This is a genomic window from Rhodobacter ferrooxidans (assembly GCF_000176015.1).
Lineage (GTDB): Bacteria > Pseudomonadota > Alphaproteobacteria > Rhodobacterales > Rhodobacteraceae > Pseudorhodobacter_B > Pseudorhodobacter_B ferrooxidans.
Genome location: NZ_ACYY01000002.1, coordinates 56098 through 109784, shown reverse-complemented (window position 1 = coordinate 109784; position 53687 = coordinate 56098). Strand labels below are relative to the sequence as shown.

The window sequence follows — 53687 nt, the reverse complement described above, 5'->3', positions numbered from 1 at the left end:
TCGGACAGCACTTGCCGGATGATCGGCACCAGCGAGGCGGTCTGTTCCGGGGTCAGCGACCCGGCCTTGGCGGCGGGGTTCAGCCGGGCACGAAACAGCACCTCGCAGACATAGATGTTGCCCAGACCCGCCACCACATGCTGATCCAGCAGCGCCGATTTGATCGGGGTATTGCGGTTTTTCAGCGCCGCAGCCAGCACCGATTCGTCGAAAGCATTGCCCAAAGGCTCCGGCCCCAGGCTTGCCAGCAGCGGGTGGCTTTCGGCGCCATCCGTCGCCATCAGGTCCATCGCGCCAAAGCGGCGGGCGTCGTTGAAGGTGACGCGGGCGCCGCTTTCCATATCCAGCACCACATGGTCATGTTTAGCGGGCGCCGGATGGGCATGGTGAAACTGCCCCAGCATCGCCCCCGACACCAGCATCCGCCCCGACATGCCCAGATGGATCAGCAGCGTCTCGCCGCTGGAAAGATCGGCCAGCAGGTATTTCGACCGCCGCCGCAGCCCCAGCACCCGCGCGCCGGTCAGCCGTGCGGCCATGTTCGGCGGGAACGGCCAACGCAGATCGGGGCGGTTGACCTGTGCTGCAACGATGGTCTGGCCAGCCATTACCGGCTCCAGCCCGCGGCGGACGGTCTCAACCTCGGGAAGTTCGGGCATGGGCGGGGGGTGGCCTTTCGTCGTGCTGCAACCAGTGCTGCGCAACCTCCAGCAAACCGGCGCGGCCTACAACGAATTTCGGCACCCGCGCCGTGCTGCCATCATCAAACCGAAAGCTGAGGAACCAGGCATCTTCAGTGGTGATCGCCGACAGATCGCGCCAGGCCCGGGTGCGATTGCCAAAAAACCAGCGCGGCGCGGTCAGGTGCGTGGCGTCATAGCGCAGCTCGTAAGTGGCGAAATAGAGGGTTTGCAGCAGGGCAAAGCCCAGAATCAGACCCTCCAGCACCGGCTTTGGCTGCTGCGGGTCGGTCAGCACCTGCCAGCCATACATCCGCACGATGGTGACGGCGATCAGCCCCGTCACCACGGCCACCGCCAGCCGCGCACCAAGCGACACCCGCAACCGGTATTCATTGAAGGTCCGGCGCGGATCGGCCGCCATTCCGGCCGAAGCCAGAAGCTGCAGCGTGATCATCCCGGCGCTTTCATCGCGCAACGGCTGCGCCAGCTTGCCGTCGCGCTGCTGCACATATCGCAACGCGATCCAGCGCCAGAACACGCCAAAGCCAACGGCCAGCAGCGCAATGGTCAGAAAATCCTCCATGCCCATCCGGCACCCCTTTATCCCTGCGGCAGATTTCCGGTTTCCCCTCTCGACGTCCAAGGCTATATCCCGAGCACGGCAGTTTTGGGGCGAGGGCACGGCATGACCGGCACGGACGACAATAAGACCACCCACTTTGGCTTTCGCGATGTTCCCGAAGGTGAAAAGGCCGGCATGGTGCATGGGGTGTTTACCCGCGTCGCCAGCAAATACGACATCATGAACGACGTGATGAGCGTCGGCATCCATCGGCTGTGGAAAGACGCCATGATGGATTGGCTGGCGCCGCGACCGGGGCAGAAGCTGCTGGATGTGGCGGGCGGCACCGGCGACGTGGCGTTCCGCTTCCTGAACCGCGCGCCGGGGGCCACGGCCACGGTGCTGGACATGACCGAAAGCATGCTGATCTCTGGCCGCCAGCGCGCCGAGGCCGACAAGATGGCCGAGCGGCTGGATTGGGTGGTGGGCGATGCGATGGCCCTGCCCTTCCCCGACAACACCTTCGATGTCTACACCATCAGCTTCGGCATCCGGAACGTCACGCGGGTGCAGGATGCGCTGAACGAGGCGTATCGCGTGTTGCGCCCCGGCGGGCGGCTGATGGTGCTGGAGTTCAGCCAGTTGCCGAACCCGGCGATGCAATGGGCCTATGACCGCTATTCCTTCAACGTGATTCCGCTGATGGGGCAGATCATCGTCGGCGACCGCGACAGCTATCAGTATCTGGTGGAATCGATCCGCAAGTTCCCCGATCAGGAAACCTTTGCCACGATGATCCGCAAGGCCGGTTTCGGGCAGGTGAAATACCGCAACCTTTCGCTTGGCATCGCGGCCCTGCATTCGGGCTGGAAGCTGTAGATGAAGGGACCGCACAATATCTGGCGGCTGATCCGCACCGGCGCGACGCTGGAGCGGACCGGTGCCATGGGCGTGGTGCTGGAGGCGTTTTCGGCACCGCCCAGCCTGCGCTTTGCCGCGCATTTTCTGGGCTGGCCGTTCAAATGGCTGGGGCTGAAGGGCGATCCGTCGCTGCCGCCCGCCACAAGGGCGCTGACCGCGCTTGGCCCGGCCTACATCAAGTTCGGCCAGATCCTGTCCACCCGCCCCGATGTGGTGGGCGACGAATTGGCGCAGCAGTTGCGCTATCTGCAAGACAAGCTGCCGCCGTTCCCGACCGCCGTCGCCAAGCAGATGATCGAGCTGGAACTGGAACTGCCGGTCGATCAGATATTTTCCGAGTTTTCCGAACCGGTCGCCGCGGCCTCGATCGCGCAGGTCCACCGCGCCCGGCTGGCCGACACGGGCCGTGAAGTGGCGGTCAAGGTGCTGCGGCCCAATATCGTCAAGGCCTTCCAGAAGGATATCGACGCCTTCTACCTGGCCGCCCGCATCATCGAGGCCATTGCCCCCTTCTCCCGCCGCCTGCGCCCCACCGACGTGATCACCCATTTCGAGGGCGTGGTGACCGGCGAATTGGACCTGCGGCTGGAATCGGCGGCGGCGGCGGAATTTGCCGCCAATACCAAAGATGACGATGGCTTTCAGGTGCCCGAGCCGATCTGGCAGCTTTCCAGCCGTCAGGTGATGACGATGGGCTGGGCCGAGGGCGCCAACATGGGCGACAACGAAGCCATCGACGCCGCAGGCCACGACCGCACGGCGCTGGGGTCGCGGGTGTTGCAACTGTTCCTCAGCCACGCGCTGCGCGACGGCTTCTTTCACGCCGACATGCATCAGGGCAACCTGAAGGTGGCGGCGAATGGCGACATCATCGCCTTCGATTTCGGCATCATGGGGCGGCTGGATGAATACACCCGCCGGGTCTATGCCGAGATTCTGTTCGGCTTCATCCGCAAGGATTACCGCCGCGTCGCCGAGGTGCATTTCGAGGCAGGCTATGTGCCCGCCGACCGCGATATCGACGAATTTGCCCGCGCCCTGCGGGTGGTGGGCGAGCCGATCTTCGGCATGGATGCCACCCGCATTTCCATGGCGCGGGTGCTGGCCTATCTGTTCGACGTGACCGAACGCTTCGGCATGCAGACCCGCACCGAGCTGATCCTGTTGCAGCGCACCATGGTGGTGGTTGAAGGCGTGGCGCGATCTCTCGACCCGCATATCAACATCTGGCAGGTCGCAAAGCCTGTGGTGGAAAGCTATATAAAACAGAATGTTGGCCCCAAGGCGCTGGTGCGCGATCTGGGGCGGACGTTGCAGGTGCTGGCGCGGTTCGGCCCGAAACTGCCAGGCATGGTCGAGGCGCGGCTGGTGGGGCAAGACGTGCCGCAGGAACCGGTGGTGGTGAAGAAGGTGCTGCATCCGGCGATCTGGATGGCGACCGGTGCCGGGTTGCTGGCGCTGGGGGTCTGGATCGGCACGCTGATCTGAAGCTCAGATCGCGGCGAGTTCCAGATCGAGAGCGGTCGCATAGTCGGTAGCGCCGCGCTCGGCCTTCCACAGGCAATGCGCCGCCATCCGCCAGTGAAACGCCGGGGCCAGAGCGTGATAGCGGGCCACGGTTTCGGCATCGGGATAGGCCTGCAGGAAAGCAGCAGCCTCGGCCGCGGTCAGCACCTTGCCTCGGTAAAGCCACTGCATCGCGGGCGACAGAAACGCTGCCAGATCCTCGGCCGGATCACCGATGGCCGGGCATTGCCAGTCGATCAGCGTCACGCCCTGCGGCCCGATGATCACGTTGCCCGGCACCGCATCGCCATGGATCAGGCAGGGGTTATTGACCGGCGGCACACCCGCATCAGGCGGCGGTGGCGGCAAGGCCGTCCGGCAATGCAGGGCGATTGCAGCACCTTGAGCGGCAAGTGCGGCACTTCCCGAAGGCTGGGCGCGCAAGCTGGCCACCAGCGGCAGTTGGTGCAACCGCCCCAGCGCTTCGGCAACCGCGGCGGGGTCCGCCTGCCAGACGACGCCCGGAACATGCGAATAGGCCAGCCAATCCGGGCCGATAGCACGAAGTTGCGGTGCCAGACCGCTGGGGGCCACATGCCGCAGCGCCAGCGCCTCGGCCGCAGGATCATTGGGAAACAACGGGCTGGCGGCCTCGCGGTCGAAAAGCTTCACCACCCAGCTTCCCACCTGCCACAACCGGTTCGACCGCCCCCCCGACAACGGCTGCCAAGGCTTGCCAGTCAGGCTGGGATTGTCCGCCAGCACTTCGGCCACCAGCGTGGCGGGCGGCGTCTGACGCAACAGAAAAACGGGCTCGGAGTCGGGGTTCATGGCCCGCAACCCCTAATCCGTCTGCCCCAGCGCTGACAAGCCCGCGCCGAACCTTAGCCGCGGATGGCGGTGACGGCGGCCACCGGAACCTCGATCCCGCCTTCCAGCACCACAGTGGCACCCGCGGCCCCGCCCCGCACCTCGACGATGCGGGCATAGCTTTCGACGTCGGTGGTGGCCAGCAGGTCTTCACCGGCATAGCTTTCCAGTTGGAAGGTGTATGTGCCCTCGGCCAGCGGCGCATCCAGTTGATCGACAGGCTCCCATTCCAGCGGGTCGGCTGACGCCGGGATGTTGACGCGATTAACCAAATTCCCCTCGAAATCCCGCACGACCAGAACTGCGGAATCGGCCCCGAAAGCCGGATTGGGTGCCAGAGAAACCGGATCGCCGCTGATCCAGACAGGTGCTGCGGCGCGGGCCTCGTGCCCAACCCATCCGGCCATCTGCGCCATGCCCATCAGCCCGAATTGTGCGCCCATCGCCTCCAGCAGGCTGTTGGTCTTGGCCTGCTGTTCGACGCTGGAAAACGTGGCCAACTGCACCGCATAATCGGCGGAATCAATCGGGTTCATCGGATCCTGATTCTTCAACTGCGTGGTCATCATCCGCAGGAAGGTTTCAAAATCAGAGGCAATGGCCGTCTTGCCGGAGTTTGACGACGTGGCGGCAGCGGTGGCGGCAGACGTGCTGGAGGCGATATCCATCAGACGATCCTTTTTTACAAACGCAGATCAAGGCCGGCCGCCCCATGCACCGAACGCGGCGAAGGGTTGGGCGACAAGGGTGGGTAGGCGGGTTCCGGCAAGACGACCGGCGGCGCCTCGGCAAGCGGTGGCGGCGGCGTGTTGCCCGAACCGGCGCCACCCCATTGGCCAAAGCTGAGACTGGCACCGGCAAAGCCCGACTGGCGGAACTCCAGCGACAACTGATCCGCGTTTCGGCGCAACAACTCGACCGTTTCGGGGCGTTCGGCGGTCAATGTGACATGCACGAGGTCGCCATGGTGCGACATCGACATCTGCACCTTGCCCAGTTCTTCGGGCGCCAGTGCCAGATTGACCGAGCCTTGTGCAGCGTCCGGGGCCATGGCAACCAGCATCGGTGCCAACGGCTTTGGCACCTGATCGGGCGCGCCGACAGGAACGGCCGTAATCCGCGACAACGGCGGAGAAGACGTGCTTTCCATGATTCCCGGACGCGGCGCATCGGGGGCTTCATGCAGAATCGCGGCGTTTGATTGCGCATCCGTGGGTGCGGCCGTCATCGGGTCGGAAACGCCATTGTCGGCAGCCGGTTCAGCCGTGCGGCGAGGGCCATCGGGTGTTGCGGGCTCGGTGACGGGCTGTTGGTTCGGCGGTGCAATGGCGGGACCGTCGGGCGTGGCGGGATTGGTCACCGCTGGCTGGTGCGACGCCGGATCGTTGGCTGCCGGATCGCGCGGGACAAGCGTCGAAGCCATGGCGAACCCTGTGGTTTCCGGCTGGGTCTTGCCAGGGTCAGACGGGAAACCACGATCAGCTTCGCCGGATGCCGCCGGTGGTCGGTCGGACAATGCTGCTGCGGCATCTGTTGCTTCCAAACGCGATGTCGTGACCGGGACGGAACCCGCCGCCACGGCAGCGTTCGGGCTTCCGATGGGCTGAGGTGCGGCGGATTGTGGTGCAGGTGTCGCCGGAACAGAGGATTCGGGAACGACGCCCTTGTGGCCAGACGGGGCGATTTCGTCTGCTTGGGCGGCAAGAGCGGTTGGGCGAACCGGAACGGCCTCGTTTGCTCCATCGGTATCCGGCTGCGCCGAAGGGGCCACTGCAACGTCGGCTGCGGGTTCATTCGACCTCAGATGCCACAAGCGCTGAAACGGCGAATCGCTGTGCGCGACCGCAATCGCCTCCGGTTTCGGTGCTGCCGGCACGGTTGTTGCGGGATTTTTTAGCCCGGGCATGACCGCCGACACTGGCGCAACCACCGCTGTCGCAACGTCTGCCGGGGCTGCAAGCCGGGGCTGCACACCAGAACTTGCAAGCGCCGAAGCCGGCGATTGGGCGGCCTCGGGCGGAACCGCAGTGATCTGTTGCGATGCATCGGGCGCTTTCAGGGTTGGCGCGACCGGTGCAGCACCCATTGGCAGACCTTCGGCAAAGCCCGCTCCTTGCCACGATGGCGTGGTGACATTCGTAACGGCGTTTGCCTGAGCTCCTGAATCGACTGGCCGTTCCGAAGCCACTTTCCCTGCTAGATCAGATTGTTGCGCCTGGATTTCCGTCATGTCCGGCAGTGCGGGGTCGGCAAGCACCCTATCCGAGCCGGGTACTTCGCCAATGGGATCAGGGTCCGCAGCGGTCGCTGTCTGCGGGATCATGGCAAGCATTTGCAGGACCGCCATTTGCCACATCGCCGGCGCGGATGAAGAGGCATCGGTATTTGCCGCTGGCGCCTGATTGGCCGATGGCGCTGCGGCATCTGCCATATCTGCGCCCGCAAACAACGCCAAAAAGCCGTTGTCCGACGTGCCGTCAGCCGGCTTTTCCGATGCAGGCGCGGAATCGGACTGCACAAGAGATAGAGCCGCGAGGAGGAAAGATTGAGGGACCATGGATTCGACTTCTGCCGTTGCGCCTCTGACTATTTGCGCAACTGGTTACTGTCTGTTTACCGCGTCCTGCCAATAGTGCGGAAAATGTGATGGAACAGGAGACGTCCGATGACCCCGCTTCTTGCCCCCCTCAGCGCGCCCCCAACCCTGCCCGGCCAACGGCCCGCCGCTGACCCGCTGCGTGAACAGGCGCAGGCACTGGAATCGGCGTTTCTATCGGAAATGCTCGGGTTTGCCGGTCTGGGCAAGGCGCGGGATTCCTTTGGCGGCGGTATTGGCGAGGAGCAGTTTTCGTCCTTCCTGCGGCAGGAACAGGCCTCGGCGCTGGTGGCTCAGGGCGGCATCGGGCTGGCCGAATCGCTGTTCCAGGCCTTGTCGAGGGCGGACCATGCAGAACGCTGACACCTTGGCCGTCCGGGCGCTGGAGGGGGTGCTGGACCGCATGCATCGTCAGATTCTGGCAGGCGCGTTGGACGATCTGTCCGGCCTCACTGGCGAGATCGAGGAACATCACGCACGGCTGACCGGCCTGACCGACAGCGCGGCGCTGGAGCGGCTGCGCGCCAAGGCCGCCCGCAACGCGACCTGCCTGCAGGCGGCGGCGCGGGGCCTTCGAGCGGCGCGACGGCGGATCAGCGACATCCATGCCGCGCGCGCGGGGCTTGTCACCTATGACGGGCGCGGCAAACGCAACGATGTGAACTTGGGCGATGGCAGCCTGACACAACGCTTTTGATCTAGCTGCCTTTCAATCAAATGCCGGTCACTTGGCGGGCACGGACGGGCGGGAATTAGCAAACTCTTAGAACTTCGCCCGCATCAATCAATCTGCATCCCAGAGCGGGGTGGCGCGGTCCGACCCAAGTCCTCCGCATCGGTAGAAAGCCTTTCCCGCCACCAATCCGGTGGCTTCCAGTGCCGTGCGCAAAGCGTCGGCTTTCAAAGAGGAAAATGACGATGTCGTCCATTCTGACCAATACCAGTGCCATGGTCGCGCTTCAGACCATGAAGGGCATCAATGCCAACATGAACAAGACGCAAGCCGAGATTTCGACCGGCAAATCCGTCGCTTCGGCCAAGGACAACGCCGCCGTCTGGGCCATTTCGAAAGTCATGGAATCGGACGTTCAAGGCTTCAAGGGCATTTCCGACAGCCTGGCGCTGGGGTCATCGACCGTGGCCGTGGCGCGCAAGGCTTCCGAAACCGTGACCGACCTGCTGACCCAGATCAAGGGCAAGATCGTTGCGGCGCAAGAAGCCAACGTCGACCGCGGCAAGATCGATGCTGATGTCAAGGCTCTGACCAAACAGATCGAATCCGTGGTCGGCGCCGCGCAATTCAACGGGCTGAACCTTGTCAACGGCTCCAAATCCACTGTCGATATTCTGGCGTCGCTGGATCGCAGTGGTGCCGGGGTGACCGCGAGCAATATTACCGTCACCGCGCAAAACCTTTCGACCAATGCTGGGGCCGCGCTGACCAACGGCACACTCTCCGCTGCATCGGTAGTTACCGGCACCGACGTGACGCTGGATGGTTTCACCTTCCAAGAGACCGGCGGCGCCTTGGCCAGCAATGATCCGCTCGCTGTCCCAACCGATTTGACGGCACTTCTTGCCGGGGATTCGATCAGCTTGAAGATCGGTTCGGTCGAAGGAAAGTATGTGGTTCAACAAGGTGACAACGCCGATTCCCTGATTTCGGGCCTGAAGAACTCGTTGTCGCAAAACGGATTGTCGGATACGGATTTCACGCTTTCGATCACCGGTGCTGGGGAATTGACGGTCGCCAACAACACCAACGTCGCAGCGGATATCTCGGTGGCGGCTTCGCGCGGAACTGGTGCATTGGCTGGCTTGAATTCTATCGATGTGCAGACAAACGCGGCTGGCGCGCTGACCGCCATCGAAGACATGGTGAAAGGTGCGATTGATGCTGCGTCTTCCTTCGGCTCAGTCCAGAAAAGGATCGAAATCCAGTCGAGCTTCGTCAGCGAACTCTCGGACTCGTTGAAAGCCGGTATCGGCTCGATGGTCGATGCCAACATGGAAGAAACCTCGGCCCGCCTGCAGGCGCTGCAAGTGCAGCAGCAGCTGGGCATCCAGGCGCTGTCGATCGCCAACCAGCAGCCGCAAAGCTTGCTGGCGCTGTTCAAGTAAGGGCACGGGCCGGGGGTTCGCCTCCGGCCCCTTCTTTCTGACCCCATTCAATCCCGGAAGGACCCTTCATGACAGCCGCCCTGAAAATGGCACGCAGTGCCTATGCCCGCCCCGAGGCCCCGGCCCGGACGTTGCGCGGCATCGAATACGATCTGCTGGCCCGCACCACGCATCAGCTGAAAGAAAGCTGGACCCGCCGCAAGGAGGATTTCTCGGGCTTCGCCACCGCGTTGAACGACAATCTGCGCCTGTGGTCGGCGCTGGCCGCCGATGTGGCCGAGCCGGAAAACGGCCTGCCCGCGCCGCTGCGCGCGCAACTGTTCTACCTTTACGAGTTCACCGCCGAACACAGCCGCAAGGCCCGGCAGGATCAGGCCTCGGTCGAGGTTCTGGTCGATATCAACACCGCCGTCATGCGCGGCCTGCGCGGCGAAGGGGGTGGGTCATGACCGGCCTTGTCCTGAAGCTGGGTCCGCACGAGCGGGTGCTGATCAATGGTGCTGTGATCGAAAACGGCGAGCGGCGCTCGCGGTTGGCGATCATGACGCCCAACGCCCATATCCTGCGGCTGCGCGACGCCATCCACCCCGAACAGGTCAACACGCCGGTTCGGCGGGTGTGCTACATCATGCAACTGGTGCTGTCGGGCGATGCGGATCCGGTCGAGGCGCGGCAACAGTTGCTGCGCGGCATCGAGCAGTTGAGCCAGGTGCTGACCGATCACGACAGCCGCACCTTGCTGTCGCAAGCCACCGCCGCCGTGCTGGAAGACCAACACTATCAGGCACTGAAGGCCCTGCGCGGCCTGCTGCCAAGGGAGGAGCGGCTGTTCGCCGCGATGCCGGCATGAGCTTCACTCCGGTCCTGCCGCTTGGGGGTTACGCCGGATGGAGCCTGCTCAAGCGGACCATGACAACACAGAAGGCGGCCTTCGCGGCCGTCTCCACCTCCAAGCGCGAGGAGGAGTATTTCCGCGCCAATATCGGCAAGATCAAGACCGCCGAGGCGTTGGTCAGTGACCGGAAACTGCTGAAAGTGGCGCTGGGGGCCTTTGGCCTGGATGCCGATATCAACAGCAAGGCCTTCATCCAGAAGGTTCTGGAAGGCGGCACGCTGAAGACAGGCGCGTTGGCCAACAAGCTGGCCGACAAACAGTATCAGGCATTCTCTGCCGGGTTTGGCTTTGGCGATTTCGCCACGCCGCGCACCCAGCTTTCCACCTTTGCCGACGAGATTTTGACTGCCTACAAGAACCGGCAGTTCGAAACCGCCGTCGGCGAGCAGAACGACGACATGCGTCTGGCGATGAATGTGGAACGCGAACTGGTTACCCTTGCCGGAAAAAGCACCACCGAAGATGCCAAATGGTTCACCGTCATGGGCTCCAAACCCCTGCGCGCGGTGTTCGAAAAGGCCTTCGGTCTGCCCAGCAGCCTGGCAGCCCTTGATCTCGATCAGCAGTTATCCGTGTTCAAATCGGCCGCCAACAAGGCCTTTGGCGCCACCAGCGTGTCGCAATTCGCCGACACGACGAAACTCGACAAGCTGGTGAAGCAGTTCCTGATCCGGTCCGAAGTGGCGGCGGGCATGACCAGCACGTCGGGCGCGTCAAATGCCTTGCAACTGTTGCAGGCCATGCAGGGCAATTGAAACCAGCTCACTTGCTAGCGAGGCACGCCGCCAGCTTGCGGAAGCTGCCTTCCACACCATCCGCAGCATCTTCCGCCAGAAACGCATCCAACGCCGGCCAGACCCGGATCGCCGCATCCACCATCGGGTCGGAACCTTTGGCATAGAGCCCGGCCTGGATCATCATCTCGGCCCGGTCATAGGCACCCAGCAAGCGGCGGGCCTCGGCGATCATGGCGTTTTCGGCCAGATTTGCCGCCTCGGGCAGGCTGCGCGACACCGAGCGCAACAGATCAATTGCCGGATAGCGGCCACGCTCGGCAATCTTGCGGTCCATCACCACATGGCCGTCCAGCACGCCGCGCAGGATGTCGGCCACCGGCTCGTCCATGTCCGACCCCGCCACCAGCACCGAGAACACCGCGGTGATGTCGCCCATCCCCTCCGGCCCCGGCCCGGCGCGTTCGGCCAGCGACATGATGGTATGCGAGGTCGAGGGCGGAAAGCCGCGCAGATTGCCCTCCTCGCCCGCAGCCAGCACCACTTCGCGATGCGCCTCGGCAAAGCGGGTGATCGAATCGGCCAGAAACAACACGTGCAGACCCTGATCGCGGAAATGCTCGGCCACCGCCATTGCCGTCCAGGCGCAGCGACGCCGGATCAGCGGCGACTGGTCCGACGTGGCGGTGACCACGACCGACCGCGCCATGCCCTGCGGCCCCAGCACCCGGTCGGTAAATTCGCGCAACTCGCGCCCCCGTTCCCCAACCAGCGCGATCACCACCACATCGGCGGTCACCCCGCGGGCAAACTTCGCCAGCAGCGAGGATTTGCCGACGCCCGAACCGGCGAAAAGCCCGATCCGCTGGCCGCGCACCAGCGGCAGAAGCGTGTCAAACACCGCCACGCTGGTAGAAAGCCGCTCACCCAGCCGCCGCCGTGTGGCTGCCGCCGGGGCCGCATCGCGCAAGGGCCGCGGTTTGGGCCCGCGAAACAGCGCCCGCCCGTCCAGCGGTTTGCCGAAGGGGTCGATGATGCGGCCGATCCAACTGTCGTCCGGGGCAATTTCGGCGCGGCCCACCAGCTCGACCGCGTCACCGATCGCCAAGCCCTCGGCCGAGCCGTCGGGCAGCACCGTCACGCCCTCGCGCGCCAGCCGCAAGACTTCGCCGCCCAGAACGGCACCCGAGCCGCGAATCAGCACACGGTCGCCCAGCGCGCTGGCCTCGGTCAGACCGGCCACCCGCAGCGTGCCACGACCGATCTCGGCGATGCGGCCAACCAGGCTTGTGGTCTGAACCCCGGCAATTTCTGCCAACAATGCATCAAATACGCCGCTCATGAGATTCTCTCTTTGTTCGCTGATTACTGTTTCTAAAGGAATCACCGTTAAGCCTTGGTGAAGTTGGTCGAGGGAGAAGCCCCGATGTTTGAAAAACTGGATGTGGTCAGAATGGCGCAGGCAATGGCGGCCCATGCGGGGGCGCGGCAAGAGGTGATTGCCCGCAACGTGGCGAACGCCGACACGCCCGGTTTCAAGGCGCAAGACCTGCCGGATTTTGCCGAAACCTATCAGGCCGGCGAAGGGGCGATGCGCGCCACCCGTCCAGGCCACATCACGGCGCCCGATCTCGCCAGCCTGCCGGTTCCCCGCACCGCCAACGGCTCTGCCTCGCCAAATGGCAATACCGTGTCGCTGGAAAGCGAGATGGTGAAGGCGGTCGAAGTGCGCCAGCAGCATGACATGGCCTTGGCGATCTATCGCAACAGTTCCGACATCCTGCGCACCTCGCTGGGCCGGAAGTAAGGGGGCATCATGGCAGACCTGCTTCAATCCCTGACCATGGCCGCCTCCGGGATGGAGGCACAGGCGATGCGGCTGCGGCATGTTTCGGAAAACATCGCCAACGCCGATACCCCCGGCTACCACCGCAAGACCATGAGCTTTCAGGAAGCGATGGATGGCGGCACGGTCGAGGCCGGGCCGGTGCGGCTGGACCGCAGCGAGTTGGTGAAGATCTACGACCCCGGCCACCCCCTGGCCGATGAAACCGGTCACTACGACGGCTCGAATGTCGATCTGGTGATCGAAATCGCTGACGCGCGCGAAGCGCAGCGCAGCTACGAGGCGAACCTCAAGATGTTCGACCAGGCGCGGCAGATGACGCAAAGCCTGTTCGAGTTGTTGCGCCGGTAAAGGAGAACCAGAATGGACGTGAGAACCTCTTTTGCCGCACAGACCTACGCGCAGGCCCGCTCGGCCGCGGCTCCACAGCCGCAGTCGGGCGGTGCCGGTGCGGGATTTGCCAAACTTGCGGGAGATTTTGCGCAAACCCTGGCGCAGGGCGAACAGACCGCCCGTGCTGCCATGACCGGCGGCGCCGATCCGCATGCGCTGGTGCAGGCGCTGGCAGCATCGGAACTGGCGGTCGAAACCGCAGTGACGGTGCGCGACAAGGTGGTCGAAGCCTATCAGGAAATCCTGCGGATGCCGGTCTGAAAGCCTTAGACCGGCACACCCTTCACAGAATGTGAGACAAACATGACCGAAAGCGAGATTTACGACACCTTGCGGCAGGGGCTGTGGATTGCCGTGCTGATCTCGGCACCGCTGTTGACGGTGGCGTTGGTCGCCGGGGTGGTGGTCGGCTTGTTCCAGGCACTGACCTCGGTGCAGGAAATGACGCTTACCTTCGTGCCGAAAGTGGGCGCCATGCTGGTGGTGTTCTGGGTGTCGATGAGCTTCATGACCTCGACTCTGGTCGGGTTTTTCAGCGAAACCATCATCCCTCTGATCGCGGGAAGCTGACGATGGACGCTGCGGGATACACCACGCTGACGCGCCAATCCGGCCTGATGCGGGAAATGCAGGTGGTGGCCAACAACATCGCCAACATCTCTACCACCGGCTTTCGCCGTGAAGGTGTTGTTTTTGCAGAATATGTCAAGCGGATGGACGGCGAGCCGTCGCTGTCGATGGCCCATGCCACGGCGCGCAACATCGACCTTGGTCAGGCCAGCATCAGCCAGACCGGCGGCGCATTTGACTTTGCCATCCAAGGTGACGGTTTCTTTCTGATTGAAACGCCACAGGGTCAAAGGCTGACCCGCGCCGGCAGTTTCACACCCTCGGCCGAGGGTGAACTGGTCAATCCCGACGGTTTTCGTCTGCTGGATCAGGGGGGTGCGCCGATCTTTGTGCCACCGGATGCAGGCGTGGTCGGCATGTCGGAAGACGGCACACTTTCGGCAGGTGGCCAGCCGCTGGCCCGCGTCGGGCTGTGGCAGCCGACCGACCCCAACACCCTGCGGCATCAAGGTGGCACCCTGTTCGAGGCCGGTGCGATGGAGCCGGTGGAGGATGGCCAGATCCTGCAAGGCTACATCGAAGACAGCAACGTCAACCCGATTTCCGAAATTGCCCGCATGATCGAGGTGCAGCGCGCCTACGAGCTTGGGCAGAAGTTTCTCGATAACGAGGATGCCCGCGTCCGCGGCGTCATCCAGACCCTTGGCCGATAGGAGTTTGCCATGAATGCTTTGCAAATCGCCGCAAGTGGCATGGCCGCCCAGCAGATGCGGGTCGATGTGGTGTCCAACAACCTGGCGAACATGTCCACCACCGGCTACAACGCCCGGCGTGCTGACTTTGCCGACTTGCATTATCAACAGCTTGCCCGTCCGGGCACGGTTTCGGCGCAAGATGGCACCATTTTGCCGACCGGTGTGCAGCTTGGTCTTGGTGTGCGCCCGGCTGCGGTTTCAATGGTGATGGCGCAGGGAACGCTGGCGCAAACCGGCGGCGATCTGGACCTTGCGATCGAAGGCCAGGGCTATCTGGAGGTCACGCTGCCGTCGGGCGCCTCGGCCTATACCCGCGATGGGGCGCTTAAACGCACCGGTGACGGGCTGATTGTCACCTCGGAAGGGCATCAGGTCGCCCCCGGCATCACCATTCCGGCCGACGCCCGCAGCCTGTCGATCAATGCCGATGGCGAAGTTTACGCCTATTTCGTCGATCAGGTTCAGCCCTCGCTGCTGGGGCAGTTGAACCTGGTCGGCTTCACCAATGAAAAGGGCCTGGAGGCGATCGGCTCGAACCTGTTTCTGGAAAGCCCGGCCTCGGGGGCGGCCATTGTCGGCACACCAGGGCAAGACGGGTTGGGCACGCTTCGGCAGGGCTATCTGGAGGAAAGCTCGGTCGATGCAGTGCGCGAAGTGACCGAACTGATCAAGGCGCAGCGCGGCTATGAATTGAACGCCAAGGTCATCACCGCCGCCGACCAGATGTTGTCGGCAACCACGCAGTTGCGCTGATGCGGTTCCTGGCCCTGATCCTGCTGTTTCCCACCCTGGCCCAGGCCGACAGCCTCGTCGCCACCCGCACCATCCGGGCGCAAACCGTGCTGGCGGAAACCGACATGACGCTGGTGGCCGCCGATATCCCCGGTGCGCTGACCGATACGGGTGCCGCTTTGGGCCTTGAGGCCCGCACCACGCTCTATGCCGGACGGCCGATCCGGCCGGGTGATCTTGGTGCCCCGGCGATTGTCGAGCGAAATCAAGTAGTTTCCCTTGCCTACCATGCCGGGCCGCTGACCATTCTGACCGAAGGCCGCGCCATGGCCCGTGGCGGGGTCGGCGACGTGATCGCCGTAATGAACCTGGATTCCCGCACCACCGTATCTGGCCGCATTGATGCCGAAGGCATGGTGCAGGTCAACACCAACCCCTGAAGGATGCCTGAGATGCGTATTTTGCTGTTGTGCCTGTTGCTTGTCGCTGCCTGCGGGCGGCTGGATCAGGTCGGGCGCGCCCCGGCGTTTTCGCCGCTGGAGGGCAGCTATCAGCACAATGCGATGTATTCCAACCCGATACCGGAATCGACCGAGCCGGATGCCGCTTCGGATGCCTCGTCGCTGTGGACCGGCGGACGCGCTTCGCTGTTCGGCGACCGGCGGGCCGGGCGGCGCGGCGATATCCTGACCGTGGTAATCGAGATCGACGACAAGGCCGAGATTTCCAATTCATCCGACCGCAGCCGCTCCAGTTCGGAAAATATGGGAATCCCGTCGCTTCTCGGCATACCGCAGCGGCTGAATTCGGCACTCCCCGCTGGCGCCAGCATGGCCGATGCGGTGTCGGCCACGGGCTCCTCCAGCTTTCAGGGCGATGGATCGGTGGCGCGCAAGGAAAAACTGACGCTGCGCGTGGCCGCCACGGTGGTGGAAGAACTGCCCAATGGCGTTCTGCGGATCGAAGGCCAACAGGAGGTCCGGGTGAACTTCGAGTTGCGCGAGCTGATCGTGACCGGCTATGTCCGCCCGGTCGATATCTCGCGCCAGAACGAGATCACCTATGACAAGATCGCCGGTGCCCGGATTTCCTATGGTGGCCGTGGGCAGATTACTGATGTGCAACAGCCGCGGCTTGGTCAGCAGGTCGCCGACATCCTGCTGCCGTTCTGAGGAGGGTGACATGGGCAAGCTTGTACCCATTCTTCTGGCGGTGATCGGCTTGGCGGTGGGCGGCGGCGCAGGGATATTCCTGCGCCCAGCCCCCGAAGCCCCCAGCCCAGAAGCTGCCGCCGATCCACATGCAGTGGCGACGCCTTCCGGCGAAGAGGTTCCTCCCGAGGCCCAGCCGGAATATGTCAAGCTCAGCAACCAGTTCATCGTGCCGATCGTGGCCGACGGGCGCGTGAACGCCATGGTGATCATGGCGCTGAGTGTCGAGGTCACGCCTGGTTCGACCGAGGCGGTCTATGCCAAAGAACCCAAACTGCGCGACGCCTTCCTGCAAGTGCTGTTCGACCATGCCAATGCCGGCGGCTTCCGCGGCTCTTTTACCGATGGTGCCAACCTGACCCTGCTGCGAAAAGCATTGCTGGAAGTGGCCCAAAGCACGATGGGCGACATGGTGACCGACGTTCTGATTGCCGATATCGCCCGGCAGGATGCCTGACTCCGACCGCTTGAGACCGGATTTAGCCCGAATCAGGCCGTGCTGCCGTCGCGCAGCCGTTGCAACACATCTGACCGACCGAAAGCCTGCCGGGCCTCGGCTTGCAGATCCAGCCATGCGGCGGTCTGCCGGGCCAGCGTCAGGTTGATCTCGGCCCGCCGCGCCTCGGCCCAGCGTTCATAAAGCAGGCCCGCCTGAGCTGCGGCAATTTCCGGCAGATCGGTGGCGGGGGTTGCCTCAAGTCCGGCAAGCCGATCCAGGCTTTCCTGGCGGGACCGGGCCGCGGCGTGAAGATCGGTCAATTTCACATCGAGGATCAACCCGGCAAGCTGGGAAAGCCGGGCCATCTGTTCACGCTTGCTCATGTACGTCTCCTGGCTTTGCGCCGCATGGCTTCGGCGAAGCGGATGGCGGCGGCCACGGCGCGGTATTGTTCGGGCCGAATTTCCTGACCGACCTCGACCGAGGCGTGCAGCGCCCGGGCGGTTGGCGGGTCACGGTGCATCGGCACTCCGGCCTCGGCGGCGCGTTCGCGGATACGGGCAGCAATCTCATCCACACCTTTGGCGACGCAAACCGGCGCCCGTTTCGCGGCGCGATCCCATTTCAACGCCACCGCATAGTGCGTCGGGTTGACCACAATCACATCGGCAGTGGCGACATCAGCCAGCATCCGATTGGTGGCAATGTCATAGCCACGCTGCCGCCGCTGCGCCTTGGAATGTGGATCGCCTTCGGATTCCTTGTGCTCATCCATCATGTCCTTGCGCGACATCCGGTTGCGGCGCAGGTGTTCGGAGCGCTGCCAAAGATAATCCAGCGCGCCGATGGCCGTGGCGATGATCAAAACCAGGAACAGGAACTGAACCACCAGCCGCAGCAGCACCAGGGTGGCACTGGCCGGTTCAAGATAAAGCGCGCCCAGCACATCATCCATGTTCTGCATCAGGAACATGCCAAGGATCACCGAGATCACAAGCAGTTTGACAAAGCTTTTCGCGAACTCGAACAGGCCGTTGCGGCCGAATTTGTTCTTGGCCGATTCTATGGGCGAGATGCGCGACAGCTTTGGCATCAGCTTGTCAGGCGAAAAGATGAAGGCACGCTGGGCAAAGACCGCAAGGAAGACCGCCAGCGCCGGCAGCAGGAAGAACGGCGCGACCGCCCAACCGATCGCAATCAGCAGCCCGCCCAGCGGCGCGGTGCCGCCGGTCAGCATCAGCGCCGACAGCCGGTCAGACTGGTCCAGCAGCACAGCAGCCGAATCGCCAATGCGGCGCAGCGAACCCTCGCCCAGCGCCACGGCGGCAAGCAGCAACCCGCCATATGCCGCGGCGGTTGACAGATCGGTCGAACGCGGAATCTGACCCTTTTCACGCGCTTGATCGAGTCGGCGCTGCGATGGCTCGTGTTCCTTTTCGGCGCTGTCGTCTTCGCCGTCGCTCATGGCGCAACCTCAAAGGGTGCCGCAAGGAAAGCATCAAACGCCTGGGACCACAGCATCAATCCCAGCGGCGTGACGATGGCCAGCAGCGCCAGACCGCCCAAAGTCAGCGCCGGGGCACCGACGAAAGCCACCATCAGTTGTGGCATGGCGCGATTGATGATGCCCAAAGCCACGTTGTAGATCAGCGAGGCGATCACGAAGGGCGAGGCCAGAACGAAGCCCAGAGAGAACACCCGACCGATCTGAAACAACCCCCAATCGGCCAGATCTGCCGAATTTGGAAGGCGACCGGCGGGAAACACTTGATAAGACTGGATGAAAAGCTCGGCCATCCGCACATGCAGCCCTGCCATTACTGCCAACGCCAAACCCGCCATGGTCAGAAGATTGCCGATGGCGGGCTGCGGTTCAGCCCCCGCCCCGGCAAAAAGCTGCGACAGCGACGCGGCCTGCGCGGCAATGGCACCGGCGATTTGCAAGGCATGGATGAACAGTCGCAGCCCGATGCCGATGATCAGGCCCGCCATCACTTCGGTGGCCAACGGCAGGGCGATGCTTCCAGCCAGCGGCACCACCTCGGTGGCCACGGCAGGCGCCACGATGGCGGTGAAGGCCAGCGCCAGCACCAGGCGCACCCGAACCGGCACCGATTGCTCGCCAAAGGCCGGCAACAGCGCCATCGCCGCGCCGACCCGCAGCAGCACCAGAAAGCCGGTCCAGAGCAGGTCTTGCCCGAGGCCGGAAAGCTGGGTCAGTGTGGCGATCAGATCGTTCATACCGGCACAAGCCCCACCATGGCGGGACGTGCCTCGACGCCAATTTCCTCGTAGGACAGCACCGGCGCGGGCAGGCCCTTGGCCCCCATCACCGTACGCAAAAACCGCCGCCGCAGGGTCGAGGTGACCAGTGCCGGATAGACCCCATTCTCGGCCGCGCGGTTCAGCTTGTCAGCCAAGCCATTGGCAAGGCGGCTGAATTGCTCGGGCGGCAAGGCCACATCACGCAGGCCGCGGTCACTGTCGATCTGGTAGGTGGCAAAGGTCTTTTCCCATTCGGGCGCCAGCTGGATCAGCGGAATGGTGCCATCCTCGCGTTTCAGCTCCGCCACCAGTTGGAAGCCCAGCCGCTGGCGCACATGTTCGCAAACCGCCTCGGGTGAGCCCATGCTGCGGGCTTCTGCCACCGCTTCAAGGATCAAGGGCAGGTTGCGGATCGACACCCGTTCCTCCAACAGCAGCCGCAGCACGGTCAGCAGCAAATCGACCGGCACCTTGTCGGGCACCAGTTCCTCCAGCAGACGACGGTTGGCTGCAGCCCGCGCTGCGTCGGAAATATTCACGAATTCATCCAGCAGCCGACGCAGGCCCTTCAGCGTCAGCAGCCGCGCGAGATTGGCCTTCATCACCTCCAGCAAATGGGTGGCCAGCACTTCGGCAGGCGACACCACGGTCAAGCCGGCCAAAGCGGCGTCTTCCTGGTGGTCGGGCAGAATCCAACGGGCGGGGGCGGAATAGACCGGCTCGCGCACGTCCAGCCCGTCAGGGGCAGTCACACCTTCGGACAGCAGTACCAGAACCCGGTCTGGCATCAGCTTGTCGCGCACCCGTTCCACCCCCTGCAGACGGATGCGGTAAGATCCGGGCGCGAGCGCGGCCTCGTCGGTCAGGCGAATCTCGGGCAGAATCAGGCCGAAGGCGCTGGCGACATGGGTGCGCATGTTCTGGATCCGGCTGTCCAGCCCGGTGGCTGGATCCAGCACCATCGCCACAAGATTTGGGGCGAATTCGATGTGGATATCGTCGAAGTCCAGCACATCGCCCAAAGATTTGCGACGTGGCGCCTCGGGTGCCGCATCGGTTTCGGGTTTCGGCTTGCCACCATTGCGATGCACCATGAAAGCCGCACCTGCCAGCACGATGGCCCCCATCACGAAGGGCAAAAACGGCAACCCTGGCACGATGGAAAACAGCAGCATCAGCACCGCCACGGTGCCCAACGCCCCGGGATATCGCCCGAGTTGCTTGAAGAACGATACGTCGGTCGCCCCGGTCGCCCCGCCCCGCGCCAGGAGCAAAGCGGCGGCAATCGAGATGATCACCGCCGGAATCTGCCCGACCAGACCATCTCCCACGGTCAGTATCGCGTAGGTCTCGAATGCCACGCCCAGCGGCAGATCGTGCACGACGACGCCCATGATCAGGCCCATGACGATGTTCAGCCCTGTGATCATCAGCCCGGCCACCGCATCGCCCTTGACGAATTTCGACGCGCCATCCAGCGAGCCGAAAAAGTTGGTCTCGGCCAGTTCGCGTTCGCGCCGGGCTTTGGCCTCGGTGTGGTCGATGGCGCCCGCCGACATGTCGGCGTCGATCGCAAGCTGTTTGCCGGGCATGCCGTCAAGTGCGAACCGGGCGCCGACCTCGGCCATCCGGCCCGCCCCTTTGGTGATCACCACAAAGTTCACGATCAAGAGCACGCAAAAGATCACAACGCCGAGCAACACATTGCCGCCCATAATGAAATTGGCAAACCCCTCGATCACGTGGCCTGCTGCGTCGGTGCCGGTGTGGCCTTGGCCGATGATCAGCTTGGTCGAGGAGATGTTCAGCGACAGGCGCAACATCAAAGAGGCCAGCAGGATGGTCGGGAACGCCGAGAAATCCAATGGCCGTTCGATGAAAAGCGTGACGGTAAACATCAGGATGGCGAGAGCAAAAGACAGCGCCAGTCCGACATCCAGTATCCAGGCCGGAACTGGCAGCACCATCATCACGATGACCGCCATCAGCGCGACGGCCAGCAAGATGGTCGGGCGGAAGAAGGCTGCTACCTTGATCGGCGGGAAATCCATTTTACGGCTGCTCCGCGAACAGGCTTTGCCCGCCGGCGACCTGCGGCACAATCGACGCGCCGATGCCCCGGGCACCGACCTTCAGCAGCGGAAAATTGTTCTGCCGCGGCACCAGTTCCGCAAAGGTCTGCGGCGCGGCAAGGTCTTGTGGCAGTTGAATATCCTGACTGCCAAAACCGGCCAGGATCGCATCAAACCGCGCGCGATAGCGGTCGGCGTATTCGGGCGTATTGGAATGATAGGCACCAGCCGCGACCGACCAGTCACCGGATTTGTCGAAAAGATCGCGCAGGAACCGGGCGGCATAAAGCGCGTTCTCTTGCGGGTCGAACATCGCCTCCAGTGAGGGAAAGGCTTGCGAATGCCAGCGGTGATTGAGCTGGAAGCAGCCGATGTCCATGTTGCTGACACCCAGATCGCGCGCCTCGGTTGCGTGGGCCAGCGCCTGTTCGAAAGAATCAAACCAGTGCCCGGCACCGCCTTCATTGATCGTCCAGGGCCATGGGCGAAGCTGGCCTCCGGCACCCGGGTCGGGTCGTCCGGTTTCGGCCAGGGCGATGGCCTGAAGTACCACAAGTGGCACGCCGGTCTGGGCCGCGGCGTCGCGTGCCGCGAGTTCGCACAGGTCCGGGGGCTGCGGGATGCTTCCAATGGCGCTGGCCACAGGCGCGAAGGACCATAAAACCGCCAGGCCCGCAAATGCGGCAAGACTGCCATTCCGCGTGATCGCCAAGACACGGCGTGTTGCCGCCTGGTCTGGAATTCGACTGACTCGGCGCACCCGGGATTCTCCCTTGTTCGGCGATTGGTTTCAACCGCTGAGGCCGACATTAGGTGCCAAAGCTTTCCAATCCGTAAGCGCCAATCAGTTGGTGGGGGCACCGGCAGCAGAAACTGCCGGAACCCGCGCCAGAAGCGATGACAGCGTTTCGCGTGCAGCGGCGCTTTCTTCGACAGCCAGACGACCGCGTGCCAATGGGCCAGGCAAGGCGGCACCTTGTTCGGTCGAGGGGCCAAGGAGAGCAGCCGCTGGTGCCCATGGCTCATCAGGCAGTTTGGAAATCGTCTGCCATTGCGCGGACAAGCGGGTGGCGCGCTGGGCCGAGGCTGAGTCGCCCACTTCTGCAAACAGGCCGGCGGCACTGGGCATGTTGCCGAGTTGCAGTTGGGCGCGGGCTCGCAGGGCGACGGCGTCCGGACCTTCCGCTCCGGCCAGAAGGCGCAGCGCGGCACGAGCGTCTTGCCGTTGCAATTCAGCGCGCGCGGCCAGAAGTCGGTCGGCTAGTTCCGACGTTGAAGCCAAATCAGACATGGCGGGCAACCAGCGCAGAGCCTTGTCTGCAAAGCCAAGGGCCAGCAGGCGTTCGGCTATCTTGCGGCGCAGCGGTGGCGCCAGAGTGACCGGGGCAGCCGAATCCGGCAGCACAGCATGGGCAAGTAGTGCCGATTCCGGGCCCTGCTCGGCCAGGATTTTCCATAGGTCCGCCTCGGCATCCGGTGCCAGATCAAGTTGGCTAAAGGCAGAATCGAAATCGCCCGCCGCCGCCAAGGCCAGCAAATAGGCTCGCTGCAACACTGGTTCAAGCTCTCCACCGCGATGCTCGAAGGCGAGGGCGGCCAATGCGGTTACGGTGGCAGGGTCAATTGGCAGGCTTTGCGCAACCCGTGTCTCTACCTGTGCGATCAGCGCTTCGGTCGATGCCGGGCCACCGGTGGCGGCTAGCGTGGCCAGCGCGGTTTCACCCGCAACCTCATCGCCCATCGCCACTTGCAATTCAGCTTCCAGCAGCTCGACATGTGGCCCCGGATTGCCCGGTGCCCGCAGGATCGCATCGGACACGCTGCTGGCGGTTTGAACATCGCCCGCGGCAAGCAGACGCTCGGCGAGTGACGGGCCAAGGTGGCGGCGCAGATGCAGTGGCAAGGCCGAGAATGTGCGCAGAACGGCGGCTGAATTCACCTGGCCCGAGTTCGAAATCTCCGCCATCGACAGCACTGACCAGAGTGCTGCAGCGGTGTCACAGACCTGCATCTTTGCAAATGGTCCCGCTGCCTCGCTGGCATCATCAAGGATTGCCGCCATAGCCAGCCATATTTCTCGGTCTTCGGCGTCGGAATCCAGCAGCGTCAGCAATTGCCGTGCCTCTGCGCCGAACCCCAGATAAAGGTAATATTTTGCCGCGCGGCCAATTGCCGAGGGGTCAGGCCGGTCAAACTCGCCGGTGAGGCCGGTCAATGTAAGAGCCATCTGTTCGGCGACCGGCGAATCCGTGCCCCAATTAGCGATATCGAGCCTTTCATCGTTCAGACATTCAGCACCAGCCGCCGTCAAGGTCTGGGGCGGGCGCCGCCGGGTTCCGGCCTCGAAACCGGATTCTTCACCTATGCGAATCTGCGGCAGCAACGCGGGTCCAGCGTCGGTGCCGGCGGGTTCGGCGGAAAAGGTCGGCTCAGTCATGTCGACAACGCCGGTTGCGGCTCCCTGGCTCATCTGTTGCAGCAATGCGTCTCGCATCGGCGCGAGGTCGGCGCGTTCGGGGATAAGCGGCACGGCAGGGCCATTGGGGATGGGTAGGGCGGCACCGGCACCGGAATCGGCAATGTTGCGCCAGTCGTAGGTGGCGCCACTTGGTTCAGTGCGCGATTGCGGCTTTGGGTCGGGCTGCGCCGTCAGTTCTGGCTGTTCGCCACCATCCAGCGTCATCTCGAAGGACGAGCCCTCCGGCGGCGGCCCTTCGCGCAAATCAATCACGATCACCCCGGGCCGAAACTCGAACGGGATGGCATGACACGCGCAGCCGATACCAAGCCGCAGGTTGCCGCTGACCGGATCGACCCAGATGGCGGCAAGCCGGTCTTTTTGAATCAGGTCATAGACTTTCGACAGGTCATAGCGGACGTCGTCTCGGTCCAGCTTCAATTCGTAGCCATCAACGGTGCGCCCCATCGTCCATTGCACCGGCCCGCCGACCTGCAACGCCAATCGGGTAAAGCCGTCATGCTCGCCGGTTTGCACCACGATGGCGCGCGCTTCGGCCATCGATGCCGCAAACTGCCAGGCCAACAGAATCAGGCTGAGCAAAAGCCGTTTCATGCCGCGTCCTGCTTGAGGCTGCGCAGGGCCTCTTCCAGATCAGCAAAGCTGGGGCGCATGTGATGGGGCGTGTTCTGGCGGCCAACCTCAATGCAGATATTCGCCGGGTGGTTGTGCAGGTTGGCCACCAGCACCTCGCGGATCAGCATGTAGAAATGTGCGTCTTCCTCGACCACGGCCTGGACGCGGGTGGAAAACGGGCCAACGATGCCATAGGCCAGAAACACCCCGAGAAAGGTGCCGACCAGAGCGCTGCCGATCATCTTGCCCAGTATCGCCGGTGGTTGGTCGATGGCCCCCATCGTCTTGATAACGCCCAGAACTGCGGCGACGATTCCCAATGCGGGAAGTGCATCGGCGATGGATTGCAAGGCGTGACTGGTGTGAAGCGCGTGGGTATGCGATGTCTCCATCCGCTTGTCCAGAACCTCTTCGACCTGGTGCGGGTCGTCATAGTTCATCGAGGCGGCACGCAATGTATCGCAGATCAGTTCGACTGATTCATGGTCCTTCTGAATTTTCGGATAGCGCCCGAAAACGCTTGATTCGGCCGGATTCTCGATATGCTCCTCCAGCCCGACGGGGTTGGCGCGCGCGATGCGAATCAATTCGAATAGAAGACAAAGCAGGTCACGATAGTCGGCAGGCTTCCACTTCGGCCCTTTGAAAACCTTGCCAATATCTTTCAATGTGTGCTTCACGGTTGCCAGGTCGTTGGCAAGCAGGAAGGTGCCAACTGCCGCGCCGCCAATGATGATCATCTCGAACGGAAGCGCCGCCAAAACGACCATGATATGACCGCCTGCCAGCATGTAGCCGCCGAAGACCATGATGAAGATCACAAGCAAGCCAACGATGCCGATCATAATTCTTTCCTTCTGTCCGCCGCTGGCGAGACTGGCAGACTCAGATTAAGAAACCCTCACTCTGTTGGTACCGTCGCATTGCGACCGGCCAACAACACGCTGACGGCATAGGCGGTATCGGGTTTCATGCCCGACATCACCGCGGCCGCAGCATCGGGACGCATCCGGCCCAGAAAGCCCGCAGCAAACTCGGGTGCCATAGAATCGAACAGCGCCGCGGCATCCTTGGGCTTCATCGCCTCGTAAACCGTGGTCAGCCGGGCAAGGTCGGCTTCGGCTGCACCGTCGGCCATAGCCAGCGTCTTGGTCAGCTCGGCTTCGGCGGCAGCCAGCGAGGCCAGACGCTGGTCGATGGCGGTGTTGGCCAGATCAAGTGCCGCCAGACGTTCGGCAAGCGCCGATTCCTGAGCGGAAACCTGCGCCTCGCGCGTCGAAAGCGCTTCGGCCAAGGCCAATGGCGGGGCCGGGCAATCAAGAGCGGCGCCTGAGTCCCCCTCAGCGGGGGCATCTGGTGCCAACGCGAAAGCCAAACCGACATCGGCACCGATGCGCAGCGCCCCGGACGATGCCAGCAACAGTGCCAGAATCAGCAAGACCCCTCGTCCGGCCCGGCGTTTGCGGATGCTCATTCGGCAGCCTCCATCTCGTCACGCGCTACCCGGCGGCGCACGAAACGCAGCTTGCGTTCGGTGGAATCGGCGGCCTCGGCGACGGGGGCGGCAACTTTCGGCTCGGGCAGATCGTGCATCGAGGCCAATAACAGTTCCAGCCGTGCCGCAACTGCCTCGGATCGGGCGGTCAGCGCCTCCAGCGAGGCGGCGGAACCGGTGGCAGCGCCGCGCGCGCGATCCAGTGCCTTGGTCATGTCATCGACCTGCGATGACAGTACCGCAATCGCCCCGCCCATGCCGGTTTCCAGCGTCGAAAACCGCTTCAGCCGCACCGAAAGCACATAGCAATAGACCGCGGCACCGAAGGTTCCGGCCACCATCAGGATATCGGCAATCAACTCCATCTCGTCCTCCCCTCAGTTCAGGACAAATTCGGTGATCAGCAGATCACGCACCCGGCCATCGCCGGTGACGATCTGAATCCGCCGCAGCATCTGCGCCCGCAGCCGCACCAGCGCCGCCGGATCTTCCAACTGCGCCACCTCGACGGCGCGCAGATAACCGTTCAGCACATCCAGCACCCGCGGCATCAGTAGAACCACTTCGGCCTCATAGGGCTTGGCAACTTCCAGTTGCGCCGTCATCCGCAGATGCGCATTCTGTGCCGCTGCCCCCAGCGAGATCACCACCGGCTCGATCGGCACAAAGGCAATGTCGGGCAACGCACTGGCCGCGTGCGCATCGGCGGCAACCTCTTCATGCGCGGCACCAAACAACAAGCCGGAATAGGTGGCATAAAAGCCGCCGCCACCAAGCAGCAGTGCCAGCACCAGCCCGATGATCAGGGGCAGCTTGGATTTCTTCTTCGGGGCCGCGTCCTGCGGTTCTTCGGCTTCTGCCATGGCCACCTCCGGCACTTTGATTGGGCCAGATATAAACCCAAGGTCACTAACCGATTGTTAAGCCCGATCCTTCAAAGCTGTGCAGGAACGGGGCAGAAGCCCCAAGGTCGGAGACAGTCGTTGCAGAACCTATTCTCGCTCTGGTCAGCACTTGATGCCCGTCGTCGGATCATCGTGATCGGGGCCACAATTGCCATGTTTCTGGCGGTTTTGGGGCTTTCGCGCATGGCAAATACCCCCAGCATGGCGCTGCTGTACGCGGGCCTCGACAATCGGGCTGCGGGCGAGGTTGTGGCCGCTTTGGACCAACGCGGGGTCGCCTATGAGGTGAAAGGTGATTCGATTCTGGTCGATGTCACCCAGCGGGATTCGCTGCGGATGACCCTTGCGACCGAAGGCCTGCCCACGATGGGCGCTGCCGGCTACGAATTGCTGGATGGGCTGTCGGGCTTTGGCACCACCTCGCAAATGTTCGATGCCGCCTATTGGCGCGCCAAGGAAGGCGAGCTTGCCCGCACCATTCTGGCCAATCCGCAGATCCGGGCGGCGCGGGTGCATATCGCCCAGGCCCCGGCGCAACCGTTCCGACGCGACGTGCTGGCCACGGCCTCGGTCACGGTCACCACAACCACCGGCTCCTTGCCTCCGCTTCAGGCCAAAGCGTTGAAACACCTGATTGCCGCCGCGGTGGCCGGGATGCAGCCCGAAGACGTATCGGTGATCGACACCGTCGGGGGGCTGATCATGGCGGCCGACGACAACACGCTCACCGGAAATGGCGGGCAGGATCGCGCCGCCGAATTGCGAACGAATGTCGAGCGGTTGCTGGCAGCAAGGGTCGGCCCGGGCAAGTCGGTGGTCGAGGTCAGCGTCGATGTGGTGACCGAACGGGAATCCATCACCGAACGCAAATTCGATCCGCAGGGGCGGGTGCCAATCTCTACCGATGCGACGGAGAAAACCAGTTCCGCAACCGAGCCTTCGGGTGACGTGACCGTCGCCTCCAACCTGCCGCAGGGCAACGCGGCAGCGGGTGGCAACGGCCAAAGCCAGACCAGCGAGACCCGCGAACTGACCAATTTCGAAGTCTCGGAGACCAGCCGCGAATTGCTGCGGGTGCCGGGGGCGGTGCGCAAACTGAGCGTGGCGGTGCTGGTGGACGGCCTGCAGGTCACGGCCGCCGATGGCACGATAAGCTGGCAGCCGCGCCCCGAGGAAGAACTGGCGGTGCTGCGCGAACTGGTGGCCTCGGCGGTCGGGCTGGACGAGACGCGTGGCGACGTGCTGACCCTGAAATCGCTGGCCTTCGAGCCGTTGGCCGAGGCCGGAACCCTGGCCGAAGCCTCGATGTTCGCCGATATCGGCCCGATAGACCTGATGTCGATGATCCAGCTTGCGGTGCTGGCCGTCGTCGCGCTGGTGCTGGGGCTGTTTGTCATCCGGCCGGTGCTGACCAACCTGCCGCGCCGCATGGCAGAACTGCCCGGTCCCGGCGCACAACTGGCCTTGCCGAATGGCGCAGGTGGCGAAAACCGGGTGCTGACCGGCGAGATCGACGATGGGTTTACGCTGCCGACCATGGGCTTTGGCGATGACGTTGCCGAAGACGAGGCCGATGCCAATGACCCGATGAGCCGCCTGCGCCGCCTGATCGAAGAGCGGCAGGCAGAATCGGTGGAAATCCTGCGCGGCTGGATGGAAACCGAAGAGGAGCAGGCCTGATGCCGCTGCTTAAACTCGAAGTATTTGAAGTCACAGACAAATCGTCGCACTCGACTGTGGTCACCGACATCAGCGCATTGGAAGAGGCGCGGCTTGCCGCCTACGAGCAAGGCTATTCCGCCGGCTGGGACGATGCCAGCGCTGCCCAGGCCGATGATCAGAGCCGCATCGGTGCCGACCTTGCGCGAAACCTTCAGACGCTGGGTTTCACCTACCACGAGGCCCGCATGCATGTTCTGCGCGCAGTCGAGCCGCTGATGCAGGAAATCGTCTGCCGCCTGTTGCCGGACGTAGCGCGCGAAGCGTTGGCACCGGTGGTGCTGGAAACCCTTATGCCGATGGCCGAAAATATGGCGGATGCGCCGGTGTCATTGGTGTTGAACCCGGCTGCGCGCCCGGCTGTCGAGGCCTTGCTGGAACAGGCCACCGGTCTGCCGCTGCGCATTGTCGAAGAACCGACGCTGGGTGAGGGCCAAGTTTACCTGCGGCTGGGCGATTGTGAAACCCGCGTCGATCTGGACCGGGCAACAGCCGAAATCACTGCCGCCGTGCGCGGCTTCTTCGGGCTTTCAGAAAAGGATGCCTCCCATGGATGACGCGGCCGACTCCAACCCGTTTTCGCAAGTACCGATCGAGATCACCATTTCCGTCGGCAAGGCCCGCCCGCAGGTGCGCGACCTGCTGAAACTGCAGCGTGACGCGGTTTTGCCGCTGGACCGGCGGGTCGACGATCCAGTGGAGCTTTACGTTGGCGACCGGCTGATCGCGCGCGGCGAGTTGCAGGAACTGGACGGCGATCAGGCCGGCCAACTGGCGGTGCGGCTGACCGAGGTTGCCAATCTGCGCGGCGGGTTGTGATGCGCAATTGGTTGCCCGCCACAGCATTGGCGGTTTTGCTGATCGGCCTTGCCGGGCCGGTTCTGGCGCAGGAGCTGACGCTGAACCTTGGCGATCAGGGTTCGCTCAGCGCCCGGTCGATCCAGCTTCTGGTGCTGATCACCGTGCTCAGCCTTGTGCCGGGGCTGGCGGTGATGATCACCTGTTTTCCTTTCATCGTCACTGTGTTGTCGATTCTGCGGCAGGCCATCGGCCTGCAACAATCGCCACCCAACATGCTGATCGTCAGCCTCGCGCTGTTCCTGACCTGGTATGTGATGGACCCGGTATTCACCGAGGCCTGGACCACCGGGATGGAACCGCTGACCCGCGGCGAAACCGATCTGCAAACCGCGATCCCGGCGATTTTGGCGCCGTTCCGGGTGTTCATGTCGGCACGAATGGATGCCGATACCTTCGCCGCCATGCAGGCGCTGCGGCCCGGCGAATCTTCGTCGGTTGCGCAAGCGCCGCTGTCGCTGATGGTGCCGTCGTTTCTGCTCAGCGAGATTCAGCGCGCCTTCGAGATCGGCTTTCTGATTTTCTTGCCGTTCCTCATCATTGATCTGGTGGTGGCTGCGGTGCTGATGTCGATGGGGATGATGATGGTGCCGCCCTCGATCGTGTCGCTGCCTTTCAAGCTGGCATTCTTCGTGGTGGCCGATGGCTGGAGCCTGGTTTCCGGCGCGCTGGTGCGAAGTTACTTCTAGTCAGCGCAGCAGGGCCTGATCGACACCCCATTCCGATTGCAGCGCAGTTCAGGCCAAAGCACCCCCGGTTTCCAAAGAAAAAGCGCAGCTCCGAGTGTTGCGCCTTTTGCCATTCGCCCGAATGGTGGAAGACCCGATGTGCACGGTCGACAGGTTGCCTTCCGTCAGCGCGACAACCCGCGCGGCGCGCCACGGTCGGCCCTCCGCACGAACTTCCGCGCGGCGTTACTGCACCAGGAACTCGGCGTGCAGCGCACCTGCCGCATTGATGCTTTTCAGAATGTCGATCATGTCATGCGGCGCCACGCCAAGCGCGTTCAGGCCGGCCACCACTTCTGAAAGGTTGGTGCCTCCAGTGATTTCGGCCAACCCGGTGCCATCACCCTTGTTGATATCGGCCCGGGTCCGCGGCACCACGATGCTTTCGCCATCAGTGAAGGGGTTGGGCTGGACCACCATCGGCGATTCCTCGATGCGCAGGGTCAGATTGCCCTGAGCCACGGCAACACGACTTATCCGCACATCCTCGCCCATCACGATGGTGCCCGACCGCTGGTCCACCACCACCCGCGCCCGGGTTTCCGGCTCGACCAGCAGGTTCTCCACCCGCCCCAGCACATGCGCGGGCGAGGCCATTCGGGCCCCCGAAAGATCCAGCGCCACGGTGCCCGAATCCAGCATCACCGCGATACTGCGACCAAACTCCTGATTGATAACCTGTTCGATCCGTCCGGCGGTGGTGAAATCGGCGGTGCGCAGCGCCAGCCGCACCGAGGTCAGGCTGGAGAAATCAAATTCGACCTCACGTTCCACCCGCGCGCCGGAGGGGATAACCCCCGCTGTCGGCACGCCCTGCACTACCCGCGCCGCATCGCCCTCGGCCGAGATACCACCAGCGATGATAGTGCCCTGAGCCACGGCATAAATCTGGCCATCAGCGCCGTTCAGCGGCGTCATGATCAGCGTGCCGCCCAACAGGCTTTTCGAATCGCCAATGGCCGACACCGAAACGTCGATCTGCCCGCCCGCGCGGGCAAATGGCGGCAACGCGGCCGTGACGAACACCGCGGCGACGTTCTTGGGCCGGTATTGTTCGCCCGCGACGTTGACGCCCAGCCGCTCCAGCAGGTTCGACATGATCTCTTCCGTGAAGGGCGAGTTGCGGATGCCGTCTCCGGTACCGTTCAGCCCGACCACCAGACCGTAGCCCACCAGATCGTTGCCGCGCACCCCGTCGAACTGCACCAGATCCTTGATCCGGATCGGGCTGGCAGCCGCTGGAAACGCAAGGCAAAGGAACAGAAAAACAGCGCGAATCATCGCAGGAAATCCATCAGGCTGAGGCGCGAAAGCCGCGCGGTGATCGTGTAAAGCGTTTCCAGCTGGGTCTGGGTCGATTCAAGTTTGGTCGCTGTGTCATAGGGATCGACCGACACGATGCCGAGCCGGGCGATCTGCAAAGCCGTGGTTTCGGCGCCGTTGCGCGCCTTGGCGGATTCGATCTGACCCTCGACCACGCCAAGGTCGGCGGCAAGGTAGGCGCGATCCGTGGCGGTGCCGACCAGTTTCTCGCCGGCCAGGCGGGCCAAGTCGGCGCGGGATTCCGGAGAGCCGGCCAGCGCGCCACGATCAAGCATCGCCGCCATGGCAAAGCCTTTCAGGGTCTCGCGCACCGCCGGGTCCATCGCCGTGACCTTGATTTCGGCCGATTCACCCGCGGCAATCGCCAAAGGCGACAGGGAAGCATCGCCCTGGTAGGCCACGGACGCATATCCGGCCGGGTCGTCGAACCAGGTCGAAATCGCGGTTGCCACATCGGTCGCGCTCACCGCGCCCAGGATGGCGGTATCCAGTGCGGCAAGAATGGTTTCAGAATTGGCAAGGGCAGGACCGTTGGTGGCCTGCCCGGCAAACAGACTTCGATCGCCGACGCGCGCATTCAGCGTGGCAATTGTGGTTTCGAACTTCTGACGCGCCGTGTTGCCGATATTGCTGATGGAGACATCCAGACTGGACTCTGCCGTCTGCAGCAGGGCCGGGCCGAATTCCGCAGCCATTTCTTCGATGGTGGACAGGGCTGTTTGCATGGCTTCGGTGAAAAGACCGGATTCGGACGTCGCCGCACCATAAGCATCCAGCCGAGACAGTGAAGCGTCGATTGCACTTAGCGGTGCCAGATCACCCCTGGTCTGCCGCCCGGTATCAGAGGCGATTCCGGTGGTCACTTCGGTGGACAGGGTCTGCAACTGGGCCTTCAGTGCCGCGTTCTGCCGCCGCAACATGAAGGATTGGGCCATGTCACCCAGGGAAACCAGGGTCATTTCAAATTCCCATCAAGATGTCGATCATGTCGCCCGCAGTCTGGATCACCCGGGCGTTGGCCGAATAGGCCTGTTCGATCAGCAAAAGTTTCTGCATTTCCTGGTCGGTATCAACGCCATTCTCCAGCTCTTGCTGTTGCAGCGCCGTTGCCCGCGCCGTGGCGAAGCTTGATTCCGCTTCGGCACCCAGCCGTGCGGTGGACACGCCCGAGATCACGTCGGCATTCAGCGATGAAAAGCTGCGGGCGCCCGGCATGAACCCGCCCGAAACCGGTGCGCGCGGGGCAGCAAGCGCCGTTTGCAGGCTGGACAGCAGCGCGGAGTTGCCGGAAAGGCCGGGAGCAACCGCGCCCATGCCATCGCGCAGCCGCCACAGCGCACCGCCCTGCGCCGGATCGACCGCGCCATTCAACGCCAGCCGCTGTGAAAGACCGACCTCATCAGTGGCGACAAAGGCGCTACCGGCGTCGGTGAACAGGCCCGGATCGCCCGGCGCGCGGGTGGTGTCGATGGCGGGATCGGCGAAGCGTTCGACCAGATCGCGGGCGACGGCGTCCAGCTTGGTTTGCGCGGCAGGGGCAAGTTCGTCGCGCACCGCGAAATGCGCAGCCAGACTGCCGCCGCCGATCATGCTGGCGGCGCCCGATGTCGGCAGGGAGCGGCCGTTCAACGTCAGCCCCGAAAGGCTTCCCGAGGCCAAGGTCATGTCGGGCGTCACCACGCCGACCGGCGTGAACTCGATCACCGCGGCACGCCCGTCGAGCAACTGGATGCCGCCGGTGGTGTAAAGCGCGATCTGGTTGTGGCCGCGGTCCACCTCGCGCAGCGGCACGATGCTGGCAAGCTGATCCACCAGTTGCTGGCGCTGGTCCATCAGGGCAGTGGCATCCCGGCTGACCCCGAACTGCGCGCGGATCTGAACGTTCAATTCGGCAATGCGCGCCAAACCGGCGTTCAGCGTGGCGACCTCGGTTTCGATCTGGTCATCGGCGGATGCGCGGGCGGCCTGGATATCGGTCGAGGCCGCATTGATGCCACTGGCCAGCGATTGCGCCGCCACCAGCACATTCGACAGACGCGCCTCGGATTCGGGGCGGCTGCTGGCCTCGATCAGCGCGGAATCGAAAGCGGCCACCCGGCCCAGCACCGAACTGGCGCTGTCTGAGGTGCCCAGCGTCGATTCCAGCCGTTGCAGAAAGGCGGTCCGGGCGTCGCGGTCGCCCACCCCGGCCTCGGCCACCCGTCGGTCCGCCAGCAGCGACTGGTTGACGACACGGTTGATGCCCGTGACCACCACGCCTTTGCCCGCACCGCCCAGCGACAAGGCCGCAAGGTTGATCTCGCGCCGGGCATAGCCTTCCGTCATCGCGTTGGCGACGTTGGACGACACCACTTCGGCTGCCCGCGAGGAGGCGGTCAGGCCGGACATGGCATTGGAAAGCGAGGCTGACAGGCTCATGGCTCAGGCCCCTAGCGTTTGATGTTGGTGGTTTCCTGCAACATTTCGTCAACGGTCTGGATGACCTTGGCATTGGACGAATAGGCGCGCTGGGTCTGGATCAGGTTGGTCAGTTCGGCGGCCACATCGGTGGTGGAGCCTTCGCGGGAATAGCCGACCACAGCGCCGGTCGGGCCGTCACCCGCATCCCACAGGAAGAACGAGCCAGAGTTGGGCGATATCTGGTAGGTCTGGTTGTTCAGCGCGATCAGGCCGTTCAGGTTGGGCGTATCCACCAGCGGAATCTGATACAGCCGCCGGGTAAATCCGGTATCGTAGCTGGCGGTCAGATAGCCGTTTTCATCAACTTCAACCTCCATCAGGTTGCCCACGGGCGAGCCGTTCTTGGTGATCGAGGTTGGCGCAAAGCTGTCGGAAAGCTGGGTCAGGCCATTGGGGTCGCCGACCTTGCCGATGGTCATGGTCAGCGGGCCACCGGCAACAGTCAGCGCCAGCGTGCCGTCGGCGGCATTGTAGGCGCCGCCCGACACCGTGGTGACCGAAGCGATGGTGCCGCCGTTGCCGCGACTGTCATCAAAAACGATCGTGTATTCGCCGACCAGCGCGCCGCCTTGCGCCGAGTCGCGAATTTCCATCTTCCATTCATTGGACGACCCGGTGGCCGGTACCGTTGGCGTGAAGGTGACATCCAGCGTTTCCGAGGTGCCGAGGTTGCCGAAATACTCGATCGACAGCGGCAACGTTGTGCCCGCAGCACCAGCTGTGGTCTGCGTTGCGGGCAAGTTGACCCCCAGTTTCATTTCCGTGGTCGGGTCGCCCGCCTGCTGGTTGGAGTTGATCACCACCGGCGTCAGCCCCGCGATGGTATCGCGCGGCAGGACCGGAATCGTGCCATCGGCATTGGCAGGCCAGCCCAGCAGCACCAGCCCGGATTGGGTGCGCAGCACCCCGTTGGCATCGGGGCGGAACGAGCCGGTCGTGGTCATCATCAGGTTGGTGCCTGCCAGATCGGTGCCAAGACCAGCGGTCGCTGAAACCGGCAACATGCCGCGACCGGAAACCGCAAGATCAAGCGCGTTGGAGGTGGAAACTAGCGCGCCGCGTTCGTCGATCAGCCGCGTTGTAGATGCGCGCACACCACCCGCCGAATAGGTGCCCGCACCTGCCGCCTGAGTGATGACCATGCTTTCAAAGTCGGTACTGGCGCGTTTGTAGCCGTAAGTACCCGAGTTGGCGATGTTGTCGGAAATGGACGCGAGCCGGGTGGCATTGGCATTGAGCCCGGCCACCCCGGCACTGAGCGCGGAGGAAATCGTCATGTGTTGCCGCCTTTCTGCTGCATCGACTTGTGAATCGACCCTGCGGGCAGCGGCTTAAGATCCAGCTAACAGATAAAATTCTATCTGTTTCCTCAGCGGTCCCGGCGCAGCAAAATGACCTCCACCCGGTTGTTGCGGATCGCCGTCGGGTCGGCGGTCACCGGCTTGTGGTCGGCATAGCCGCTGATGCGCTGCACGCGATTGGCAGGCAGACCGGCAGTCTGAATCAGATCGCGCATCGCCTGCGCCCGTGCGGCCGACAAATCCCAGACCGGATTGTCGATCATCATGATCGGATAGGCTTTGACATAGCCATTGACCGCCACACTGTTGCTGGCCAGCCCCAGAACCTCGGCCAGCATCTTGGCAATGTCGCGCAGGACGGGTTGCGGATCGTCCGTGCCTTCGGCAAACAGCGGTGCCTCTTGCAGATCGAAGATTTCAATCACCAGACCCTCGTCAGTGACTTTTGTCACCACATGACGCAGTGCAGCTTCCATCGTCATGCTTTCGCCGCCAAGTGCCGTCAGCGCCTTTTCGACCGATGCGATCTGGGCTGCGGCCTGGGCTTCGGCATCGGCGTTCTCTCCGCGTGCCTGATTCTGCTCGGTCGGGCTGCGGTCCGAGGCACCGGTGCCCGATTGCGGCATGGTTTGTTCGGAAAACACGCTGTCGCCGCCAAACATGCCCTCGCCACCGCCCGAGACGCGGTTGATCGGGATGGTGGGGCTGAAATAATCGGCCACACCCTTGCGTTGCTTTTCCGTCGTCGCGCCCAGAATCCACATCAGCAGGAAGAACGCCATCATGGCGGTCACAAAGTCGGCATAGGCTACTTTCCACGCCCCACCGTGGTGCCCGCCGCCCTTGATGATCTTCTTCCGTTTGATGATGATCGGGCGGGCGTTCGATTGCCCAGCCATACCCACACCCATGTTTTACACCCGGGATCAGATATAGTCGGGTGCGGTGAACACCGGCTTAACCGGTAAAAATGTCCGGGCTTTTCGGGCCGGGCGGCAGGGCATTTGCGCCCGCGGTGGCTTTCGGTGTAGGTCTGGGGGCAACCCGAAGCCGTCGGGCCAACCCGCAGGAGCCTGCCATGCCGGATCAGTTGGAAATGCTTCGCCGCATCACCGATGACCCCAGCCTGAGTTCGGCGCAGAAAGCCCGCGCGCTGTCGCTGGCCGCCGAGAACATGCTGCCCTACCCCGCGCTTGACGCCGAAACCGCCAAGGCGCTGGACGCCCGTGTGATCTGCGACATGTTCGAAGGCCATGCGCCCTACAAGCCGCGCTATGTGTTGCCCGACTATGCCGTTGTGCTGACCAAAGGCAGCGACTGGCTGGAACTGCCGGTGCCGCAAGACCTGGACGAGGCGCTCAACACCCTGATGATCGCCTATCACCATGTGCCCTCGGTCACCGGGATGCCGGTCTATATCGGCAAGCTGGATGACCTGCTGCTGCCGTTCTGCACTGGCGTCAGCGACGATGACATCTACCGCAAGATCAAGCTGTTCTGGCGCTATATCGACCGGGTGCTGCCGGATGCCTTCCTGCACGCCAATATCGGCCCGACCGACAACCGGGTGGCGCGCACCATCCTTCGGGTGGATGCCGAGCTGAAACAGATCGCGCCCAACCTGACGCTGCTTTACGACCCGGCGACCAGCGGCGACGCTTTGCTTTCGCAGGCCACCGGCAATATCGTCGAATGTTCGAAACCGCATGTCGCCAACCATCCGCTGCACGCGGCCACCTTTGATGCTCGCGGCTATGGCATCGTCAGTTGCTACAACGCGCTGCCGATTGCCGGTGGCGCCTCGACCCTGACGCGGATCAACCTGAAGGAAGTGGCGCTGCGGGCGCGCGACACCAGGCATTTCTTCACCGAAGTGCTGCCGCACTACGCCGATCTGGCGTTCCGGCTGATGCGGGCGCGGATCGACTATCTTTTCAATCACTCGGGCTTTTTCGACAGTTTTCTGGTGACCGAAGGCTGGATCGAGCGTGACCGTTTCACCGCGATGTATGGCATCTTCGCCATGGCCGAGGCGGTGGATGTGCTGCAAGCCAAGGCCGGGCAAACCGGCCGTTACGGCCATGATGCCGCCGCCAACGCCCTTGGCCACCGGATCAGCCGCGCGCTTTCCGATCTCGTGCAGGCGCAGCCGATGGAAAACGTCTGGCGTGGCCGGGCGATGCTGCATGCCCAGGCCGGCCTCAGCACCGATACCGGCCTGACCCCCGGCGTGCGCATCCCCTACGGCACCGAGCCGGACCCGGTGGCGCATGTGCAGGCGCTGGCGCCGCATCACGCCTATTACCCCTCGGGCATCAGCGAGATCCTGACGCTGGATGAAACCATCAAGGCCAATCCGCTGGCGGTGTTCCAGCTTTGCAAGGGCGCGCTGGCCAGTGGTTTCCGCGAGTTCACCGCCAATGTCGCCAGCAACGATCTGGTGCGGGTGACCGGCTACATGATCCGGCTGTCGGACGTGGCGAAACACAACGCGCAGAAAGGCTCGCGCACCAACACCACCGGCCTTGGTGCCGAGGCGGCGGCAAAGACCGCCATTCTGCAACACCAACCGCGCGTCATGGGGCAAGAGTTCGTTGCAGGCCATCGTCAGTAAGACCCTGCTGTTTTCCTGCGTCGATGGTCCGGGCAACCGGATGGTGCTGTTCCTGCAGGGCTGCAACTTCTCCTGCCCGACCTGCCACAACCCGCACACCAAGCGGCGCTGCAACGATTGCGGTCTGTGCATCCCGGTTTGCGCCCCCAAAGCCCTGTCGCTGGTCGAGGGCAAGATTGCCTTCGATGCCAGCCTCTGCACCAATTGCGACGATTGCCTGCGCATCTGCCCGATCTCGGCCAACCCGATGGTGTCGCTAATGGACGTAGGACAAGTGCTGGCGCTGACCCGCCAGAACCTGCCGTTCCTGACCGGCATCACCCTGTCGGGCGGCGAGGCGACGGCGCAGTTGAAATTCAGCGTGGCGCTGTTCACCGCGATCAAGGAAGCGCGCGACCTGGCGCATCTGACCTGTTTCGTCGATACCAACGGCCATCTTGGGCCTGTGGGCTGGGACAAGCTGTTGCCGGTCACCGACGGGGTGATGCTGGACATCAAGGCGTTTGACGAGGGCCAGCACATCTATCTGACCGGGCGCGGCAATGACAAAAGCCTGGCCTCGGCGGAACTGCTGGCGGCCTCGGGCAAGCTGTATGAATTGCGGCTGCTGATGATCCCCGGCAAGACCGATACGCGGCGCGAGCTGGAGGCGCTGGTGGCGCTGGTCAAGCGGCTGGGGGCGCATACGCGGGTCAAGCTGAACGCCTTTCACAATCACGGTGTGCGCGGCCCGGCCTCGGCCTGGGAAACCATGACCAAGGACCGTCTGGAGCAGATCGCCACCACCCTGCGCGCCGCCGGGCTTTCGCAGGTGATCACGCCGGTGGTATGGCTGTAACATGCCGTGGGATCGTGACGCATGGCGCAAGTGCCGCTTCAACCCGGCCGCAAGGGGCAGGCGGTGAAATCGTTCTTCGAGGCACCGCATCGGCCGTTCTTTCCGCTGTCCGCCCTGTGGGCGCTGATCGGCGGGGTGTTCTGGCTGTTGTCGCTGCAAGGCAGCGGGCCGGAATATGCCAGCATGGCCGCCTTTCACGCGCCGATGCTGATTTTGGGGTTTGGTGGCGCGGCGACGGCGGGTTTCATGCTGACCTCGCTGCCGGGCTGGACCAAGCGGCCACTGGTCAGCGGCGCGCTGCTGACGACGCTGGTGCTGGCTTGGGCGCTGGGGCAGATCGCGCTGGGCTTTGGCATCGCAACACCGCTGGTGGTGCTGTTCCCGCTGGCTCTGGGTGCCGTCATGCTGCGCAGCATTTATGCAGCGAAGGTCTGGCCACGACTATGGGCGCTGCTGGCGCCGGTGGCGCTGGGCGTGGTAGCGCTGGCCTATATGGGCTGGCCGAAAGCGGCAGGCGATTGGCTGGCATTGCACCCGCAAGCCCCTGTATTGATTTACCTTGTGCTGCTCTCCCTCGTCGGTGCCCGCTCGATCATCGGCTTTGGCCGGAACTTCCTGCTGCGCAGCGAAAGACCGGCGCCCGAGGTGGCCGGGCGCTGGGAGGAACTGCTGGCGCTGGGGTTTCTGATCCTTGGCATTGCCTCCTACCTGGCCACCGAAGGCGCGTTAGGCGCTGTCGGTTTGCTGGCAGCGGCGGCGGCGCAGGTCTGGCGGCTGCGGCGGTTCTGGCTGTCGCCGGTCTGGCGCGAGCCGTTGCTGGCGGTGTTGCTGGGCGGCTTTGCCTGGTTGCCGATCGGGCTGTTTGCCCTTGCCCTGGCGCGGCTTGAAATCGGGCCGCTGACCCCGAAAGACGCGCTGCACGGCCTGACCATGGGCCTGATGGGCGGCATGATCGCGGCGATGGCCGGGCGGGCGGCGGCGCGGCGGGTGGCAGGCGCCTTGGTGGCGCGGCCCGGACTGCTGGTGGCTTGCGGGCTGATCTGGCTGGCCACCGCCTTGCGGATGGCAGCCCCATTCTGGCCGGAAACCGCGGTGCTGGTGATGAGCACCGCCGCCGCACTCTGGTGCCTGGGCTGGCTGATCTGGCTCTGGGCCTTCATCCCCGCCCTGCGCGGCCCGGTGATCCGCCCGGTGCTCAGCGGCAGCAAGGTTTCCGTCTAGCTGGGGTTCCAGACCCTGCTGACCGGTGGTGCCAGCCGCAACAGGTCCACCGCGCGGGCGGCGATCTGCTCCACCACATCCGCCACGCTTTCGGGATGCAGGTAAAACGCCGGCACGGGGGGCAACACAATCGCCCCCATCTCGGTCGCCTGGGTCATGTTGCGCAGATGCGCCAGCGTCAGCGGCGCCTCGCGCGCCAGCAGCACCAGCGGGCGACGTTCCTTCAACTGCACCGAAGCCGCGCGGGTCAGCAGGTTGTCGTCCAGCCCCAGCGCAATCGCCGCCAGGCTGCGCATCGAACAGGGCGCCACGATCATCCCCGCCACCGGGGTCGAGCCGGAAGCAATCGCCGCCCCCACATTGCCCAAGCCATGCACCGTGGTCGCCAACCCCTGCAATTCGGCCAAAGCCCCCGGCCCCACCTCCTCGGCCAGGGTCCGCTCGCCCGCCCGGCTGACCACCAGATCGACCGCCGCCCCGACCTGCCGCAGATGCCGCGCCACCGCCAGCGCCAGCGCCGCCCCGGATGCGCCGGAGACCCCCAGAACCACCCTCATTTGCCCGCCCCGATCTGCGCCAGCAGCGCATCGGCAAAAGCCTCTGCTTCGGGGCTTTGCGCCATCACCTGCCCCCATTCGCGGGTGGTTTCGGTGCCGATCTTTGTGGTGGCATCAAAGCCGATCTTGCCCGCCAACCCGGCCTCGGGCGAGGCGAAATCCAGGTAATCCATCGGCGTGCGCTCCAGCAGCACCACATCGCGCGACGGGTCCATCCGGGTCGAAAGCGCCCAGGCGATATCGTCCCAGTTGCGCGGGTTGATGTCGGCATCGACCACGATCACCATCTTGGTATAGCTGAACTGCGCCAGCATCCCCCACAGCGACAGCATCACCCGACGCGCCTGCCCCGGATAGCGCTTGTCGATGCTGATCACCGCGATGCGATAGGAACAGGCGGCAGGCGGCAGCCACAGATCGCGCATCTCGGGGATGCTTTGGCGGATCACCGGCAGGGCCAAATCGTTGAACACCTCGGCAATCACCGAAGGCTCATCCGGCGGGCGGCAGGTGTGGGTGGTCAGATACAGCGGGTCGCGGCGGTGGGTGATGGCACTGACGCGCATCACCGGGAAATTCTCGACCGAGTTGTAATAGCCGGTATGGTCGCCATAAGGCCCCTCGGGTGCCTGATCGCCGGGATGGACCCAGCCTTCCAGCACGATCTCGGCCAGCGCCGGCACCATCAGCGGCACGGTCTTCGCAGGCACCAAAGCCGTCCGCGCCCCCCGCAACACGCCCGAGAATGTCAGCTCCGATACCGCCTCGGGCAGCGGCAAGGCGGCGGCCAGCAACAAGGCCGGATCGGCGCCCAAAGCGATGGCCACTGGCGCCGGTTCACCCGCCTGCGCCCATGTGCGCTGATGCGCCGCACCGCCGCGATGCGGCAACCAGCGCATGATCAGCCGGTTCCGGTCCAGCACCTGCGCGCGGTAAACCCCGCAGTTGTAAGTCTCGGTCTGCGCTTGCGTCGAGCCGTAAGGCCGGGTCAGCACCACCGGCCAGGTGATCAAGGGCGCCGCATCGCCGGGCCAGCAGATCGGCACCGGCAGGCGGGAAAGATCGACATCATCGCCGGTCATCACCTCGGCCTGCACCGGGCCTTTGCGGCTGATCTGGGCGCGGGTGTTCAACGCGGCCTTCAGATGCGGCCAGCGCGACAGCGCATCGCGCATGCCGGAAACCGGCGCAGGCGTGCGCAAGGCGGCCAGAAATGCCCCGAAATCAGGCACTTGCTCCAAGGCCAGCCCCAAACCCGCCGCCACGCGCGAGGTGGTGCCGAACAGATTGCCGATCACCGGCATCTGTGCGCGCACGCCATCGAAATGGCCGTGATCAAACCGCAGCACGGGCCCGCCGCTGCGCAGCACCTTGCTGGCCACGGCGGTGGATTCGTGCCGCAGCGACACCGGCGCCGCGATCCGCAGAAAATCGCCCTGCGCCTCGCACCAGGCCAGAAAATCCCGAAGCTCGGGGAAGGGGGGAAGAGAGCGCATGTTCAACCTCGCGTTACCGCACCCGCATAACAACCCCGCATAAGCCCCGAGTTGACAAGGATCAATTGCGCGGGCGCTTTCGGATGATAGCAGGGTCGAGTCCCGTTCCGAGGCAGGTGAGCCATGCCCGAATTCTTTGCCATTCCCAAACCCTTCGCCCAGGCGCTGCGGTTGCTGCCCAATCCGCCGCTGTCGCTGATGCTGACGCAACTGACGCGCGGCATCCTGCGGCGGCATCCGGGCATCGTGTCGCGGTTGGGCGATCAGGCGGGGAAAAGTTTCGCGCTGGCGCCGACCGACCTGCCGCTGGTGCTGGTGCTTTCGCTGCCGGGTGGCGTGGCCAAGGTGAAGGTGCAGCGCGACGGCAAGGGCGCCGATTGCATGATTTCCGGCAAGCTGTCGGCGCTGCTGGGGCTGGTGCACGGCGCGGTCGATGGCGACGCGCTGTTCTTTTCCCGCGATCTGGTGATCGAGGGCGATACCGAGGCGGCCTTGGCCCTGCGCAATGCGGTGGACGATGCCGAGCTTGATCTGGCCGAGGAAATCACCCGGCTGGCCCCGCCCCTGGCACCGATGCTGAAACGGCTGGTGGCGGCTGCCGAACGCCGCACCGGCGTGGCGCTGCACCGCGCGGGAGGTGTGCTGTGATGGAACTGGTCTGCCCGGCGGGCACCCCCGCCGCCCTGCGCGCTGCGGTCGAGGCCGGTGCCCATGCGGTCTATTGCGGCTTTGCCGACGAGACCAACGCCCGCAATTTTCCCGGCCTGAACTTCTCGCGCGCCGAACTGACCGACAGCATCCGTTATGCGCATCAGCACGGTGCCAAGGTGCTGGTGGCGATCAACACGTTCCCCCGCGCAGGCGCCCAGGATCTGTGGCACCGCGCCGTGGCCGATGCCGAACGCGCCGGGGCCGATGCAGTTATTCTGGCCGACGTTGGCCTGCTGGCCTATGCCACCAAGAACCACCCCAACCTGCGGCGGCATCTGTCGGTGCAGGCGGCGGCGGCCAATGCCGATGTGATCAACTTCTACGCCGCCGAGTTTGGCATCAAGCGGGTGGTGCTGCCGCGCGTGCTGACCGTGGCCGAGATTGCCGCGATCAACAAGGAAACCGAGGTGGAGACCGAGGTTTTCGTGTTCGGCGGGCTGTGCGTGATGGCCGAGGGGCGGTGTTCGCTGTCCTCCTATGCCACCGGCAAGTCGCCCAACATGAACGGCGTCTGCTCGCCCGCAAGCCACGTGGTCTATGATCAGGAAGGCCCCGATCTGGTGGCGCGGCTGGGCGGTTTCACCATCCACCGGGTCGGCAAGACCGACCCGACGCCCTACCCGACGCTGTGCAAGGGCTGCTTCACCTCGAAGGGCGAGACAGGGCATGTGTTCGACGACCCTGCCAGCCTCAACGCCACAGACCTGCTGCCGCAACTGGCGAAAGCCGGGGTGACCGCGCTGAAGATCGAGGGGCGGCAACGCTCGCGCGCCTACGTGGCGCAGGTGGTGCGCAGTTTCCGCGATGCGGTGGACGCGCTGGCCGCGGGCAAGCCGATGCCCACGGGCGCGCTGGCGGCGCTGTCGGAGGGTCAGGCGATGACCACCGGCGCCTATGCCAAGAAATGGCGGTGACGACATGGACCTGACGCTTGGCCCGATTGCGTTTTTCTGGGATGCGCCGCGCATCCGCGATTTCTACGCGCGCATTGCCGACGAGGCTCCGGTGGCCCGCGTGGTGCTGGGCGAATTTGTCTGCTCCAAGCGCCTGCCGTTCTGGCAGGACGAGATTCCCCGCGCGGTGGAACGGTTGCAGGCGGCGGGCAAGGAGGTCTGGCTGACCTCGCTGGCCCTGGTGACGCTGAAGCGCGAGCGGCAAATGACCGACGATCTGGGGCTGGCCGGGCTGGGGGTCGAGGTGGCCGATCTGACGGCGCTGGCGCATCTGCCTGCCGGGGCCGGGTTCAGCATCTCACCGCTGGTGAACGTGTATAACGAAGGCACGCTGGAATGGCTGGCGGCCAAGGGGGCCAAGCGGGTCTGCCTGCCGCCGGAACTGCCACCGGCGGCGATTGCCTCGCTGGCAGCCACCGGCGCGCGGTTGGGCGTGGCGGTCGAGGTCTGGGGATTTGGCCGCTTGCCGCTGGCGATCTCGGGCCGCTGCTATCACGCGCGGCTGACCGACCGCAGCAAGGACAACTGCCAGTTTGTCTGCGGCGTCGATCTGGATGGCCGCACCATCGATACGCTGGACGGCCAGCAGTTTCTGGCGGTGAACGGGGTGCAGACCCTGTCGGCGGCCACCGCCTTTGCCGGCCATGATCTGACGACGCTTGCCGATGCCGGGGTGCAATCTCTGCGGCTCTCACCGCAGACCGGCGACATGGTGGCGCTGGCGCAGGCGCTGACCGATGCGCTGGCAGGCGCCGACAATGCCGCAGCTTTGGAGGCGGCAGCACGGGCAGCATCGCCCGATGGCTTGCTGGCCAACGGCTATCTGCGCGGTCAGGCCGGAGCAAACTGGGTCGCCTAGCTTCCCATGCGCCGTTGGCCTAGAAGGGTCGCATGATGCATGCGCGCGACCTTTCGGTGGCTTCCTACAACATCCACAAGGGCATCGGTGCCGACCGGCGCCGCGATCTTGCCCGCACCGCCGCGGTGATCGCGGAAATCGGTGCCGACATTCTGGCGCTGCAAGAGGCCGACATGCGCTTTGGCAGCCGCGCCGGGCTGCTGGATCTGGACCGCTTGCGCCATGACCTTGGGCTGGTACCGGTGGCGGTCAAGGGTCAGCGCGACTCGCATGGCTGGCACGGCAACCTGCTTTTGGTGCGCGACACGCTGGTGCAAGAGGTGCATCAGCTTGCCCTGCCGGGGCTGGAGCCGCGCGGCGCGTTGATGACCGATCTGGTGATCAAGGGGCAGCCGCTGCGGGTGATCTCGGCGCATCTGGGGCTGTTGCCGGGGTCGCGCGCGGTGCAGGCACAGGCGCTGCTGGCCAAGCTGAACACGCTGGAGCGCCGCCCGACCCTGCTGATGGGCGATCTGAACGAATGGCGCGATACCGGCAGTGCCGCGATGGGGCATTTCGCGCGGCATTTCACCCCGGCCAGCCCGCGCGCCAGCTATCCCGCGCGCTATCCGCTGCTGCCGCTGGACCGGATGATGATCTGCGATCAGGGCCAGTTGCTGGATATCGCCACGCATGACAGTCCGCTGGCCCGCCGCGCCTCGGACCATCTGCCGATCAAGGCGCGGCTGCGGCTTGGCGCGGGAAAATGACCGCCTTCGGCATCAAGCTGTTGATCTGGCTGGCCGTTCTGACGGTGCTGGTTCTGGTGGCCTCGTGGCTGGGCTTCCGGTCTTACGCAAGGTTCGCCAAGCGGGCGCGCGGGCCGATGATGGTGGCGATGCCGCGCGCAGGCGCCGATACCGCGCTGGACAGCTTCTGCGACCCGCTGGAGGCGGCGCATCCCGGCCAGACCGGGCTGATGAACGTGCTGGAAAATGCCGAAGCCTTCACCCTGCGCACACTCGCGGCGCGGCAGGCCGGGCGCAGTCTGGACCTGATGTATTACGCCTGGTCCACCGACACCACCGGCTGGCTGATGCTGGCCGAACTGCTGGCGGCGGCGGATCGTGGCGTGCGCATCCGGCTTTTGCTGGACGATGTGAACGTGCAGGGCTTTGACCCGGCGTTTCTGGCGCTGAACCAGCATCCCAACGTGCATGTGCGGCTGTTCAACCCCACCCGCAACCGCGGCCATGCTTTTCGCCGCGGGCTGGAGATGCTGCTGGGCCTGTCGCGCTTTACCAAGCGGATGCATGGCAAGATGTGGCTGGCCGACGGGCGGCTGGCCATCGTCGGCGGTCGCAACATCGGTGACATGTATTTCGGCGCGTTGGAGGGCGGCGGGCGCAATGCGCAGGATGCCGATGTCCTGCTGATCGGGCCGCCGGTGGCCGATCTGGCGGTGGTGTTCGACGGTTACTGGAACCTCGGCCTGGTGCTGCCGATCCTGACGCTTTCGCCGCGGTTCAAGGTCAACATGAAGCGGTTCCGCCGCAGGCTGGCCAGGCACGTGAACGACGGTGCCGCGCAGCGGTTTCAGGCCGCGGTGGGTCGCGCGGATCTGGCCGCGCTGCAGCAACGGCTGCGCTGGACCGACAAGGCCAGCGTGCTGGCCGACCCGCCGGAAAAGGCCTTCGGCAAGCGTGTGACGCCCTGGATGTCGGAAGGCATCGCCACCCTGCTGGACGGCGCGCAACACGAGGTGCGGCTGATCACCCCCTATTTCGTGCCGGGGATTCCGGCGTTACAGGCGCTGTCGCGGCTGGCCCGGCGGGGGGTGCGCGTGACCTTGCTGACCAACGCGCTGTCGGCCACCGACAATGTGCTGGTGCATGGCGCCTACCGCCACTACCGCCAGCCGCTGCTGGCCGCCGGTGCCAACCTGCACGAATACGGCCCGCCGCGCCGCCCCGAAGGCAAGCGCGACGTGCTGCACTCCAAGGTGTTTCTGGTTGATGGCCGCACCGCCGTTGTCGGCTCGCTGAACTTCGACCTGCGCTCGGCCTTGATGAACACCGAGCTGGGCTTGCAGTTCGATCAGCCCGAGTTGGTGGCCGAACTTGAGGCGATGATCGACAGGCTGTCGGCACCCGAGAATTCCTATGCTTTGTCACTTCGCGGCAAAAGGCTGCTCTGGGCAGTGGCAAGGCCCGGTCATGCACCGCTGCTACGGGTGGAACCCGAGGCACCTGCCAGCCTGCGCGCCATAAGCTGGGTGATCGGGCATCTGCCGATCCACGGCTATCTTTAGCCCGCAACCAGCAGGGAAAACACGCCCGCCCCGGCCAGCAGCGCCGCCAGGCTGGCCAGCGCCACCCGGCTGCCCACCGCCACACCGCCCACCCAGGCGGCAATCACCGCTTTCGACACGGTATTGACCGTCACCGCCAGCAAGATCGCCTGCGCCGCCAGCGCCAGCCCGTCATTCATCCGCGCCATCGAGATGGTGATGGCATCGACATCGGCGATCCCCGAGGCCGCCGCCACGATCAGCACCCCCATGTCGCCATAGGCCCGCTGCACCAGCGTCGCCGCCAGCATCACCAGCGCGATCAGCCCCGCCAGCTTCAGCGAGGCGCCCAGCACCAGCGGGTTGGAGATCGTCAGATGCGGCCCCGGCTGCGCCGCATGCGACCGATGCGGTGCATAGATCATCGCCAGCGCCGCCGCCGCCATCACCAACGCCGCCGCCAGCAAGGGTTGCCACAACAGCCCCAGCAGCGCGTTGTTCAGCGCCACCGCGATCACCCCCACCCGCAGCAGCATCACCATACCGCTGATCAGGATGCCGCCGGCCAGCAGGTTCTCCGCCCCCGGCGCCTCGCGCCCCAGTCGCGCGAAGGTCAGCGTGGTGGCCGTCGATGATGCCAGCCCGCCCGCCGCCGCCGTGACGATGATCCCCAGCCGGTCACCGAACAGCCGCACCGCGACGTAACCGGCGAACGAGATCAGCGCGATCATGATCGCCAGCAGCCAGACCTCATAAAGGTTCACCGCGCCCCAGGGGTCCAGCGCCCGGTTGGGCAGCATCGGCAGCAACAGAAAGCTCATCACCAGCAGGATCAGCGCCGCGCGAATTTCCTCCCAGGTGACCGAGGCGACCCAGCGGTGCAGGGGTTCGCGCAGCGCCAGCAGCACCGTCATCACCACCGCCGCGGCGATGGCCAGCTGGATATCTCCCGCCGCCGCCAACACGCCCAGCAGGAAGGTCAGCATGCCCGCCACTACGCTGGTGGCGCTGAAAACGCGGTTCTGCCGGGCCTCCAGCCAGAAAAATCCGCCGAACACCGCAGTGAAAGCCAAGAACGCCAGTCCGACGAACAGCGGCCCGAGGTTCGGCACCAGAACGCCGCAGACGCCGCCCATCAACCCGGAAATGCCAAAGGTGCGCAGACCGGCAGCGCGGCTGTTATCCTCGGTCCCGCGGGTGCGCCAGCCGCGTTCTAGCCCCACCATCAGGCCGATGGCCAAGGCCACGCCCAGCCGCATGAAGGGATCGAGTTCGGACATGGCGCAGGCCTTTCCTGACGCGTCCAGTCAATGCCGCATCAGGCGCGGCCGCACTGATCTGGGTCAAGCCTGCCTGGCACCCGCAGATGCCGCCAGCCGTGCCACGATGCCCGGCAGTTCTGCGAAATCCGAAAACGCCACGTCATGCGGCAGATCGGCCACCGGGGTCTTGCGATAGCCTTCGGTGTAAAGTGCAAAGGGCATGCCTGCGGCGGCGGCGGTCTGGGCGTCGATCTCGCTGTCACCCACATAGACCACCGGGCCGCCGCCAAGGGCTGCCAGCGTGGCAAACAGCGGCGCCGGGTCGGGCTTGCGCTGCGGCAGGCTGTCGCCGCCCAGCACGGCGTCGAACGACGCCAGCAACCCCAGATGCTGCAACACCGCCTTGGCCGGGGCCAGCGGCTTGTTGGTGCAGACGCCCAGCGGCATGCCCTGCGCCCGCAACGCCGCCAGCGCCGCCACAACGCCGGGGTAAGGCACCGTCAGCCCCACCGCAGTCTCATACCCTTCGGCAAAGCGCGCGATCATCGGTGCCAGCCGCGGCCCCGCCGGATCCTCGCCCGAGGCTTGCAGCAACTGCCCCACCAGATGCGGCACGCCCTTGCCGATGAAACTGCGCACCTGCGCCATTGTCAGCGGTGCAAAGCCTTCTTCCAGCAGCACCCGGTTGGAGGCCGCGTGGATATCCGGCGCGGAATCGATCAGCGTGCCGTCCAGATCGAAGATCACCACCGTCATGTGCGCACCGCCGACAACCCGGCCAACCCGCCCAGATCGGTGAAACAGCCCAGAACCAGCGTGGCTGCACTGAAATCCTCGCCCGCGGTATAGACGCCCGGCGACACCACGCAGGCCAGCTTTGCCGCCCGTGCCGACCGAAGGCCATTGCGCGAATCCTCCAGCGCCACGGCGCGATCGGCGGTCAGGCCAAGCCGCTGCAACGCCAGCAGATAGATGTCGGGCGCCGGTTTCTTGGCCGGAACCTCGTCGCCCGCGGCGATCACGTCGAACACCTGCGCCGCAGGTTTGCCGAACACCGCCAGGCATAGGGCCTCGACATTGGCCGGGCTGGTGGTGGTGGCAATCGCCAGCCGCCGCCCCGCCGCACGCGCCTCGTCGATCAGATCGGCAATGCCGGGGCGCAGGGCGATCTGGCCGCGCGCCATCAGATCGACGTAATGCGCGGTCTTGGCCTTGTGCAACTCGGCCACCGGCACCGTTGCCGGATCGCCACCGCGTTCGGTGACATAGCGCGCGATGCGTTCCTTGCCGCCCGTGGTGGTCAGCAGCGCGCGATAGTCGTCCTGGCTCCAGTTCCAGCGCAAACCGGCATCGGCGAAGGCGGCGTTGAAGGCACGGCGGTGCAACTCTTCGGTTTCCGCCAGCGTGCCATCCACGTCGAAGATCAAAGCCTCGGGCCAGCCATCAGGCACGGGCGGCCTCGGCGGCTGCGCGGATGGCGCGAATATTTTCACCGTAGGGTGCGGGGTTGCTGACCGAGCCGCCCTTGAACACCGCAGAACCCGCCACCAGAACATCGGCACCCGCCGCAGCCACCAGCGGCGCGGTTTCCGGGGTGATGCCGCCGTCAATCTGGATATGGATCGGCCGGTCACCGATCATCTCGCGCAAGCGCCGGACCTTGTCGACCTGGCTGTGGATGAATTTCTGCCCGCCGAAACCGGGGTTCACGGTCATCACCAGCACCATGTCAACCATGTCCAGAAGGTAAGGCATATCCTCCAGCCCGGTGCCGGGGTTCAACGAGACACCGGCCTTGGCACCGGCACCGCGAATGGCCTGCAAGGTGCGGTGAATGTGCGGGCCCGCTTCCAGATGCGCGGTGATGATATCCGAACCGGCCTTGGCAAAGGCCTCGATATAGGCATCGACTGGCGAGATCATCAGATGCACGTCCATCACGCCCTTGATGTGCGGACGAATCGCAGCACACATCGCCGGGCCGAAGGTCAGGTTGGGCACGAAATGCCCGTCCATCACATCGACATGCACCCAATCGGCCCCTTGCGCTTCGATGGCGCGACATTCGGCACCGAAATTGGCGAAATCGGCCGACAGGATCGACGGCGAGATCTTGATGGAACGGTCAAACATGGTTTCCTCCCCGGAAAAATGCGGCACCGCCAGCGCGGCGGTGCCGTTTTGCTATCAGACGCCCAGCGCTTTGCGCCAGCCGGGATACAGCTTGTCGGCGTCACCCGGGAAGCTTTCGAAGGCACGGGCAAATTCGCGATGCGATTTGGCGAACTCGATCGGGTCGGCCCCGGATTTCCAGCACTGCTCGGCCTGCCGCAACGAGGTCGCGCCAGCAATCGCGCCGTCGATATGGCCGAAGGCACCGCCGCCCGCCGTCAGGATCAGGTTGGAATGGCCCAGGTTCTTGAAGAACCCCGGCATCCGCAGCGCATTCATCCCGCCCGAAATGATCGGGGTGGTGGGGTTCATGCCGTTCCATTCCTGCTTGAAATACGGACCCATCGCCACGTCGTCGGTGATCATGAAGGCCATCAGCTTGTCGGAAGCCTCGCCCTCCATCTTGCCAAAGCTCATGGTGCCGGTGTGGATGCCCGAGGCGCCTTGCAGACGCGCCATCTTCGACAGCACGAAAGCGGTGTAGCCGCGCATCGACTGCGGCGAGGTCACGGCGCCATGGCCAGCCCGGTGGTAGTGCAGGTATTGGTCGGGGAAGCGGCGGCGGGCGGTGGTGATCGCCGCCGGGCCGGTAACGTAGCCATCAACCAGGAAAGCGACGTGGCGGGCGTTTTCGCCAAACACTTCAAGGATATACTCGCCGCGGGCCACCATTTCGTAATGGTCGTCGGCGGTGATGTTGAACGAGAACAGCTTGGCCATCCCGGTCTTGTCCTGCGCGCGTTTCATCGCATCGGACACCAGTTTCACCGTCTCGCGCATCGGCGCGAAAATCTGGTTGCCTTGCGGCTCGTCGTTCTTGATGAAGTCGCCGCCCAGCCAGAAGTCATAGCAGGCATCGGCAAACGGCTTCGGGCGCAGGCCCAGCTTCGGCTTGATGATGGTGCCGACGATGAAACCGCCGTTCACATGCGGCCGCCCCAGCACGCGCCACAGATCGGCGATGGTGGTCGAGGGGCCGTCGAAGGCATTCAGATACACCGGCGGCACCCAGAAGTCGTGCATCTTGGCGTATTCAACGTCGCCCATGCCCTGGTTGTTGCCGATGGTCAGCGTCAGGAACGAGCAGATCATCGCCCGGCCGTCGGTGATGTTGTGGTCGAACAACTCCACCGGGTAGGCGATCTTCATCAGGCCGGTGGCCTCGTTGATCTCATAGACCAGCGCATCGACGCCGCGGGTGAAATCGTCGGTGGTGGACACTTCGACGTTGGTGCCGGTGCTGCTTTCGGCGGCGAAATGCGCCGCGGTTTCCAGAAAGCCGCCAAAGCCGGCTTTCGGTTTCATGATATAGGCCACCAGCACATGACGGCCGCCGGCCATCAGGTCGGCTTCTTTCAGGCCAAGGTTGGCATAGCGATCAGATTGGTCCATTGGTCTTCTCCTTCAAGGGCTGGTGGCCAGATGGGCCGAATTACTTCACGGTCGGGTCAAGCGCGCCCGAGGCATAGCGTTTGGCCATGTCGTCCATCGAGATGACCTTGATCTTGCTGGCATTGCCGGCAGTGCCAAAGGCTTCCAGACGCAGTTTGCAAAGGTCGCGCATTGCGTCCATCGCCGGTTTCAGGAACTTGCGCGGGTCGAACTCTTTCGGGTTCTGCGTCGCGATCTTGCGGAACTGCCCGGTCATCGCCATACGGCAATCGGTGTCGATGTTGACCTTGCGCACGCCCATCTTGATGCCGCGCACGATTTCCTCGACCGGCACACCAAAGGTCTGCGGCATGGCGCCGCCGAACTCGTTGATGATGTCCTGCAGTTCCTGCGGAACGGAAGACGAGCCGTGCATCACCAGGTGGGTGTTCGGCAGCTTCTTGTGGATCGCCTCGATCACGCTCATCGCCAGAATGTCGCCGGTGGGTTTGCGGCTGAACTTGTAGGCGCCATGGCTGGTGCCGCAGGCGATTGCCAGCGCGTCAACCTTGGTTTTCATCACGAAATCAACGGCTTGATCCGGGTCTGTCAGCAACTGGCTGTGGTCCAGCTTGCCAACGGCGCCGTGGCCATCCTCGGCCTCGCCTTCGCCGGTTTCCAACGAACCCAGGACGCCCAGCTCGCCTTCGACCGAAGCGCCAACCCAATGCGCCATCGCCGACACCCGGCCGGTGATGCCGAGGTTGTATTCATAGCTCGCCGGGGTCTTGGCGTCGCCCATCAGGCTGCCGTCCATCATCACCGAGTTGAAACCGTGCTTGATGGCCGACATGCAGGTGGCTTCGTCGTTGCCGTGGTCCTGATGCATGCACAGCGGGATCTGCGGATAGATCGCCGCCAGCGCCTCGATCATCTTGGCCAGCATGATGTCGTTGGCGTAAGACCGGGCCCCGCGCGAGGCCTGGATGATCACCGGCGCATCGGTGGCCTTGGCGGCCTCCATGATGGCCAGACCTTGTTCCATGTTGTTGATGTTGAATGCCGGCACGCCATAGCCATTTTCGGCAGCGTGGTCCAGCAGTTGACGCAGTGTAATCAGTGCCATCGTGGCCTCCTGTCAGATCAATTTGCCCATCGCCACGGCGGTATCCGCCATGCGGTTGGAAAAGCCCCATTCGTTGTCATACCAGGACAGGATGCGCACCATCGTGCCAGCCATCACCTTGGTCTGATCGGTGTGGAACACCGAGGAATGTGGATCGTGGTTGAAGTCGGACGAGACGTTCGACTGATCGGTATAGCCAAGGATGCCCTTCAGGCGGCCATTCGCGGCGGTGCGGATGGCGGTGTTGATTTCCTCGACGGTTGTAGCGCGGGCTGCTTCGAAAACCAGATCGACCACCGAGACATTCGGCGTCGGCACCCGGATCGCCACGCCGTCCAGCTTGCCGTTCAGGTCGGGCAGCACCAGACCCACGGCTTTCGCAGCGCCGGTGCTGGTCGGGATCATCGACAGGGCGGCGGCACGGGCGCGGTACAGATCCTTGTGCATGGTATCCAGCGTCGGCTGATCGCCGGTATAGCTGTGGATCGTGGTCATGAAACCCTTCACGATGCCCACGGTTTCATGCAGCACCTGCGCCACCGGCGACAGGCAGTTGGTGGTGCAGGACGCGTTGGAAACCACCAGATCGGCGGCGGTCAGCGTGCCATGGTTGACGCCGAACACGATGGTCTTGTCAGCACCGCCCGAGGGGGCCGACACCAGCACGCGCTTGGAGCCATTCGCCAGATGCAGTTCGGCTTTCGGCTTGTCGGTGAAGATGCCGGTACATTCCAGCGCGATATCCACATCGCCCCAGGGCAGGTCTTTCGGATCGCGGATCGCGGTGACGCGAATCTTGCCCTGGCCGGCGTCGATCCAGTCGGTGCCGGTGGTCACGGTGCCGGGAAAGCGGCCATGCACACTATCGAACCGCAAGAGATGCGCGTTGGTTTCCACCGGGCCAAGGTCGTTGATCGCCACCACCTGAATATCGGTGCGGCCGGATTCGACGATGGCGCGCAGCACGTTACGGCCAATGCGGCCGAAGCCGTTGATTGCTACTTTGACTGTCATTTCAATTACATCCCTCAGAGTCTTGCTTTGGCGGCAGCGACCACGGCCTCTGCCGTGATGCCGAAGTGTTTGTAAAGCTGCGGGGCCGGGGCCGAGGCGCCAAAGCCGGTCATGCCGATGAAACCATCGGTATGGCGCAGCAGGTTATCCCAGCCCTGACGGATCGCGGC

60 protein-coding genes (2 of these 60 only partly in view) are annotated in these 53687 nt (G+C 64.3%); 29 read left to right on the top strand and 31 right to left on the bottom strand.

Annotated elements, in window-relative coordinates:
• Together mutM and RSW2DRAFT_RS02040 are read right to left on the bottom strand one after the other, a co-directional pair.
• A protein-coding gene (gene mutM / locus RSW2DRAFT_RS02045; RefSeq protein WP_008027546.1) for a bifunctional DNA-formamidopyrimidine glycosylase/DNA-(apurinic or apyrimidinic site) lyase crosses the window boundary here: on the bottom strand, positions 1-659 show its 5' portion. 193 nt of this gene lie to the left of the window's left edge; only the first 659 of its 852 coding nucleotides appear in the window; the start codon lies at positions 657-659; its stop codon lies off the left edge, out of view.
• Complete coding sequence (locus RSW2DRAFT_RS02040) at positions 637-1272, bottom strand: hypothetical protein (protein WP_008027544.1); 636 nt, start codon at positions 1270-1272, stop codon at positions 637-639. Before RSW2DRAFT_RS02040 ends, mutM begins: the two co-directional genes overlap by 23 nt.
• A 96-nt stretch (positions 1273-1368) precedes the next feature.
• Here RSW2DRAFT_RS02040 and ubiE point away from each other — a divergent pair, with 96 nt between their 5' ends.
• A complete protein-coding gene (ubiE, locus tag RSW2DRAFT_RS02035; RefSeq protein ID WP_008027542.1) occupies positions 1369-2124 on the top strand; it encodes a bifunctional demethylmenaquinone methyltransferase/2-methoxy-6-polyprenyl-1,4-benzoquinol methylase UbiE in 756 nt (251 codons plus the stop codon).
• Positions 2125-3654 (top strand): 2-polyprenylphenol 6-hydroxylase, encoded by a 1530-nt coding sequence (ubiB, locus tag RSW2DRAFT_RS02030; protein ID WP_008027540.1) that lies wholly within the window; start codon positions 2125-2127, stop codon positions 3652-3654. It abuts the gene before it with no gap.
• Positions 3655-3657: 3 nt separating this feature from the next.
• On the opposite strand, the gene RSW2DRAFT_RS02025 is transcribed toward ubiB, so the two are convergent.
• Genes RSW2DRAFT_RS02025 through RSW2DRAFT_RS17335 form a run of 3 tightly spaced genes read right to left on the bottom strand, consistent with a single transcriptional unit; the run spans position 3658 to position 7099 of the window.
• Entirely contained in the window at positions 3658-4503 is an 846-nt protein-coding gene (locus tag RSW2DRAFT_RS02025; protein ID WP_008027538.1) for a phosphotransferase family protein, read from the bottom strand.
• Positions 4504-4556: 53 nt separating this feature from the next.
• The gene (locus tag RSW2DRAFT_RS02020) at positions 4557-5210 is read right to left on the bottom strand and encodes a flagellar hook capping FlgD N-terminal domain-containing protein (protein ID WP_008027536.1); all 654 of its coding nucleotides are present in this window, start codon (positions 5208-5210) and stop codon (positions 4557-4559) included.
• A 14-nt stretch (positions 5211-5224) separates the two neighbouring features.
• Positions 5225-7099: a flagellar hook-length control protein FliK gene (locus tag RSW2DRAFT_RS17335; protein WP_008027534.1), complete on the bottom strand. Its 1875-nt coding sequence runs from the start codon at positions 7097-7099 to the stop codon at positions 5225-5227.
• A 108-nt stretch (positions 7100-7207) separates the two neighbouring features.
• Between RSW2DRAFT_RS17335 and RSW2DRAFT_RS02010 the strand changes: the two genes are divergently transcribed.
• The 6 genes from RSW2DRAFT_RS02010 (at position 7208) to RSW2DRAFT_RS01985 (ending at position 10909) form a co-directional block, all read left to right on the top strand.
• Positions 7208-7501, top strand: coding sequence for a rod-binding protein (locus RSW2DRAFT_RS02010; RefSeq protein ID WP_008027532.1), 294 nt, complete (start codon positions 7208-7210; stop codon positions 7499-7501).
• Entirely contained in the window at positions 7488-7835 is a 348-nt protein-coding gene (locus RSW2DRAFT_RS02005; protein ID WP_008027531.1) for a hypothetical protein, read from the top strand. Before RSW2DRAFT_RS02010 ends, RSW2DRAFT_RS02005 begins: the two co-directional genes overlap by 14 nt.
• A 221-nt stretch (positions 7836-8056) precedes the next feature.
• On the top strand, positions 8057-9259 hold the full coding sequence (locus RSW2DRAFT_RS02000; RefSeq protein ID WP_008027529.1) for a flagellin: 1203 nt from the start codon (positions 8057-8059) through the stop codon (positions 9257-9259).
• A 68-nt stretch (positions 9260-9327) separates the two neighbouring features.
• Positions 9328-9708, top strand: a complete 381-nt coding sequence (flaF, locus tag RSW2DRAFT_RS01995; protein WP_008027527.1) for a flagellar biosynthesis regulator FlaF — start codon at positions 9328-9330, stop codon at positions 9706-9708.
• Positions 9705-10109, top strand: a complete 405-nt coding sequence (flbT, locus tag RSW2DRAFT_RS01990; protein WP_008027525.1) for a flagellar biosynthesis repressor FlbT — start codon at positions 9705-9707, stop codon at positions 10107-10109. Before flaF ends, flbT begins: the two co-directional genes overlap by 4 nt.
• Positions 10110-10168: 59 nt before the next feature.
• Positions 10169-10909 (top strand): DUF1217 domain-containing protein, encoded by a 741-nt coding sequence (locus RSW2DRAFT_RS01985; RefSeq protein WP_232209633.1) that lies wholly within the window; start codon positions 10169-10171, stop codon positions 10907-10909.
• 7 nt (positions 10910-10916) lie between these two features.
• Here the strand turns inward: RSW2DRAFT_RS01985 and RSW2DRAFT_RS01980 are convergent, their stop codons facing one another.
• On the bottom strand, positions 10917-12230 hold the full coding sequence (locus RSW2DRAFT_RS01980; RefSeq protein WP_008027521.1) for a FliI/YscN family ATPase: 1314 nt from the start codon (positions 12228-12230) through the stop codon (positions 10917-10919).
• 84 nt (positions 12231-12314) lie between these two features.
• On the opposite strand from RSW2DRAFT_RS01980, the gene RSW2DRAFT_RS01975 reads away from it, so the two are divergent.
• Genes RSW2DRAFT_RS01975 through RSW2DRAFT_RS01935 form a run of 9 tightly spaced genes read left to right on the top strand, consistent with a single transcriptional unit; the run spans position 12315 to position 16852 of the window.
• Positions 12315-12695 (top strand): FlgB family protein, encoded by a 381-nt coding sequence (locus tag RSW2DRAFT_RS01975; protein WP_008027517.1) that lies wholly within the window; start codon positions 12315-12317, stop codon positions 12693-12695.
• A 9-nt stretch (positions 12696-12704) separates the two neighbouring features.
• Positions 12705-13085, top strand: a complete 381-nt coding sequence (gene flgC / locus RSW2DRAFT_RS01970; RefSeq protein WP_008027516.1) for a flagellar basal body rod protein FlgC — start codon at positions 12705-12707, stop codon at positions 13083-13085.
• Between the two features lie 12 nt (positions 13086-13097).
• Entirely contained in the window at positions 13098-13388 is a 291-nt protein-coding gene (gene fliE, locus RSW2DRAFT_RS01965) for a flagellar hook-basal body complex protein FliE (RefSeq protein WP_008027514.1), read from the top strand.
• Positions 13389-13430: 42 nt separating this feature from the next.
• On the top strand, positions 13431-13697 hold the full coding sequence (locus tag RSW2DRAFT_RS01960; protein WP_008027512.1) for a flagellar biosynthetic protein FliQ: 267 nt from the start codon (positions 13431-13433) through the stop codon (positions 13695-13697).
• A 2-nt stretch (positions 13698-13699) separates the two neighbouring features.
• Complete coding sequence (locus tag RSW2DRAFT_RS01955) at positions 13700-14410, top strand: flagellar hook-basal body complex protein (protein WP_008027510.1); 711 nt, start codon at positions 13700-13702, stop codon at positions 14408-14410.
• Positions 14411-14419: 9 nt separating this feature from the next.
• Positions 14420-15205: a flagellar basal-body rod protein FlgG gene (gene flgG / locus RSW2DRAFT_RS01950; RefSeq protein ID WP_008027507.1), complete on the top strand. Its 786-nt coding sequence runs from the start codon at positions 14420-14422 to the stop codon at positions 15203-15205.
• Entirely contained in the window at positions 15205-15624 is a 420-nt protein-coding gene (gene flgA, locus RSW2DRAFT_RS17740; RefSeq protein WP_008027505.1) for a flagellar basal body P-ring formation chaperone FlgA, read from the top strand. Before flgG ends, flgA begins: the two co-directional genes overlap by 1 nt.
• 12 nt (positions 15625-15636) lie before the next feature.
• On the top strand, positions 15637-16356 hold the full coding sequence (flgH, locus tag RSW2DRAFT_RS17735; RefSeq protein ID WP_008027504.1) for a flagellar basal body L-ring protein FlgH: 720 nt from the start codon (positions 15637-15639) through the stop codon (positions 16354-16356).
• Positions 16357-16366: 10 nt separating this feature from the next.
• Positions 16367-16852: a flagellar basal body-associated FliL family protein gene (locus RSW2DRAFT_RS01935; RefSeq protein ID WP_008027502.1), complete on the top strand. Its 486-nt coding sequence runs from the start codon at positions 16367-16369 to the stop codon at positions 16850-16852.
• Between the two features lie 32 nt (positions 16853-16884).
• On the opposite strand, the gene RSW2DRAFT_RS01930 is transcribed toward RSW2DRAFT_RS01935, so the two are convergent.
• The 10 genes from RSW2DRAFT_RS01930 to RSW2DRAFT_RS01885 form a co-directional block, all read right to left on the bottom strand.
• On the bottom strand, positions 16885-17217 hold the full coding sequence (locus RSW2DRAFT_RS01930) for a hypothetical protein (RefSeq protein ID WP_008027500.1): 333 nt from the start codon (positions 17215-17217) through the stop codon (positions 16885-16887).
• Complete coding sequence (flhB, locus tag RSW2DRAFT_RS01925) at positions 17214-18299, bottom strand: flagellar type III secretion system protein FlhB (protein WP_008027498.1); 1086 nt, start codon at positions 18297-18299, stop codon at positions 17214-17216. The genes RSW2DRAFT_RS01930 and flhB overlap by 4 nt, the downstream gene beginning before the upstream one ends.
• Entirely contained in the window at positions 18296-19075 is a 780-nt protein-coding gene (locus tag RSW2DRAFT_RS01920; protein ID WP_008027496.1) for a flagellar biosynthetic protein FliR, read from the bottom strand. Before RSW2DRAFT_RS01920 ends, flhB begins: the two co-directional genes overlap by 4 nt.
• Entirely contained in the window at positions 19072-21150 is a 2079-nt protein-coding gene (gene flhA / locus RSW2DRAFT_RS01915) for a flagellar biosynthesis protein FlhA (protein WP_008027493.1), read from the bottom strand. The genes RSW2DRAFT_RS01920 and flhA overlap by 4 nt, the downstream gene beginning before the upstream one ends.
• A gap of 1 nt (position 21151) precedes the next feature.
• Entirely contained in the window at positions 21152-21931 is a 780-nt protein-coding gene (locus RSW2DRAFT_RS01910; RefSeq protein ID WP_008027491.1) for a lysozyme family protein, read from the bottom strand.
• A gap of 84 nt (positions 21932-22015) precedes the next feature.
• Positions 22016-24244, bottom strand: a complete 2229-nt coding sequence (locus tag RSW2DRAFT_RS01905) for a hypothetical protein (protein ID WP_008027489.1) — start codon at positions 24242-24244, stop codon at positions 22016-22018.
• Positions 24241-25110, bottom strand: a complete 870-nt coding sequence (gene motA / locus RSW2DRAFT_RS01900) for a flagellar motor stator protein MotA (RefSeq protein WP_008027487.1) — start codon at positions 25108-25110, stop codon at positions 24241-24243. The genes RSW2DRAFT_RS01905 and motA overlap by 4 nt, the downstream gene beginning before the upstream one ends.
• Before the next feature lie 56 nt (positions 25111-25166).
• A complete protein-coding gene (locus tag RSW2DRAFT_RS01895) occupies positions 25167-25739 on the bottom strand; it encodes a MotE family protein (RefSeq protein WP_008027485.1) in 573 nt (190 codons plus the stop codon).
• Positions 25736-26125 carry a hypothetical protein gene (locus tag RSW2DRAFT_RS01890; RefSeq protein WP_008027483.1) on the bottom strand — a complete coding sequence of 130 codons (390 nt, stop codon included), beginning with the start codon at positions 26123-26125 and terminating at the stop codon, positions 25736-25738. Before RSW2DRAFT_RS01890 ends, RSW2DRAFT_RS01895 begins: the two co-directional genes overlap by 4 nt.
• A gap of 12 nt (positions 26126-26137) precedes the next feature.
• A complete protein-coding gene (locus RSW2DRAFT_RS01885; RefSeq protein ID WP_008027480.1) occupies positions 26138-26623 on the bottom strand; it encodes a flagellar basal body-associated FliL family protein in 486 nt (161 codons plus the stop codon).
• A 120-nt stretch (positions 26624-26743) separates the two neighbouring features.
• Here RSW2DRAFT_RS01885 and fliF point away from each other — a divergent pair, with 120 nt between their 5' ends.
• Genes fliF through fliP form a run of 4 tightly spaced genes read left to right on the top strand, consistent with a single transcriptional unit; the run spans position 26744 to position 29931 of the window.
• The gene (gene fliF, locus RSW2DRAFT_RS01880; protein ID WP_008027478.1) at positions 26744-28345 is read left to right on the top strand and encodes a flagellar basal-body MS-ring/collar protein FliF; all 1602 of its coding nucleotides are present in this window, start codon (positions 26744-26746) and stop codon (positions 28343-28345) included.
• A complete protein-coding gene (locus tag RSW2DRAFT_RS01875) occupies positions 28345-28941 on the top strand; it encodes a FliH/SctL family protein (RefSeq protein ID WP_008027476.1) in 597 nt (198 codons plus the stop codon). The genes fliF and RSW2DRAFT_RS01875 overlap by 1 nt, the downstream gene beginning before the upstream one ends.
• A complete protein-coding gene (locus tag RSW2DRAFT_RS01870) occupies positions 28934-29203 on the top strand; it encodes a FliM/FliN family flagellar motor switch protein (protein WP_008027473.1) in 270 nt (89 codons plus the stop codon). The genes RSW2DRAFT_RS01875 and RSW2DRAFT_RS01870 overlap by 8 nt, the downstream gene beginning before the upstream one ends.
• The gene (fliP, locus tag RSW2DRAFT_RS01865) at positions 29203-29931 is read left to right on the top strand and encodes a flagellar type III secretion system pore protein FliP (protein WP_008027471.1); all 729 of its coding nucleotides are present in this window, start codon (positions 29203-29205) and stop codon (positions 29929-29931) included. Before RSW2DRAFT_RS01870 ends, fliP begins: the two co-directional genes overlap by 1 nt.
• A 225-nt stretch (positions 29932-30156) precedes the next feature.
• Here fliP and RSW2DRAFT_RS01860 read toward each other — a convergent pair whose 3' ends face one another.
• The 5 genes from RSW2DRAFT_RS01860 to RSW2DRAFT_RS01840 form a co-directional block, all read right to left on the bottom strand.
• The gene (locus RSW2DRAFT_RS01860) at positions 30157-31251 is read right to left on the bottom strand and encodes a flagellar basal body P-ring protein FlgI (protein ID WP_008027469.1); all 1095 of its coding nucleotides are present in this window, start codon (positions 31249-31251) and stop codon (positions 30157-30159) included.
• On the bottom strand, positions 31248-32252 hold the full coding sequence (locus tag RSW2DRAFT_RS01855) for a flagellin (protein WP_008027468.1): 1005 nt from the start codon (positions 32250-32252) through the stop codon (positions 31248-31250). The genes RSW2DRAFT_RS01860 and RSW2DRAFT_RS01855 overlap by 4 nt, the downstream gene beginning before the upstream one ends.
• 1 nt (position 32253) lies before the next feature.
• A complete protein-coding gene (gene flgK / locus RSW2DRAFT_RS01850; RefSeq protein ID WP_008027466.1) occupies positions 32254-33711 on the bottom strand; it encodes a flagellar hook-associated protein FlgK in 1458 nt (485 codons plus the stop codon).
• An 11-nt stretch (positions 33712-33722) separates the two neighbouring features.
• Positions 33723-35030 carry a flagellar hook protein FlgE gene (locus tag RSW2DRAFT_RS01845; protein WP_008027463.1) on the bottom strand — a complete coding sequence of 436 codons (1308 nt, stop codon included), beginning with the start codon at positions 35028-35030 and terminating at the stop codon, positions 33723-33725.
• A 92-nt stretch (positions 35031-35122) separates the two neighbouring features.
• Positions 35123-35953, bottom strand: coding sequence for an OmpA/MotB family protein (locus tag RSW2DRAFT_RS01840; RefSeq protein WP_040671422.1), 831 nt, complete (start codon positions 35951-35953; stop codon positions 35123-35125).
• 179 nt (positions 35954-36132) lie between these two features.
• Between RSW2DRAFT_RS01840 and RSW2DRAFT_RS01835 the strand changes: the two genes are divergently transcribed.
• From RSW2DRAFT_RS01835 to RSW2DRAFT_RS01825, 3 genes are read left to right on the top strand one after another with little or no spacing between them, the layout of a single operon-like run.
• Positions 36133-37668 carry a YjjI family glycine radical enzyme gene (locus RSW2DRAFT_RS01835; protein ID WP_008027460.1) on the top strand — a complete coding sequence of 512 codons (1536 nt, stop codon included), beginning with the start codon at positions 36133-36135 and terminating at the stop codon, positions 37666-37668.
• Positions 37649-38506, top strand: coding sequence for a YjjW family glycine radical enzyme activase (locus RSW2DRAFT_RS01830; RefSeq protein ID WP_008027458.1), 858 nt, complete (start codon positions 37649-37651; stop codon positions 38504-38506). The genes RSW2DRAFT_RS01835 and RSW2DRAFT_RS01830 overlap by 20 nt, the downstream gene beginning before the upstream one ends.
• A gap of 21 nt (positions 38507-38527) precedes the next feature.
• Complete coding sequence (locus tag RSW2DRAFT_RS01825) at positions 38528-39727, top strand: NnrS family protein (RefSeq protein ID WP_008027456.1); 1200 nt, start codon at positions 38528-38530, stop codon at positions 39725-39727.
• Here RSW2DRAFT_RS01825 and RSW2DRAFT_RS01820 read toward each other — a convergent pair.
• Together RSW2DRAFT_RS01820 and RSW2DRAFT_RS01815 are read right to left on the bottom strand one after the other, a co-directional pair.
• Entirely contained in the window at positions 39724-40284 is a 561-nt protein-coding gene (locus tag RSW2DRAFT_RS01820) for a UbiX family flavin prenyltransferase (protein WP_008027454.1), read from the bottom strand. The two genes, RSW2DRAFT_RS01825 and RSW2DRAFT_RS01820, sit on opposite strands and share 4 nt — an antisense overlap.
• Positions 40281-41780, bottom strand: coding sequence for a UbiD family decarboxylase (locus tag RSW2DRAFT_RS01815; RefSeq protein ID WP_008027452.1), 1500 nt, complete (start codon positions 41778-41780; stop codon positions 40281-40283). Before RSW2DRAFT_RS01815 ends, RSW2DRAFT_RS01820 begins: the two co-directional genes overlap by 4 nt.
• A gap of 123 nt (positions 41781-41903) precedes the next feature.
• On the opposite strand from RSW2DRAFT_RS01815, the gene ubiT reads away from it, so the two are divergent.
• The 5 genes from ubiT to RSW2DRAFT_RS01790 are packed head-to-tail and all read left to right on the top strand — an operon-like array spanning position 41904 to position 46593.
• A complete protein-coding gene (gene ubiT, locus RSW2DRAFT_RS01810; RefSeq protein WP_008027450.1) occupies positions 41904-42428 on the top strand; it encodes a ubiquinone anaerobic biosynthesis accessory factor UbiT in 525 nt (174 codons plus the stop codon).
• The gene (ubiU, locus tag RSW2DRAFT_RS01805) at positions 42428-43405 is read left to right on the top strand and encodes a ubiquinone anaerobic biosynthesis protein UbiU (RefSeq protein WP_008027447.1); all 978 of its coding nucleotides are present in this window, start codon (positions 42428-42430) and stop codon (positions 43403-43405) included. Before ubiT ends, ubiU begins: the two co-directional genes overlap by 1 nt.
• Before the next feature lie 4 nt (positions 43406-43409).
• A complete protein-coding gene (gene ubiV, locus RSW2DRAFT_RS01800; RefSeq protein ID WP_008027446.1) occupies positions 43410-44303 on the top strand; it encodes a ubiquinone anaerobic biosynthesis protein UbiV in 894 nt (297 codons plus the stop codon).
• A 32-nt stretch (positions 44304-44335) separates the two neighbouring features.
• Positions 44336-45052 (top strand): endonuclease/exonuclease/phosphatase family protein, encoded by a 717-nt coding sequence (locus RSW2DRAFT_RS01795; RefSeq protein ID WP_008027444.1) that lies wholly within the window; start codon positions 44336-44338, stop codon positions 45050-45052.
• Positions 45049-46593, top strand: a complete 1545-nt coding sequence (locus tag RSW2DRAFT_RS01790; protein ID WP_008027443.1) for a phospholipase D family protein — start codon at positions 45049-45051, stop codon at positions 46591-46593. The genes RSW2DRAFT_RS01795 and RSW2DRAFT_RS01790 overlap by 4 nt, the downstream gene beginning before the upstream one ends.
• Here the strand turns inward: RSW2DRAFT_RS01790 and RSW2DRAFT_RS01785 are convergent.
• From RSW2DRAFT_RS01785 to tkt, 8 genes are all read right to left on the bottom strand, one after another.
• Positions 46590-47852, bottom strand: coding sequence for an MgtC/SapB family protein (locus RSW2DRAFT_RS01785; RefSeq protein WP_008027442.1), 1263 nt, complete (start codon positions 47850-47852; stop codon positions 46590-46592). The genes RSW2DRAFT_RS01790 and RSW2DRAFT_RS01785 overlap by 4 nt on opposite strands.
• Before the next feature lie 63 nt (positions 47853-47915).
• Positions 47916-48590: a phosphoglycolate phosphatase gene (gene gph / locus RSW2DRAFT_RS01780; RefSeq protein ID WP_008027441.1), complete on the bottom strand. Its 675-nt coding sequence runs from the start codon at positions 48588-48590 to the stop codon at positions 47916-47918.
• Positions 48587-49285 carry an HAD family hydrolase gene (locus RSW2DRAFT_RS01775; protein ID WP_008027440.1) on the bottom strand — a complete coding sequence of 233 codons (699 nt, stop codon included), beginning with the start codon at positions 49283-49285 and terminating at the stop codon, positions 48587-48589. The genes gph and RSW2DRAFT_RS01775 overlap by 4 nt, the downstream gene beginning before the upstream one ends.
• Complete coding sequence (rpe, locus tag RSW2DRAFT_RS01770; protein WP_008027439.1) at positions 49278-49967, bottom strand: ribulose-phosphate 3-epimerase; 690 nt, start codon at positions 49965-49967, stop codon at positions 49278-49280. Before rpe ends, RSW2DRAFT_RS01775 begins: the two co-directional genes overlap by 8 nt.
• A gap of 54 nt (positions 49968-50021) precedes the next feature.
• Positions 50022-51398: a ribulose-bisphosphate carboxylase gene (locus RSW2DRAFT_RS01765; RefSeq protein WP_008027438.1), complete on the bottom strand. Its 1377-nt coding sequence runs from the start codon at positions 51396-51398 to the stop codon at positions 50022-50024.
• A gap of 40 nt (positions 51399-51438) precedes the next feature.
• On the bottom strand, positions 51439-52503 hold the full coding sequence (gene fba / locus RSW2DRAFT_RS01760; protein ID WP_008027437.1) for a class II fructose-bisphosphate aldolase: 1065 nt from the start codon (positions 52501-52503) through the stop codon (positions 51439-51441).
• Positions 52504-52515: 12 nt separating this feature from the next.
• The gene (gene gap / locus RSW2DRAFT_RS01755; protein WP_008027436.1) at positions 52516-53517 is read right to left on the bottom strand and encodes a type I glyceraldehyde-3-phosphate dehydrogenase; all 1002 of its coding nucleotides are present in this window, start codon (positions 53515-53517) and stop codon (positions 52516-52518) included.
• Between the two features lie 14 nt (positions 53518-53531).
• Positions 53532-53687, bottom strand: the 3' portion of a protein-coding gene (tkt, locus tag RSW2DRAFT_RS01750; RefSeq protein ID WP_008027435.1) for a transketolase. It continues 1803 nt past the right edge of the window; the window shows 156 of its 1959 coding nt (coding positions 1804-1959); the start codon falls outside the window, past its right edge; the stop codon is at positions 53532-53534.

Coding starts and splice junctions, on each gene's coding strand:
- fba (WP_008027437.1), bottom strand. CDS start 52,503: ATGGCACTGATTACACTGCGTCAACTGCTGGACCACGCTGCCGAAAAT.
- RSW2DRAFT_RS01885 (WP_008027480.1), bottom strand. CDS start 26,623: ATGGCAGAAGCCGAAGAACCGCAGGACGCGGCCCCGAAGAAGAAATCC.
- flaF (WP_008027527.1), top strand. CDS start 9,328: ATGACAGCCGCCCTGAAAATGGCACGCAGTGCCTATGCCCGCCCCGAG.
- RSW2DRAFT_RS01935 (WP_008027502.1), top strand. CDS start 16,367: ATGGGCAAGCTTGTACCCATTCTTCTGGCGGTGATCGGCTTGGCGGTG.
- RSW2DRAFT_RS01825 (WP_008027456.1), top strand. CDS start 38,528: ATGGCGCAAGTGCCGCTTCAACCCGGCCGCAAGGGGCAGGCGGTGAAA.
- RSW2DRAFT_RS02000 (WP_008027529.1), top strand. CDS start 8,057: ATGTCGTCCATTCTGACCAATACCAGTGCCATGGTCGCGCTTCAGACC.
- ubiB (WP_008027540.1), top strand. CDS start 2,125: ATGAAGGGACCGCACAATATCTGGCGGCTGATCCGCACCGGCGCGACG.
- RSW2DRAFT_RS01930 (WP_008027500.1), bottom strand. CDS start 17,217: ATGAGCAAGCGTGAACAGATGGCCCGGCTTTCCCAGCTTGCCGGGTTG.
- RSW2DRAFT_RS01855 (WP_008027468.1), bottom strand. CDS start 32,252: ATGACCCTGGTTTCCCTGGGTGACATGGCCCAATCCTTCATGTTGCGG.
- RSW2DRAFT_RS02005 (WP_008027531.1), top strand. CDS start 7,488: ATGCAGAACGCTGACACCTTGGCCGTCCGGGCGCTGGAGGGGGTGCTG.
- RSW2DRAFT_RS01785 (WP_008027442.1), bottom strand. CDS start 47,852: ATGTCCGAACTCGATCCCTTCATGCGGCTGGGCGTGGCCTTGGCCATC.
- RSW2DRAFT_RS02020 (WP_008027536.1), bottom strand. CDS start 5,210: ATGGATATCGCCTCCAGCACGTCTGCCGCCACCGCTGCCGCCACGTCG.
- ubiV (WP_008027446.1), top strand. CDS start 43,410: ATGGACCTGACGCTTGGCCCGATTGCGTTTTTCTGGGATGCGCCGCGC.
- RSW2DRAFT_RS01890 (WP_008027483.1), bottom strand. CDS start 26,125: ATGGAGTTGATTGCCGATATCCTGATGGTGGCCGGAACCTTCGGTGCC.
- RSW2DRAFT_RS01795 (WP_008027444.1), top strand. CDS start 44,336: ATGATGCATGCGCGCGACCTTTCGGTGGCTTCCTACAACATCCACAAG.
- RSW2DRAFT_RS17335 (WP_008027534.1), bottom strand. CDS start 7,099: ATGGTCCCTCAATCTTTCCTCCTCGCGGCTCTATCTCTTGTGCAGTCC.
- RSW2DRAFT_RS01875 (WP_008027476.1), top strand. CDS start 28,345: ATGCCGCTGCTTAAACTCGAAGTATTTGAAGTCACAGACAAATCGTCG.
- RSW2DRAFT_RS01975 (WP_008027517.1), top strand. CDS start 12,315: ATGTTTGAAAAACTGGATGTGGTCAGAATGGCGCAGGCAATGGCGGCC.
- RSW2DRAFT_RS01960 (WP_008027512.1), top strand. CDS start 13,431: ATGACCGAAAGCGAGATTTACGACACCTTGCGGCAGGGGCTGTGGATT.
- ubiU (WP_008027447.1), top strand. CDS start 42,428: ATGGAACTGGTCTGCCCGGCGGGCACCCCCGCCGCCCTGCGCGCTGCG.
- RSW2DRAFT_RS01845 (WP_008027463.1), bottom strand. CDS start 35,030: ATGACGATTTCCTCCGCGCTCAGTGCCGGGGTGGCCGGGCTCAATGCC.
- flgH (WP_008027504.1), top strand. CDS start 15,637: ATGCGTATTTTGCTGTTGTGCCTGTTGCTTGTCGCTGCCTGCGGGCGG.
- RSW2DRAFT_RS01790 (WP_008027443.1), top strand. CDS start 45,049: ATGACCGCCTTCGGCATCAAGCTGTTGATCTGGCTGGCCGTTCTGACG.
- ubiT (WP_008027450.1), top strand. CDS start 41,904: ATGCCCGAATTCTTTGCCATTCCCAAACCCTTCGCCCAGGCGCTGCGG.
- RSW2DRAFT_RS01815 (WP_008027452.1), bottom strand. CDS start 41,780: ATGCGCTCTCTTCCCCCCTTCCCCGAGCTTCGGGATTTTCTGGCCTGG.
- RSW2DRAFT_RS02010 (WP_008027532.1), top strand. CDS start 7,208: ATGACCCCGCTTCTTGCCCCCCTCAGCGCGCCCCCAACCCTGCCCGGC.
- flgC (WP_008027516.1), top strand. CDS start 12,705: ATGGCAGACCTGCTTCAATCCCTGACCATGGCCGCCTCCGGGATGGAG.
- flgA (WP_008027505.1), top strand. CDS start 15,205: ATGCGGTTCCTGGCCCTGATCCTGCTGTTTCCCACCCTGGCCCAGGCC.
- flhA (WP_008027493.1), bottom strand. CDS start 21,150: ATGGATTTCCCGCCGATCAAGGTAGCAGCCTTCTTCCGCCCGACCATC.
- fliP (WP_008027471.1), top strand. CDS start 29,203: ATGCGCAATTGGTTGCCCGCCACAGCATTGGCGGTTTTGCTGATCGGC.
- RSW2DRAFT_RS02025 (WP_008027538.1), bottom strand. CDS start 4,503: ATGAACCCCGACTCCGAGCCCGTTTTTCTGTTGCGTCAGACGCCGCCC.
- RSW2DRAFT_RS01870 (WP_008027473.1), top strand. CDS start 28,934: ATGGATGACGCGGCCGACTCCAACCCGTTTTCGCAAGTACCGATCGAG.
- flbT (WP_008027525.1), top strand. CDS start 9,705: ATGACCGGCCTTGTCCTGAAGCTGGGTCCGCACGAGCGGGTGCTGATC.
- flhB (WP_008027498.1), bottom strand. CDS start 18,299: ATGAGCGACGGCGAAGACGACAGCGCCGAAAAGGAACACGAGCCATCG.
- RSW2DRAFT_RS01895 (WP_008027485.1), bottom strand. CDS start 25,739: ATGAGCATCCGCAAACGCCGGGCCGGACGAGGGGTCTTGCTGATTCTG.
- RSW2DRAFT_RS01985 (WP_232209633.1), top strand. CDS start 10,169: ATGACAACACAGAAGGCGGCCTTCGCGGCCGTCTCCACCTCCAAGCGC.
- fliE (WP_008027514.1), top strand. CDS start 13,098: ATGGACGTGAGAACCTCTTTTGCCGCACAGACCTACGCGCAGGCCCGC.
- RSW2DRAFT_RS01905 (WP_008027489.1), bottom strand. CDS start 24,244: ATGAAACGGCTTTTGCTCAGCCTGATTCTGTTGGCCTGGCAGTTTGCG.
- RSW2DRAFT_RS01860 (WP_008027469.1), bottom strand. CDS start 31,251: ATGATTCGCGCTGTTTTTCTGTTCCTTTGCCTTGCGTTTCCAGCGGCT.
- flgK (WP_008027466.1), bottom strand. CDS start 33,711: ATGAGCCTGTCAGCCTCGCTTTCCAATGCCATGTCCGGCCTGACCGCC.
- RSW2DRAFT_RS01765 (WP_008027438.1), bottom strand. CDS start 51,398: ATGGACCAATCTGATCGCTATGCCAACCTTGGCCTGAAAGAAGCCGAC.
- RSW2DRAFT_RS01840 (WP_040671422.1), bottom strand. CDS start 35,953: ATGGCTGGGCAATCGAACGCCCGCCCGATCATCATCAAACGGAAGAAG.
- RSW2DRAFT_RS01955 (WP_008027510.1), top strand. CDS start 13,700: ATGGACGCTGCGGGATACACCACGCTGACGCGCCAATCCGGCCTGATG.
- rpe (WP_008027439.1), bottom strand. CDS start 49,967: ATGTTTGACCGTTCCATCAAGATCTCGCCGTCGATCCTGTCGGCCGAT.
- flgG (WP_008027507.1), top strand. CDS start 14,420: ATGAATGCTTTGCAAATCGCCGCAAGTGGCATGGCCGCCCAGCAGATG.
- RSW2DRAFT_RS01835 (WP_008027460.1), top strand. CDS start 36,133: ATGCCGGATCAGTTGGAAATGCTTCGCCGCATCACCGATGACCCCAGC.
- RSW2DRAFT_RS02040 (WP_008027544.1), bottom strand. CDS start 1,272: ATGGGCATGGAGGATTTTCTGACCATTGCGCTGCTGGCCGTTGGCTTT.
- RSW2DRAFT_RS01920 (WP_008027496.1), bottom strand. CDS start 19,075: ATGAACGATCTGATCGCCACACTGACCCAGCTTTCCGGCCTCGGGCAA.
- motA (WP_008027487.1), bottom strand. CDS start 25,110: ATGATCGGCATCGTTGGCTTGCTTGTGATCTTCATCATGGTCTTCGGC.
- gph (WP_008027441.1), bottom strand. CDS start 48,590: ATGACGGTGGTGATCTTCGATCTGGACGGCACGCTGATCGATTCCGCG.
- RSW2DRAFT_RS01820 (WP_008027454.1), bottom strand. CDS start 40,284: ATGAGGGTGGTTCTGGGGGTCTCCGGCGCATCCGGGGCGGCGCTGGCG.
- ubiE (WP_008027542.1), top strand. CDS start 1,369: ATGACCGGCACGGACGACAATAAGACCACCCACTTTGGCTTTCGCGAT.
- RSW2DRAFT_RS01980 (WP_008027521.1), bottom strand. CDS start 12,230: ATGAGCGGCGTATTTGATGCATTGTTGGCAGAAATTGCCGGGGTTCAG.
- gap (WP_008027436.1), bottom strand. CDS start 53,517: ATGACAGTCAAAGTAGCAATCAACGGCTTCGGCCGCATTGGCCGTAAC.